This window comes from Bacteroides sp. AM54-2NS (assembly GCF_003602935.1).
In the GTDB taxonomy this organism is placed as follows: domain Bacteria; phylum Bacteroidota; class Bacteroidia; order Bacteroidales; family Bacteroidaceae; genus Bacteroides; species Bacteroides xylanisolvens.
The window spans coordinates 1-57,671 of sequence record NZ_QTMZ01000029.1; the positions used below are offsets into that span (position 1 = coordinate 1).

Sequence of the window (57,671 nt, forward strand, 5' to 3'; positions counted from 1 at the left end):
AAAATACATACAAATATTATGAAGAACGAGAAGTTATAGAAAGGAAAAAGAACGAGAAGTTAATTTATTGTTAAACGGAATAAGAGATTAGGATATTAGCATAGAATACTCTAAAGGCTTTATATGGTTGGCCACGAACGACGGACTGAACAGGTTTGACGGATATGAATTTAAGGTTTACGGATATCAGTCAAACGGTTTTAACAGTAATCTGATAGTATGTATTGACGAAGATTCACATGGAAATCTGTGGATAGGTACAGCCGATAGAGGAGTGTTCCTGTTCAATTCTGTAAAGAACGAATTCGTTTCATTAAATCTTGGTCACAGCGGTATTGATAAAAATTTCACTTGCGATAAGATTCTTGTCGACTCTAAAGACAGAGTCTGGTTTCATTCCTCTGATGAGAGTATATACCTTGTAAATTATGATTTTCAAAATGGCAAAATAAATACTGTCTTAAGATCAACATTAAAATTACCATACATTTCCGACATCATAGAAATAGATAATACGATAATGCTCTCCTCCGAAGACGGCCTGTACGAATGTAACGTCGATGGAGATGAATTACTGCTTAACAAACTATTGGGATGCCCTATAGCTTCAGCCATAGTCATCTCATCTTCTCAAATATTGTACTCAAATCTGGAAAATCATCAATTATGTTTATACGACAAGCATACCTGCAAGGTAAGTACCCTGTTGGAAAACTGCGATATACGAAAAATGGTATATAAAAACAAAAGATTATTTTATGCCACTACAAGCACTGTGAATGTGTTGACTTTTGATGTATTGCATGCCATCGAGTCAAAACCACAGGTTATTGCTACATATTCTTACAGCTATCCGCAAACTGTAGTTCTTGATAAAAACGATATTCTTTGGATAGGATTTTTCAAGAGTGGCTTTATGAGTATACGCGAAAATAATAAACCTATAGATTTATTCAGAGGAATAGGAAATGACCATATATCGTCCGTTTATACATTTGCCAAATCCGATATATATTTAGGCACAGAAGGCTCAGGGCTATATCATTTTAATTCCATTACCGGTAATGCCAGACTTATTCCTTTCACGGCAAACAGGATAGTATACTCAACAGCATACTCAAACTACACCGACTGCATGTATGTGTCTCTGATGTACGATGGTATTTACAGTTTCACTTCTGATAATGATTATAAAAAGATCTCAGGCTTGAGAAATGTGCGCGCAATGCTTGCCGATGGAAAATATTTGTGGATTGGCACATATAATAAAGGTCTTTTTAGATATGATTTGTCCACAGGTGTGATGAAGGAAATCAAAACATCTGACAATAAAGAACTTAAGATAGTAAGAAACATCGTTAAAGATCATAAGGGTAATATATGGGTAGCTTCCAGCTTCGGTCTTAAAGTATTGGAATCTGCAGATTTGTATATAGATAATCCTGTTTTGAACTCAGTCAAGGGACTTGATGAACTCGACTATATAGTGCCTGTATGTGAAGACTTGAATCATAATATCTGGTATGGAACACTTGGACGCGGGTTAAGGAAAATCGTGGATTTGGATGAAAACCATAATGCCTGCGTTGAAAATTTTAGCTCTGCAGACGGGTTGAGCAGCAATACAATAAAATCAATTGTTAATGGCACGGATGGAACATTATGGATTTCTACCAATAAAGGAATTAATTCGTTGAATATCAACACACAGAGAATAAGATCTTATGATATTTTCGATGGTCTTCAGGATTATGAATTTATGGAACTTTCTGCTGGAGTAATGACGAATGGAACAATGATATTCGGTGGCGTAAACGGAATTAACGTCTTCAGACCTGACGACTTTGATGTGATAGATTTCAACGGTAGTCCTACACTCGTTGATTTTAAAATCTTCAATCACAGCGTTGAGGCAGATTCCACATATTCAGCTTATTTCGACAAAAGTGTAAGTTTTACAGAGCACATTGAATTGCCTTATAATTTAAACACTTTCTCATTCCAGTTCAGCTCCCTGGATTACAGAAGTCCTTATAAGGTTGGTTACGAATATATGCTCGAAGGCGTAGATGATTCATGGATTTCCACCTCCGCTTTTCATCGTGAGGCTTTCTACACAAAGCTTCCTTCAGGCGAATATATGTTCAGACTGAGGGTCAGGAATAGCGATGGAGTCTACAGTTTGAATGAACTTTCCATACCTGTCATTATTAACCCTCCTTTCTGGCGTACATGGTATGCCTATACACTCTATTTTATATTGCTTGTCTTGTCTTTATACCGGTTCAAGGTGTATTATACCTCACGGGTGCAGCGCAGAAATGCTCTATATATAGCAAACATGGAAAAACGCAAGACTGAAGAACTTCTTGAAAAGGAGACTACATTTTTTACCAACATATCGCATGAATTGAGGACACCACTCACACTTATTCATTCTCCACTTAGTATGATTATTGAATCGGGCAAGTATTCGTCCGACAAGTATCTTGCCGGCATGCTGCAGACAATGGAGCATAACAGTAAGTTCCTGTTAAGTCTTGTCAACCAGCTGATGAACTTCTCAAAGAGCGAGAAAGGAATGCTTAGTCTGAATCTCAAATATGGCAACTTCTCGTCTTTCTCAAAAGAAGTATTTCAGCAGTTCACGTATTGGGCAAAACAGAAAGGTGTAGGGCTGGAATATTCTGTCTCACGCAGTGATATAAGCTTTCTGTTCGACCCTCATCTTATGGAACAGATAATCTATAATCTCGTATCGAATGCCATTAAGCATACTCCTGCCGGAGGATTTGTATCGTTTACTGTCAATGAACAGGATAACAAAATAAACATCTCTGTGGCAGACTCGGGAAACGGAATATCCGACAACCTGAAAACACACCTCTTCGAGCGTTTCTACAGTCAGAATAAAAACTCTGCTGAAGGAGGTACCGGTATAGGTCTGTTTCTGACCAAGCGGCTTGTAGAGATACATAATGGAAATATTACGTTTGTATCAGAGGAAGGTAAAGGCACTGTTTTCCATGTTGTAATTCCTATGATAACTGAGGGGGACATGGTTACGGAGAATATCTCTGCCAACAGTGGGGAGGATGAAAAGTTTGCTGATGTGTTAAGAAGTGAATCGTGCGAGCATGAAGAGATGATAGACATAGAAGTGGACGGAGAATCTCCGGCTATATTGATTGTTGATGACAATAAGGATATATGTAATATGTTGTCATTACTGTTGTCGGATAAGTATAAGATAATGATAGCCCATGATGGGGAGATGGCATGGAACATGATTCCAGATTTGCAACCGGATCTTGTTTTATCCGATATAATGATGCCGGGCATGAATGGTCTGGAACTGTGTGAGAGAATCAAGCAGGATGTAAGGACATCTCATATTCCTGTAGTATTGCTTTCAGCCAAGACTACATTGCAGGATTATTTCATCGGATATAAATTCCATGCAGATGCTTATTGCCCTAAACCTTTCGACAACAAGATAATGAAAGAGCTGCTTAATTCCATTATAACCAACAGGAAGCGGATTCTTCAACACAAGAAAGTTCCGGCAATAAAGATTTCCGAGGTAAGCACTACATCTACTGACGATAAGTTCCTTGAGAAACTTGTAAAGATAATAGAGGACAACATTACAGACTCTTCGTTCCAGATAGAGGATATATGTAAAGGTCTTGGCGTGACGGCCTTGGTTCTGAACAAGAAGCTGAAAGCACTTATGGGAGTAACAGCCAATGCTTTTGTACGTTCAATAAGAATGAAGAGAGCGGCAGAACTGTTGAAGACAGGACGGTATTCTGTATCAGAGGTGACATACGATGTAGGGTTCAATGATTTGAAGTATTTCAGAGAATGTTTCAAGAAAGAATTCGGTGTATTGCCGCAACAGTACAAAGAACAGAGTATACAGACCGATTTGGATTCTTAATATAAGTGGGGGTAAAATTTTACCCCCTTTTTAAATATATAATTCTCCCCTTTTGTACCATTATAAATAAATAATTTAGCGTCAGTTATAAAAGGAATTTCATAACCTATTGCTAAATTAAAATTTTTACAAATGAGAAATCAGAAAAAATGGTACCATGGCAGGTACATGTTGTTCGTGATGCTTATCTTCTATACATTGTCTATGTATTCACAGAAGATAACAGTTAAAGGAAAGGTGATTGATGCTGCCAATAACCTTGAAGTTATAGGCGCAGCTGTTCAAGTTGAAGGTACTTCTCTTGGAACTATTACTGATATGGATGGTAATTTCGTTCTTCAAGGGGTACCGACTAAAGGTAACTTAGTGTTCAGTTTTGTTGGGTATAAAACTGTAAAAGCTGCAATCAAGAATGGTCAGATTTATAATATCAAGCTTCAGGAAGACACAAAAGTGTTGGATGAAGTGGTTGTTGTAGGTTATGGCTCAATGCGTAAAAAAGAGGTGACAGGTGCAGTGGCACGTGTAAACTCAGATGAGATTACTAAGATCAGTACTTCCGACTTGGGTACAGCTCTTCAGGGTATGGTTGCCGGAGTTAACGTTCAGGCAAGTTCTGGTGAGCCTGGAGCCAAATCCAACATCCAGATTCGTGGTTTAAGTTCTATCTCAGGCGACAGTTCTCCTTTATATGTTGTCGATGGTGTCCCGTTCGAGGGCGACCCGGGATTGAGTAGTAGCGAAATAGCAAGTATAGATATTCTTAAGGATGCTGCTTCGGCTGCCATTTATGGTACTCGCGGTGCTTCCGGTGTTATCCTTATTACCACAAAGAAGGGTAAGGAAGGAGAAATGAAGATAGCTGTCGACGGGTATTATGGTGTACAGCACATTACTTCGAATATTCATTTGCTTGATGCCAACGAGAGTATATTTGTAAAAGTGATGTCTAACAGAATGATGGAAGGAAACCAGAATACAGACGACCTGGCCTGGTCTAATCTGAAAACATATCCTGTGAATTTCTTCAACAACTCTAGTTTATATGAATATGTAGTCAATAATAACGCGCCAATACAGAATTATTCTGTTACTGCGAATGGCGGCAAGAAAGATTTGACATATAACCTTACCGCGAACTATTTCGACCAGAAAGGTGTGTTGATAAATTCCGATTACAAAAGATATAATATTCGTTCGAATACACATTTTCAGCGCGGAAAATGGACTATCAACACTAACATCGCTATGAAGATAGAAAACCAGTTATCTCCGGCTTGGGGGTTATTGAACGAATGTTATGACTACTCGCCTACTCGTTCTCAGATTTATCCACAGGCAAGTATAGTAAATGCAGCTGGCGATCCTGCAGATTTACAGGGCGTAAGTTATACATTGGGAAGATTGAAAGAGGAAAATCATAAGGACACAGAATCATTTAACGGTAATTTTTATCTTGCTTATAATGTAATTCCCGGACTGAATGTTTCCACACGTTTGGGCTTTGGATATAACAATCAGAAAGCTGTCTCAATTCGACCTGAGTTTGAGGTATATAATCAGAAAGGCGAAAAGGTAACCAGCTCTAATTACCGTTCGCAATTAAAAGATACTCATTCAAAGAATACCAGTCTCACTTGGGAAACAATGGTAAATTATAATAAGAAGATAAAAAAGCATGATATTAAATTTACCGGAGTTTTCAGTATGGAGAAATATACATACGAGATGTTCTATGCCAGTATAATGGATTTGGTTACTAACGAGATTCCGAACCTAAATGCGGGAACATCCGATATGACTGTGGGTACAGGCAGTGGCCAGTGGGGACAGGACCGTATCAGTACAATGGTTGGTATGTTGGGTCGTCTACAATATAGCTATGCAGACAAATACATGGCAAGTGCCAGTATCAGGCGCGACGGTTCATCTAAGTTCTCCGAAGAAAATCGTTGGGGATTGTTCCCGTCATTGTCTGTAGGATGGAATATTTCTGAGGAATCATTCTTCGACAGATTCAGGTGGCTAGTAAATTCGTTAAAATTAAGATTCAGCTATGGTACTACCGGTAATCAGAACTTCCCTGATTATTCATACGCACCAGCTATATACAAAAACTACGACTATACTTTTGGTACCGGAACTTCCGAAATTCTTGCAAATGGTTTTACCCAATTGGGATTTGCCAATCCGAATGTGAAATGGGAAACAACCCAGCAGCTTAATGCCGGTATCGACATGGCTTTATATAATAACAAGCTTATCTTAGGTCTTGATTTGTACAAGAGTAACAAGAAGAATATGCTTTTCCCGATGGTCGTGCCACCGTCAAATGGAGGGGGCCAGAGTTCAACTGTTACATTGAATGCCGGAGATATGGAAAACCGTGGTGTTGAGTTTTCACTTACTCACCGCAACAAAATACGTGGTGTTAATTACAGCTTGACTGGTACATTTACCAAAAACGTGAATGAGATTGTGTCTATGGCAGGAAAAAATGAGTTATATTTCTTCCCCGACGGTAAACCTGTTTCATCAGGAAGTGATTATGTAACTGCAATCAAGAAAGGATATGAAGCCGGTGCTTTCTTTGTTATGCCAACCGCAGGGGTAATCAATACTGAACAGAAGCTTGCAGAATATCAGAAATTACAGTCAAGTGCCCGTATGGGTGACCTTATGTATATCGATACCAATAATGATGGTGTTCTTAATGATGACGACCGTGTTTATGCCGGTAGTGGTATGCCGGATTATGAACTTGGTTTGAACTTCTCGGCCGACTATAGAGGCTTCGATTTCTCTATGAACTGGTATGCTTCAGTTGGAAATGAAATAATAAACGGTACGAAGATATATACATATCAAAGAAGAACCAATAAGGAACTGATATACATGTGGACCCCTACCAACTATACCTCTACCATTCCTTCTTATCGTACAGAGGGTCATAACAACTATCGTGCTCATACTGATATGTGGATTGAGGACGGTTCATTTGTCAGACTTAAAAATATTATGTTAGGATATTCATTCCCCAAGAGTTGGGTATCAAAGCTTGGATTGGGCAAGTTCCGTTTATACGTTGCAGCCGATAATCTTCTTACACTGACAAAATACGACGGATACGACCCTGAGGTCGGTAGTAATGGATTGTCACGTCGTGGTTTGGACTATGGAACATATCCTATAAGTATCCAGATGCGTGGCGGATTCCAGATTAATTTCTAACTTTTAATAATATAAATATATGAACTTCAGATATAAAACAATAGTATTCAGTCTGTTGATGTCGGGCATGACATTGGTTTCATGCGACGATTTCCTTACGCAGGAAAACATACATCAGCTGACAACACAGAATTTTTATAAAACAATAGGCGACTGCGAGAAAGGACTGGCTGCTGTATATAATGCTTTGAAAAATACCAATATTTATCATCCGCTCGATGAGAACCGTAGAAGTGATATAGCAGTTGAAGGTAATAAGGACAGAAAGCAGTTTGATAACGAAGCCTATAAGCAAACCTTTAATGATTCATACGGAACAGTCCGTGGTAAATGGTCTGCACTGTATACTGGTGTGTTCCGTGCGAATCAGGTTCTGGCCAGTATAGAGAAAATCCGTCCAAATGTTACAGATGAACCTCAAATAACCAAGCTTGCTCAGATTGAGGCACAGGCATATTCTTTGCGTGGCTTGTTTTATTTTTATCTCAATAATTCATTCAATAATGGTAATGTTCCTTATATTAATGAAATTGCAGAGGTAGAAGAAGATTACTATAAAAAGGTTACACCAAGTGATGAAATCAAGAAATATTACAGAGAAGATTTACAGAAAGCTCTTGACCTTGGCTTGAATGACAAATGGGAGAAAACCGATTTGGGACGTATCACCTCTTGGGCTGTAAAGGCAATATTAGGCAAAAGCTACCTTTATGATAAAGAGTATAATAAAACTGCCGAATATTTTAAGGATATTATTGATAATGGAGGTTTTGCTTTGGTTGATGACATAGTCGATAATTTTACTGCTGCCAATGAATTCAATTCGGAATCTATTCTCGAGGTTTCCTATTCTACACAGTATAATACAGAATTCGGTACATGGTCGGAGTCTACCTTATATAATATATGGGGAATGAATGTAAATGGCTTGGGCGATGCCTGGCTTAACACTGTTCCTGCTTTTTGGCTTGTTGAAGCATTCGAAACAGAGCCGGTGGACAGACTTGATGAACGTAACTGGATAAAAATGCAGTCCGACAATTATGGTGATCCTGAACATAGGGATATTATATACGACCAGTTGGGAACAACTTTCAGCTCGCAGGTGGACCGTCAGGGTGTCGTATATAACAGAACGTACGTTTATACGTGGGATGCAACAGCAGGAAAATATGTTGGAGTACGCGAACGACTCGTCTCAACTGTCGGAGATAATAAAGTTTTATACAATAAGATTACCGGCTACGATGACATAGTTCCGGAATTTAAATGGGAAGACGGTCAGGCATATCGCCTCAGAAGCTATTCCATGCGTGCATCTGCCTCTCTTGCAATAAACGGCGATGAAAGTCTGATATATTATCAGTCTCTCCCACAACAGGTATCAAAATTCAACCGTGGCTCTTCAGCGTATTTCAGAAAATTATCAAATTGGGATACACGTAAGAGTGAAACTGAATTTAAGCCTGCTATGGCCTCAGGAATAAACTATCGTCTTATCCGTTTGGCAGATATATATCTGATGTATGCAGAATGTCTGATTAAAGGCGGTGCAAGCGATGGAAATGTTCAGTCAGCTATCAATGCCATCAACAAGGTACGTCACCGTGCTGGAGTTGTGCTTATCGGAAAATCGGAACAGGGAGAATTCAAGAGATATACATACGATGAGAAGGAATATGCTGCAAGTGATGTAATGAATCATCTGATGTATGTGGAACGTCCTCTTGAACTGTGTATGGAAGGACATGCCATACGTGTCATTGATTTGAGACGCTGGAATATAACTAAGGAAAGGTTTGATCAGTTGGCATCCGACGAATATAAGTACTGTATGATTCAGACCAAATATCTTAAGCCTAATCCTGATGACCCTAATGCTTTGGTATCAGCATTCAACTTTGGAAAGCAGTACAGATTTTATGAGCTGCCGCCAGAAAAGAGAGGAAACGCTTTTGTGGATTATTTCCAAGCATCATTGAACTACGGTCCGCAAGTGGCATACTGGCCTATTCCAAATATAGAAATTACATCAAATCCTGATATTAATAAATAAATACGATGAAAAATAGATTTTTATATATTGCTCTTTCATTAATCTCGGTTCTGACATCTTGTAAGGATGATGAGTTTGAACCGTTGAATAACGTGGCTGAATGTACCTGGCATGTGAGTACAGATCAGGAAAACGTTTCACCTATTCCGCTGAATCTTAATAACTATATAAGTATAATGGACTTATCCCAAGGCATGTTGTCGCATCAGTGGGTTGTGTCGGATGATGGTACAAAGTTCCTTAATGGTAAGATGGAGTGGGGACAGACAGACTATACAAACCTGATTGATGAATCCATCCCTCATACCAACGATTTGAAAACCATACATGTGTATTTCACTAAACCCGGTGACCATACGGTACGTTTGTGCAATACTTTCCGCAGACAGGTTGTATATCCATATTCGGTGTATGACGACAATACCGGAGGATATATCAAAAAATATTGTTATGCTAAGCAGGAGGGTGATGTATATGTGATGGATACAACTTTCCATATCCGCGTGTATGATCCTAACCTCGTACCGGCCGTAAAGGTATACAGTGATCCGGAGTGTACACAGGAAATAAAGACCGGAATAGTCGGTGGAACTGAGGAAGCTCCCGAATACGAAAAATACGAACTTGAATATGGTAAGTCTGTCTATATTAAGGACGATTCATACGGATTGCCTAACAAATGGACTTTCAAATGTGCGGATACTGGCGTAAATGACGAATTAACCAGTTTTGACACTCCATACCAGTTCACTGCAAAGAAATTCAGCGATAAGCCATTGCTTCTTTCCATGACAATAGAAAGAACTTCTGCCAGTGAGGGTAAAGGTAAGTACACTCCAAAAGCTTCGCCAAAAACTCTTGTTGTGCCTTTGGCTATTACAGTAGTACCTAGTGATGATCCTATTACTTATAACATCCGTCAGATTGACCAAACACACATTGCTATAGATTTGGATAATTCTGAGTTTGGATATAAAGAGATAAATCCATCATCTCTAAAGCTTACTTACTCCAACTCGTATAACAGACCGTCAGCTGTCAGGGGTAGCGTAAACATCACAGCAGCAGAAGTAAACAAGCAAAGCAGATATGAACTGATTCTTACTTTGGTTGAGAAAATCTATAACACAGATGAACTGACCCTTACAGGAACTTTAACTGAAGCGTTGGTTGGAAATCAGAACCTTGAGATAAAGGCTACAGCTCCAAACGTAGCGACTACTTTTGGTGCGTTCCTGGATGAAGATTTTGAAAATCCTGACACATATGCCGACTGGAAAGTTATTGATGCCGATACCAAAACACATCCTGTAGTTCCTTCACAGGTTGTGGACAATCCTCTGAAGGATGGAATAAACAACAGTGCAAAATGTATGTTTGTCGAAGCATTTGACCGATGCAGGGCATTACTCTCCAAGACATTTACTGGTGGTAAAGGTACATATACTTTCAGCTACAAATATTATACACCGGGGTATAAACAGGGTAAGGGTATGAGTCCGTATTTCGTTCCGGCAGGTAAAGAAGGAGCTGAAGATATGACATGGCAGAGCAATAAACCATGGTGCGGCATTGTGAATGGCTCCGACAGCAAATGGATGTCGGCCACAACCACTGTGACTTCAAAGGCTGAAATGGACAATATATTGCTCAGTATGCGCTTTAATGCCTTTAAGGATAATATTTATTTTGACGATATATTCTTCGGATATATTGAAGTAAGACCATAATAAATTATAGTAACAATGAAGCTAATAGATAAAATTTATAAGACAATTACATTCTTATGTGCTTTGGTTTTGTTCGGAGCATGTGATAATGACAAATGGGCTGAGGTAGAACTTGATTCTACTCCCGTGTATGAACTTACCTATCTCAAGAATGTGGAAACAGGAAAGACAGGCGAGGTTTCCAAGTTTTCTGTTTATCGCGAATTGTTCGACCTCATTGCCTGGAAGAATGACTATCAGACTTTGAGAATGAATAAGATCGAGTTCTTTGCCGAGTCGTCTGAGGCTCCTTCGGAATTGCCCGAGTGGCTGAAAATCAATTCGGATACAGAAAAATATCTCTCATTCTCTTTCAATGAAGTCTATACTGAAAAGGAAGAAGTTATCAATCCTGAAACAGGCGATAAAGAAGAACAGGAAGTGACGAAGAAGAGAATGTTCATGTTTGAAGGTAAGAAAGAAAATAACTCAAGTGGCGGTTACGGCCATCTTACTGTTACTGAAAACGACGGAACAGAAGTTGAATATGAAGTGGTGCTGAACGATGTACTCAAACCGGCCGATTTCTGATATTAGTGTTTAAACAGAAGTGATAATCTTAATGGCAGGGAATACTTTAATTGAACTATCGGAGTGTTCTCTGCCTTTTAAATTTTGATAATACAATGAATAACATAATTCTTACAGCTTTGTCTGTGTGTTTGTCTTTCTCGGTTTTTCCTTTATCATCTTCCGAGAATAAGACTTATAACACTACTGTCACAGTGGATTATGCCACTCAGAGATACCTGAATGATGTATCGGCACTTGACAGAGGTAAATATTTCAATATACACACATCTAAAGATTCTGATCCAGATGTCAGGAAATTTCTTGCAGATTACGGTGTAGGAATCGGCCGCTCTTTCTGGGGACCGTTCTCTTATTCATATGGCAAGACAAAAAAGGTTGGCGAATATCCTTTTTCAGAAAAGCCTTTGAACTACACTGATTTGAAGGAAACAAAACGATATGTCGCTACGGAACATGCCAACGCGCGTACCATACAATGGGGCATAGACCCAGTGAAGGCGGGTGCATGGGCTGCCGAATACTATTCCAAGCATGTGAAAGGGGCAGTTCCTGAATTTTTCGAACCCATTAACGAACCCTTTGTCCATGCACGCGACAAATGTTTCAATATGCATGGTCAGGAAATGAGGATGCTCATGGCAGATTTTTATGCACAGACAGGAAAGCATATTCACGCTGAGCCAAGTCTGAAAAAAATGAAAATCATTGGATATGCCGCGGCATATCCGGCTATGGAGTTGCGCGATTTCGACCATTGGAATAATACTATGAAGATGTTCATTGACCGTGCCGGGGAGTACATGGATGGCTTGTCGGTACATCTTTACGATGGAATAAACATAGTAGCAAGAGTTCCCGCCGTTCGGGAAGTAATTCCGAAGCTATTCTCGACCTTATGGAAAACTACTCGTTCATCCGCTTGGGGAAAGTTCTTCCTCTTGCCGTAACCGAATATGGAGGAATAGACAACACTTCCAAAGGATATCATCCGATAGCCTCTGTACGAACTGTCGCTTCGTTCAATCATATACTGTTCAATCTTCTTGAACGCGAAGACAAGATGCTCATCTCAATACCCTTTGTTTCTGACAAGGCCGAATGGCATATAACGAAACAATATAATTTCGAACCATACGGAGCTGCTTTATTTGTTGCCAACAATCCTTACGACTTGAAGAATACCGCATGGAAACTGAACGACAAGAAATATTTCTTCAAGTTATGGAAGGATGTGAAAGGCGAACGTGTAGATATTGTTTCCGACAATCCGGACATACAGGTGGCAGCTTTTAAGGACGATGACAGGCTTTACATAGCTATCGACAATCTTGATGACTATACACATAAGGTAAACTTGAAAAACGTACTGAATTGGAAGGGTGTAGATAATGTTTCAGTGCGCTCTTTGAAGATGATTTTCGATAAAGGTATAGTTTATGATGAAAAGACGCTGAACTCTATGCCTCAAAGTATTGACATTATAAAAGATGAGACAATAATATTGTGTGCCGACATCAGCCGTAAAAAGTATTCAAACAGAATAGTTCGTACTAAATATTATAGCAACACTTATCTTCAGCCGGTGGAAGCCGGAAAACCAATTGTGTTTGATTTCGATGGTCTGAAACCGGGTACAGGAAGAGCTGTTCTGCGTATGTCAATAGGCAGGAAGCACGAGATGTCGAAGAAACCTGAAATAATGGTTAATGGCAAGAAAGTCGACATGCCCGACAATTGGAGAGGATATGACCAGACTGGCAGAGACGATTTCTTCGGTATGATAGAAATACCTTTCGACTACCGGTTAATCAGAAAAGGAAAAAATTCGGTGTCAGTAACATTCCCGGATAATGGAGGCCGTGTGGCTACTATGATTCTTCAGACTGAACGCTACGATAAGAAAGTGAGAAAATAATGTATCCACATCAGGACTGACAAGTTTCTGTGTCTAAAAGGAAAGAAATTATGAGCTATAAATATATTTTTCTGTTATCGGCATTTACCCTAGGTGTTCCTCCCGGTATTTATTGTCAGGAAAGGAACGAGGTGGTTGTCGACTATAATACCCGTCGCTTTTTGAGCGGTGTTTCAGAACTCGACCGTTCTAAATATTTCAATATTCATTCCACCTCCGATGATGATAAGGATGTAGGCAAGTTTCTTGCCGACTATCAGGTCGGTCTTGGAAGAAAGTTCTGGGGACCATACTCGTATGCGTATAACAAGACGCATGAGGTAGGCAAATATCCTCAGATGAAACCATACAGCGGAAATATTTCCGTAAAAAGATATATTGCCACAGAGCATCCCTATGTACAGCACATACAGGGCGGCATAGACGTTCAGGCTGCAGGTGCATGGTCGGCTGAGTATTATTCCAACAGCGAGCTGGTACCTGAGTTTTTTGAACCCCTCAATGAACCGTTCGTTCATGCAAATGATGCCGGTTTTACCGTTCAGGGACAGGCTATGCGCGAACTGATGGTCGATTTTTATGCTTCAATAGGTAAACATATACACAATAATCCGCGTCTTAACGGAAAGATGAAGGTGATAGGCTATGCCGCAGCCTACCCCGCCTGGGAGGATGGGAACTTCAATTACTGGAACACCCGCATGAAAATGTTCATCGATCGTGCAGGTGCATATATGGATGGATTCTCTGTACATCTTTATGATGGAATAAATGTAACCGGCACCGATACGAAACGTTCAGGAAGTAACTCCGAAGCAGTTCTTGATATGGTTGAGGCGTATTCCTATATTAAGTTCGGACATGTCAAGCCTCTTGCCATTTCCGAGTTTGGAGGTATTGACAACAGCAAGCCCGACGACAGCTATGATGACATAAGCAGTGTGCGGAGTGTTTCGTCGTTTAATCATTTTCTGTTTAATCTGATGGAACGTCAGGACAATTTGTTTATCTCAATACCTTTTGTCTCAGATAAGGCTGAGTGGCATATCACCGCTGCAAACAATTATACTTCATATAGTGCGGCACTGTTTATTCCCGACAATCCTCAGAATCTGAAGAATACCACATGGAGGCTTAATGACAAAAAATATTTCTTCGAACTCTGGAAGAATGTAAAAGGCGAACGTGTTGATATAACCAGCAGTAATCCTGATATTCAGGTACAGGCATTCAAGGATGGAGGCAGACTCTATATCGCCCTTGATAATCTTGATGATAACCCGCAGACTGTATATCTGAACAATAAGAATAGCTGGAAGGATGTATCGAATGTCACAAAGCGTTCTCTATATGTCAATTATAACGCAGGTATAGAATATACGGAACAGAATGTCCCGTCCATGCCTGAAAGCATCTCAATTGTCCCAAATCAGACCATAGTCCTTGTAGCAGATGTGTCTTCGTCAGCATTCACGAACTCCATAATCCGCAATAAATATTACAGCAGTGAGTATCTGAAACCGATTTCCGCCGGATCATCCCTTTCGTTCCCCTTCACAGGAATCGAGTCCGGTTCGGGCAGAGCAAGCTTGCGTATGTCGATAGGCCGTCCTGTCTCTGCTTCCAAGAAACCGGTGGTAAAGATTAATGGTACCGCTGTGAGTGTTCCCGACAACTGGAAAGGCTACGGCCAGAGCAACCGCAATATATTTTTCGGTATGATAGAAGTACCGTTCGACATACTGCTGCTGAAGAATGGCGATAATAATGTCGACATCACCTTTTCCGACGGAGGAGGTCACGTATCGTCCATGATACTGCAGGTTGAGAAATATACTGTCTCTACCTTGCAGAATGGAACCTTCAGCGAAGGACTTTCAGCATGGCAGCCATTGGGTAACTATGGTACGGTTTGCGTACAGACTGACAATGCAGGCAATAATGTAGCCTGTATATCTGGTCATGCAGGACTCATGCAGAGGGTTGACATGGAGAGTGGCAGGACTTATCGCTTCTCTGCTGATGTAAAGACCGAAGGAGCATGTAAGTTGAAAGTCATGCTACAGGATATGTCTACAGGAACGGTATATACAGAGGAATTTTCTTCTCCCGGCAATTATAAAGCCGTATCTTTCGATTTTAATTCTACAGTGAAAAAAGTAGTGTGTGCCATTGTGTGCGAAAGACAGAACGACGCGGCTTGGATTGATAATATAGTCTTATTACCACAAAACTGATTGTTATGAGGAATTTTATTAGCTTTTATGTACTGATAGTTCTCTGTTTCACAATAATCTCGTGTAAGGATGAAACAGAAATTTCCGACTTTGAAGTGTCTGAAGTGACTTTTGATACAAAGTTACGCGATGTCTTGACCCGGAAAGGATTTAATTTCAGCGAAAACGGAGAGCTGATTTGTGACAATCAAGTTCTCAATACCACTTCTTTGGACTTGAGTAGATGCGAACTTACATCTATTAGCGGTTTGAGGAGTTTTCCTTCGCTCGCAGATGTCAATCTTGAGTGTAACAGTTTTTCTATATTCGACTTTGCTGACCTGCCCGAAGGAATAAAATCGGTAGCTTTACGCGGCAATGACGGCATAACTTCGTATCTCAATCTTATTTCAACCGATGGCACTACGGTGCTTTGTAAAAGTCTTACAAATCTGAAACTTCCTTACTTTGCAAAATGGAATACAGATGTCATACCTGCATTCTATAAAGCCATGACGGACAAATGTCTTGTCGTGATGTCGGACGAGGATGGAAATTACACTGAATATACAGTAAACCGAAGAGTACCGGATCCTTTGCTCCGTTCATATCTTTACAGAAACTTCCCGTCGGTGTTTGTCTCATCGTTGGAGATTGATGTCACGAAGAGGATAACCGAAGGGAACGACCTCATTTTCCTGTCGCAGACAGCTAACCTTGAGGGTGTGGAGTATATATTGTCAAATCCCGGTTTCAGAGGAAAAGTAGACATTTCGGGAGTGAAGTCCAAGCATTATTCCATGTCGTATGTCAAGCCGTCTTCGGGAGTTTCAGTATTTTCAATCTCTAATATTGATACACCTTTGGGAATGGATTTAAGTTCCGCATCATCATTGAAAGTACTTAGGGTGGAGAATAACAGTTCGCTTCAATTGGTAGTTGTTCCTTCTGTTATACTTAATGATGATGTTTCCGAAACTTCAATATTCGACAGTGAAATCCATATATCCGGTTGTTCTTCATTGGAGCGTGTCTCTCTTCAGGGCAGCAAAGGCGGCAATATGATAGGAAAATTGCACTTCGCAGATCTTCCGGCACTCGATTATCTTGATGTGTCAGCGGTGGAAGCTGTAAATACAGTCGTTCTGACTGACGTAAATCCAGGTATTGGCAGTATACTCCTCCCATCTGAGCTTACAGCGTTTCTTGACGGGACAGGACGTTTTTCGCCTACATCACAGATAGCTCTGTGTATAAATCATCCCAAGGTCTCTTCATTTATGGAGTATTGTAAAAATGTTGCAGATATTATTGATGTGAGCTTTTTTTATAAATAGATTTTGTTAACATTGTTTAGCGTGTTTATACCTATTTTTGAAATATGTGTTCTGTGAAGAACACATATTTTTTTCTTCGTTTTTTACTTGTTTTAAATGCGGTCGCATTCTATCTAAAATGCGGGCAAGTTTTACCTTAAACTTGCCCACATTTTATCCGGAACTTGCCCGCATTTTTTTCCTACTGCTTTTTCTTCATTTTATGGCGTGTAAATATATAGGTTCTGTATTCGCCATCGTTTACTGAAAATCTTTGCACCTTGTTTGTAATATATTTATATACAAGATGTTAAGTTTTTTACCCCTTGCCAAGACTTTACTGATTTTTACTGAAAGATACAACCCCGTCCGATACCTCATAATTTTGCATCAGACGAAAGTCAGAAACGTAATCATTAAAATGAAATATTATGAACACAGAATATCTACTGTTAAAATCGGTTAAATTATTTCCCCTGCTGCTGTTCAGTCTGTGCAGTAGTTTCAATGCCTCTTCGCAGACTGTATACAAGTCGGAAATCAATGAATTGAGAGTATCCGGTTATATCAGATCAGGATTTGCAAGAGAAGTAGGTGGTAAAATACCGGAAGGATTATCCGTCTGAACAACATACTTAGCACAGACGAGATAATATGGTTCGGAAAGAGATTCTATGACAGATACGCAATCCACATGCTCGACAGTTAGTGGTTGAATCCGAGGCAGAAAACCATAGATCTCGATATGGAAAACATATTGCCGGAGTCGAGGACTGAGGGTACGGACGTAAAGTGGGGTATATGGCGGTTTGAAAAGTTATTCTTATGTAAATTAGCCGGTAATACGGTATTATTCTTCTGTCGGGTTTTATATATCGTAAAAACACATGGTTTCATGAGTGAAATAATTGTGTTTCAGGGAGTGGTAGAATTTTACCCCACCTTTTACGATGTAAATCCCCCTTAATGCTTTCATGAAACTTATATACTTTTGTCGTGTAACAAAAAATCTAAAACGACAAAGTTTATGAGAAAAACAGTATTGTATTTATCTGCTGCATCTTTATTCCTGTCATCTTATACATTAAAAAATGATAAGGAATATTCTTTGGCTGAAGAGCATATAAAAAATTTGCCTGAGGCTCCTGAGGGTTATAAATGGGTAGTTAACGAAGATTATACTGATGAATTCAATGGTAAACGTCTTAATGCCGCTAAATGGCATGCTAAAAGTCCTTATTGGACTAACGGTCGGCCGCCTGCAACTTTCAAGGCAGAGAATGTTAGTGTCAAGAAAGGTTGTCTTCGTATAATCAATACCGTTTTGTCGCCAACAGAAGGACTTGATGGAAAGCCGGGCGATAAATATCGTCTTGCCGGTGGAGCGGTTGCTTCTGTAAAGAACCAGGCACATTATGGGTATTATGAAACAAGGATGAAGGCTTCGCTCACTACCATGTCGTCTACTTTTTGGCTTTCCAACCGCCCGGTAATGAAGGAAATAATGAAAGGCGGCAAGAAGATAAAGACATGGAGCAGTCAGGAACTTGATATTATAGAAACAATGGGTATAATAAGAAGTGTCAACCCTGATAATCCGTGGAACAAGACATGGAATATGCAGATGAACAGTAATACTCACTATTGGTATCAGGAACAAGGAGGCAAACGTACTGACAATACGGCGAAACGTTCGGATGTGGTTTCGTATATGACAGACCCATCGGCAGAAGATTTCCATACTTACGGTTGTTGGTGGGTGGATGCAAATACCGTGAAATTCTATTATGACGGAAAGTATATGTACACTATCAAGCCTACAACAAAATATACAGATACTCCGTTTGACCGACCTATGTTCATACATATAGTTACTGAAACATACGATTGGGAAAAACAAGTACCTACAGCTGAGGACTTGAAGGATAAGGACAAAAGTACTACTTATTATGACTGGGTCAGGGCTTATAAGTTGGTTCCAATAGAAGAGTGATTTTAATAGATACAACATAATACTTAAATTAAAAACCTTAGAAAAAATGAAAAAAGAAATTTTAGCAATGATGGCTTGCGGAATGATGATGACTTCTGCATACGCTCAGGAAATTAAGAACGGTGATTTTGAGTCAGGTGACTTGACATCATGGAATGTCTGGGAAAAGAAAGATAACAAAATAGTTGATGCGAAAAAGGCACATTCAGGCAACTATGCTGTTGAGGTGAAGGTTGGTATGTGGCAGGCTGTAAACATCAGCTATGAAACTGGAGCAGAATATCAGATTTCAGCTTATACCAAATACAGTTGGGGTGACAAACCTAACTTCAGGATTGAGTACTATAATCCGGATTCAAAGAAACTGGAAGAAATTGCCACTGCTGAGGTCAAGAAAGACCGTAAGAATTACAATCTTACAACAGTTAAATTCAAATTGCAGGAAAATGGTTTTGTATATCGTTTCACAGCTGTTCCGGGTTCAGGTAATGGTGGATGCTTCCTGCTTGATGATGTCAAGATAGAAAAGGTTAAATAACATTGTTTGAGGGTTTAGTTATAAGATTAGGTAATTAGATTTAGTTGTTGATTTATTTATTGTGATTGTAATCTGGCAAATCGGAAAAATATGTTCTAAATAAATAACATATTTTTCTGATTCCGGATTGAAAAAGGTAGATTGATTTGTTTTCATGGTAATAAGGCATATTCAGGGTTTCCTCTTATGCCTTTTGAATATTGAAAATTTTGTTTGGCGCTTAAATAACATTTTATTATGGTTGATATAAAACCACGGATTCTGTCAGTATACAACCTTTTCATACTTCTTTTTATACAGTTTACGGCAATCTCGTGTGATAAGGATGATGATGGCGTAGGTGGAGGTGATGGAACACCGGCTGAGGAGATAAAAATTGAATATGTAGTGTTCAAGGATGGGCAGACTGACAACAAACCTGTCAGTTATATAGAATTACCATATAGTGGCACTGTGGAGTTGGGTATTAATATAACCAAGGATAATCTCCCTTATACCGGTTACAAGTCAATAGTTTGGGGAACTTCTTTCCCTGATGTGTTGATGATTACACCATCGGACGATAAAATGAGATGTACGGTCGTGGCAATCGACGGGGGCAGAGATTCTAATATCGGTGCTTCTGTAGATACGGGTAATGGAATAAAAAGTGCGGTATGCCGAATATCAATACCTCCCGGAATTGTAGATGGCGGTCATGATGATTTTGAAGATGACGGTACTGAATGGAAACCTGATCCTAAAGAATAAGAATATGAATAACAAGTGATGTGATTTTTTATTATTGAAACTGTTTAACAAATAATTTATGTCATGAAAAATACGATGCTATTTTGTGGAGCGGCTTTGATGAGTATTGCAATGCTCCAGTCTTGTACAAAAGACGAACTGTCGAATGTAAATGCAGTCAGTGGTCCTCAGGATATGACTTTTGTTGCCGGTACGCCTTCAAGCCGTAGTTCGTTGCAGAATGGAACAACGGTGTGGTGGACAACAGGAGATGCAATCAATATCTTTTCAGGCCAAGAAAATAACAAGTTTACTACCGCTACAGGTGGTAGCACAGTTACAACGTTTACAGGTAAGGCTACACCTAACAATTCGTATACAGCTCTTTATCCTTATAATGCCGAAGCTGTGTGTCTTGAAGGTGTCGTAACTACTACACTGCCATCTGAACAGACAGCTCCGGCTTGGGGATTCGATGCAAATGCAAATATATCTTATGCTACTGCAACAGATAATAACAAATCTTTAACTTTCCAGAATACTTGTGGATTGGTTAAGTTTAAAAATAATCTTACTGACCTTACAGGTATTAAACTTACTGCTGGTGGTGATGTAAAGATTGCAGGGAACGTAAAAATTGATGCTTCAGCAAACCTGACAGTGGAATCCGGTTCTAATGTTATAACTCTAACCGCTAAAGAGGGAACATTTGTTGGTCCTAATGAACAAAATAAAAATGCCAAGGAATACTCAATGGTTGTAGCTCCGGTGACATTTACCGATGGATTTACTTTGGAACTTACAAGAAATTCTGGTACTAAAACTTATAACTTCAGTGGTGAAAACCTTATAGTTACTAAAGGACAGATTGTAACGATAGTATTGAATGATGATCAAGGAGGCGGTGAACCTCCTGTAGATTTGGAAAAACAAACTACTGTTGCCGTTTCTTCAGCTAAAGAAATTGTTCCTGATCAGACAACAGGTAATGACCGAATTGAACTTACACTCGATAAGGAAGTTTCTGGAACATTCACTGATGCTGTTAACAAAGCATTTACCATAACAGTAGCAGGAAAAACAATTCCTGTTGCTTCCGGTTCTGTGAATGGAACTACTATGACTCTTATTCTTGGTGATAAGATTTATAGTAATGACGCAAATATTAGCGTAAGTTATAACACTGATTATGCTGTTAGTGCTTTGACTGCTAAAAACGAAAACAACGAAGATGCTAATATCAAGATTGAATCTGCCAATGTTGCTTTGACTCATGCAGATGCTTTTGATTTTAACTTCGCTAACATAGATGCAGTTAAGGAATATCTTGCAGAAGGAGTTGCCGAAAAAATTAATGCAAGTGGAGAATTGGAAATTGTTCCAGCAGATAATCAATTCCCAGTTACTAAATCAATGTCATTCCGTGATGGTTGTACTTACAAATTTACTTATACATACGCATCTAACGACTGTGCAACAACATTCAGATTGGGAGCATCTGATAAATATAAATTCTGGATTGGAAGAAATACCGGAAGTGGAACCTATACAAATACATTCACAATCAGTAGTTCTACTTCTGCTGAAACTCCAGCTTCAAGAGCAGATGGTTCACTTGTGTGGCCGGTTCTTGAGAACGTTATTTTAACTGTACAGACTAATGTCCCTGGTGGTACTGATGCTACTGGAACCGCTAAAATCACTTCTTTTAAGATTGAAGAAATTACAGAAAGACCAAGTACAGGAGCAGATGCAAGTTTTGACTCTACAACAGAAGGTTTCAACAACGGAGCAGAATGGACTCCTAACAAATAAATATAATAATACAATTATTCGTGAAATGAGGGAGGAATATATATTCTTCCCCATTTCGTTTTAGAAAATGTAAACAATATCACAAAGATGAACTGTTATAGATACTACTGGATGTTATACATCCTTATAGCCGTTTTACCTTCATTTTCCTTCGCAAAAAAAACTGATGCTCAGCAAGTTAGGGAGATGATTGAACAAGTGAACGATGCCTGGCAGAAAAATCATGCCCCCGAAGCAAGGTCTTTCTGGGATTATGCGGCATATCACACCGGTAATATGGAAGCCTATTTCCTTACTGGGAAAGAAGAATACAGAAAGTATTCGGAGGCATGGGCTGAGTATAACCAGTGGATGGGTGCGAAAAGCAACAACAAATCTGAATGGAAGTATAAATACGGGGTAAAGGATGATTATGTGCTGTTCGGCGATTATCAGGTGTGCTTCCAGACTTATGCGGACTTGTATAACATCATGCCGGAGAATTATAAAATCAAGCGTGCACGCGAAGTCATGGAGTACCAGATGAGCACACCGCGTAAGGATTACTGGTGGTGGAGCGACGGACTTTATATGGTGATGCCGGTAATGACGAAGATGTATAAGATTACGCATAATCACCGGTATCTTAAGAAACTGTATGAATATCTTTGTACGTCGGACTCAATAATGTATGATGAGGAGGAAGGACTCTATTATCGCGACGCAAAATATGTTTATCCCAAGCATAAGAGTCTGAACGGAAAGAAGGATTTCTGGGCAAGAGGCGACGGATGGGTGCTTGCCGCTCTGGCAAAGGTGCTGAAGGACCTGCCGGAGGGTTATGAGCATCTGTCTTTTTTCGAGGATAAGTTTGTGCGTATGGCAAAGGCGGTTGCATGTCTGCAGCAGCCGGAGGGCTACTGGACAAGAAGTATGATGGATCCGGAACATGCTCCGGGACCGGAAACAAGCGGTACCGCTTTCTTCACTTACGGTATGCTTTGGGGGATAAACAACGGTTATCTTGACAAGGATGAATTTATGCCTGTAGTGGAGAAAGCATGGAAATATCTTACCAAGACTGCACTGCAGAAAGACTGGTCGGTGGGTTATGTCCAGCCAATCGGTGAAAAGGCTATTCCGGGACAGGTGGTTGACGCCAAGTCGACTGCCAACTTTGGGGTAGGCGCATTCCTTCTTGCCGCTTGCGAGTATGTGCGTTATCTCGAGGCAAACAACAACGAGACAAGAAAATACTGGACGGATATGGCTTACAGGATGGCTGCTCCTGTGTTGAGCAATATGGCGAAAGGGGAACTACAGAAAAATATGATTCTTGAGGTAAGTCCAAACTGGGATAACCGTAACAAGAAGGTTGCATATATGGAAACTTTCGGACGTCTCATGGCCGGTATAGCTCCATGGTTGAGCCTGCCTGACGATGATACAGCAGAAGGACAGCAGCGCAAGCAACTGAAAGAATGGGCATTGAAGAGTTATGCAAATGCGGTGGACCCTAATAGTCCGGATTATCTGTTGTGGAACGGTCATGGTCAGGCACTGGTTGATGCTGCCTATATTGCGGAAAGTTTCCTGCGCGCGTTCGACCAGCTGTGGAAACCGCTGGACCAGACAACAAAGGAACGCTACATAAAAGAGTTCAAAGGTCTCCGACGCATTGACCCTCCTTACACTAACTGGCTGCTGTTCTCGGCCACCATTGAAAGCTTCCTTGCCAAAATTGATGCCGGACAGGATACATATCGTATAAATTCTACTTTCCGCAAGGTGGAGGAATGGTATGTAGGCGACGGATGGTACGCAGACGGACAGCACTTTGCATTCGATTATTATAGCAGTTATGTGTTCCATCCTATGTATCTCGAATCTATACATGCAATAATGGAATCGGGCGTGAGGACACGTTTCGACTATCGCAAGTACTATGACAGGGCATTGATGAGGGCACAGAGGTTCGCCATGATTCTGGAGCGTTTCATATCTCCTGAAGGAACATTCCCTGTTTTCGGACGCTCTATACCTTACCGTATGGCAACAATGCAGCCACTGGCTCTTATAGCATGGTATAATGAGTTGCCGGCGGGAGTATCGAAAGCACAGGTGAGATGTGCGCTGACAGCGTGTATGAAACGTATGTTCAAGTCGGGCAATAACTTTAATGAGGGCGGATTCCTCACCATAGGATTCTGCGGACATCAGACTGGCATTTCGAATCATTATACAAACAATGGCAGCCTGTATATGACTACACTTGCATTCCTTCCGTTGGGATTGCCTGCCTCTGACCCGTTCTGGACTGATGCCGACCAACCTTGGACTTCTGTTAAGGCATGGGGAGAAATGGAGTTCCCGATAGACCACCGATGGGGGGATACAATCAGGACATGGGATTTATATTAATTTACTAAATATTTGCAACAATGAAATATTCTACTATTATTACTAAAACCATTTGCTTGAGTGTTCCGTTCTTCGCTTTGTCATGTGAAGACCCTCAGGAAGAGTTCTCATATATTCCGCCTGAGGTTATTTACTCACAACCGGGGAATGTGGAGGACTATAATACTCCCGGCGACAATGCAGGCGATAATGACGATGATGATGTGGAACTGCAACTGCCTGTTCCCGGTCCTGCTGAAACCTATCCTAATAGCACCAAGCAGTATCAACCGATAATTGTCGAGTATGCGGAAAAACCTGACAAGCTTTTATAGAGGCAAAGACAAGGATATTGCCATACCTGGTTGGTTATGAACAGCAGACAAAAACACAGGATGAGTATTTGCAAAGCGTGAATAAATATGGCTCATACGCAAAAGGGCAAAAATTCAAGGCTACCGGACGGTTCAGGGTTGAGAAAAACTCAAATGGAAGAAGTTGGATAGTCGACCCCGAAGGTTATCCATATTATGTAAGGGGTATCGCCTCATTCAGAATGGATGGCAACAGCTCAGCTTTCGGCAAGCTTTACAGTTCAGTAGATGACTGGGTGGCAAAGTCGCAGAAACAATTCTCTGAAATAGGATTTCATAGTGTCTGCGCTTTCGGTAAGGAAGAAGGCGACAAGGCTGTAAATGATTATAATAAATCGGCTTCAAGTCCTCTGACACAGGCTCCTTCCTTTTCATTCCTTGCAGAGTTCAAGAATAGCAAGGGAATTAGCTATCCGGGGCAGAACGTGAATCTTAAGATAGGTCTTGTGTTTTATGATGGATGGGATGAATGGTGCAAGGAGTATCTCAATTCGGATGCTTTCGGCATGTTCAGAAACAACCCGGATGTGTTGGGATTCTTCTCGGATAATGAGATAGACTTCTCTACATGGGGAAACAGGCTGCTCGACAGATTCCTGAAAATTTCAAACAAGCAGGATCCTGCTTATATTGCAGCCGCCAAGTTTATGACGGATAAGGACAAGAGTGCAAATGTTTCTGATGTAACGGATGAACTGAACAATGAGTTTGCCGGTATTTGTGCGGAAAAATATTATTCTGCCATAAAGAATGCGGTTAAGGCATCGAAGGACCCTGAATTGCTTTATCTGGGTTCACGCCTGCACAGCCTTCCTAAATACAACAGTTATATAATTAAGGCAGCGGGAAAATATTGTGATGTCATTTCCATAAATTATTATAGTAAATGGTCGCCTGAAAAAGGCTACATGGATGGCTGGAAGAACCAGGCGGGCGGTACTCCTTTCATGGTAACGGAATTCTATACCAAGGGTGAGGATACTAAGCTTGACAACTCAAGTGGAGCCGGTTTCGTGGTACGCGACCAGCAAAACCGTGGATTCGCTTACCAGCATTTTACCTTGGGACTGCTCGAAGCCAAGAATTGTGTAGGATGGGTTTTCTTCAAGTATCTGGATGATGAGGATTGCAATAAAGGTATGCTCGATTATAACTATAAACCTTATACATCATTGACCAAATACATGTCGGATATTAACTGGAATGTTTATAATCTTATAGATTATTTCGACAAATAAATCCATAATAATAATTTAAAACCGATTTTCTACTGCTCTGAGTATGATACATATATTATCATTGGATACCTGTAAGTATAAAAAGCGACTGTTAATTCCAGTATTTATATTTTTGTCAGCAAATGTTCAGGCTCAGCTTCATTTCAGTACTACTCTACAGAACATGATTCTATGGCGTGGCATTGAAGTGGCCGACGGACTGATTCTCTCGTCCGATTTGTCGGTTTCCGACCCATCGGGGAGGTTTACCGTCGGTTTCCTTGGCGGATCGAACACCAGGGGGAGTTATAAGGAGCTGAGCCAGTATATAATATATACTCATGGCAGGTTTCAGATTAAGGCTATAGATACATATAATTTCTCGCCGGGGGCTACATATAATAATAAGGAGTTCTTCAACTATAAGCCTGATGAGACGGGACGTTTTATAGACCTTATGCTCAATTATACGGGCGACAGGAAATTTCCGCTGGAGTTGAGCCTCTCTACACTTGTTTACGGTCGCGACAGGGATCTGGACAACAGCAAGAACATATACTCCAGTTTCGTATATGTGGGCTATACCATCTCATCTATCAGAACGAAAAGCTAAGGGTCGGTCCTGGTATTGGAACAGCTTTCGCATTAAGAAATTCAAGAAATGAAAGTGGGGAAATGGTGAACAGAACCATGTATGCCGAATCGGCAGGAATTACTCAGGTGTCCTTGAATGTAATTTATAAACTTCGGGTAATGAAATATGAAATCCCGTTGACGGTGATGACGTATTGGAATCCGAAATCCAACCAGGGATTTTTCTACACAGGAATGCAGTTCAATCTGTTTTGATTTTTATAGAGTTTGGGGTGACTTTTTATCTCCTTCATGAGGGGTAAAAATGTCGAAAAAGAGGGGGTATAATATCCCCTCTTTCTTTTTTAAAAATCTCCTCTATTGTTTTGATGGATACTTCATACTTTAGCATCATCGAAAATATAAAGAAAGTGAAATGTAATACTAACATAATAATATTAATAATATCATGAAGACAGAAGGATATAAAGTGAAAAGTTATTCTCAGCCAGTGAAAAGATATTGTCAGACTTTGAGTCTGCGTGACAATCCGGAATTGATTGAAGCCTACAGGAAGGCTCACAGTAAGGAAGAGTCATGGCCTGAGATACGTGCCGGAATACGTGAAGTGGGAATTCTGGAAATGGAAATATACATATTGGGGTCTAAACTTTTTATGATAGTGGAAACTCCTCTGAATTTTGACTGGGATAAAGCAATGGCAAAGCTTGCCACTCTGCCTCGTCAGGCCGAATGGGAGGAATATGTGGCAAAATTTCAGCAGTGTGCCGAGGGAGCCACATCGGACGAGAAATGGCAGATGATGGAACGTATGTTCTATCTGTATGAATAATAAATAGAGTAAAAAATTAACCTTTAAATTCTTTTTCAAAATGGAATATCGTGAATTGGGAAAGACAGGACTGAAAGTGCCTGTATTGAGTTATGGTGCATCTTCGTTGGGTGGAGTTTTTCATTCTATTAAAGAAAGTGAGGCTATACAGTCTGTTTTTACAGCAGTAGAACATGGACTGAACTTTATTGATGTTTCTCCATATTACGGACATTATAAGGCAGAAACAGTACTGGGTAAGGCTCTTAAGGAGTTGCCAAGAGAATCGTTCATACTTTCAACCAAGGTGGGACGTTATGGCAAGGATGGTGTTAATACATGGGACTACTCGGGCAAGCGCGCACAGGAAAGTGTATACGAAAGTATGGAACGTCTGAATATAGATCATATTGACCTTATCAATGTTCACGATGTTGAGTTTTCGGATATGAACCAGGTGGTGAACGAAACATTGCCTGCTCTGGTGGAACTGAAGGAGAAAGGCCTGGTGGGTCATGTGGGTATAACCGACCTTCAGCTTGAAAACCTGAAATGGGTTATTGACCATGCAGCTCCGGACACAGTTGAGGCGGTGCTTAATTTCTGTCACTATTCGCTTAACGATGACAAACTTGTTGACTTCCTCGATTATTTCGATGAAAAGGGTGTAGGGGTGATAAACGCTTCACCATTTGGTATGGGACTTCTCACACAGAGAGGTGTTCCTGAATGGCATCCAGCCCCAAAATCACTGATTGAGGCATGTGCAAAGGCTGCGAAGTTTTGTAAGGAACAGGGATATCCTATTGAGAAGCTTGCAGTACAGTTCTCTGTTAGTAACCCAAGAATACCTACAACACTGTTCAGTTCGGCAAAATCAGAATCTGTACTTCAGAATATTAAATACATTGAGGAACCTATCGACTGGAGTCTTGTGGAAAAGGTTAAGGAGATAATAGGTGATCAACAAAGAGTAAGTTGGGCAAATTCATAAATACTGTTGCTATGGATTATACAATAATTGACGCTCACTCACATCTGTGGCTTTATCAGGATACTGAAGTAGATGGCCTGAAAATAAAAACTACAGAGAATGGTCAATCATTGTTTATGGGGGAGGTGAGACAAATGCTTCCTCCCTTTATGATTGACGGAAGAAATACGGCAGAGGTTTTCCTGGCAAATATGAACTATGCCCAGGTTGGAGGAGCTGTTGTTACTCAGGAGTATATCGATGGTATACAGAATGACTATCTACTAGAGGTCATGACAAATTATCCCGACAGGTTTTTTGTGTGCGGTATGTGTGAATTCAGGAAGCAGGGTTACTTTAATCAGACTGTTGAACTTATAGACAAAGGGTTTAAGGCCATAAAGATTCCAGGACACCGTCTGCAGCTAAAGGACGGAAGGGTGATGCTCAATTCGGACGAAATGATGAAGATGTTTCATTTGATGGAAGATAAAGGAGTGATTCTTTCCATAGATATGATAGAGGGAGACCTCAGGTTGGCGAGATGGAAGAAATCATTTCAGAATGTCCGGGTTTGAAAATAGCCATCGGTCATTTCGGCATGGTTACAAAACCGGACTGGAAGAAGCAGATAATGCTTGCCCGCCATAAAAATGTAATGATTGAGTCTGGCGGTATCACATGGCTGTTCAATGACGAGTTCTATCCGTTCAACGGTGCTATAAGGGCTATCAACGAAGCTGCCGACCTTGTCGGTTTCGAGAAACTGATGTGGGGTTCCGACTATCCGCGCACAATTACAGCCATCACCTACAAAATGTCGTACGACTTTGTGATTAAATCAAAAGAATTGGAAGAGAGAAGCAAAAAACTTTTCTTGGGCGAGAACGCGAAAGCCTTTTACGGTTTCAAGAATCTGCCTGAGTTACCTTATATTAAAAACATGTCAGAATGAAAAACAAATATTTTATACCGCTTTTACTGATATTCAGCTTGTTCTTCATGTGGGCTATCAGCAGTAATCTGTTGCCTACAATGATCAGGCAGTTGATGAAAACCTGTGAACTGAATGCTTTCGAGGCCTCGTTCACTGAATCTGCCTATTGGCTGGCCTACTTCCTGTTTCCCATACCGATAGCAATGTTCATGAAACGTTTCAGCTATAAGTCGGGTATAATAGTCGGTCTCATTCTTGCTGCTATCGGAGGTCTGCTTTTCTTCCCTGCAGCTGAGATAAAGGAATACTGGGCATATCTTGTAATCTTCTTTATTATGGCAACGGGAATGTGCTTTCTTGAGACGGCTGCCAATCCGTATGTGACAGCTTTGGGTACACATGACACGGCTTCGCGAAGATTGAATCTTGCACAGTCGTTCAACGGTCTTGGTGCTTTCATCTCCGCAATGTTTCTGAGCAAGCTTATACTTACCGGACAGAACTATACGCGCGAAACGCTGCCTGCCGACTTCCCGGGAGGCTGGGAAGGATTTATCCAGATGGAGACAGACTCCATGAAGATGCCTTATCTGGTTCTTGCCGTGTTACTCATCATTCTTGCAGTAGTGTTTACACTGTGTAAACTTCCAGACATAGATAACGAAGAATCGCACGGAGAGAAGGGCAAGCTTATCAATTTTGCAGTGTTGAAACGCAAGCATCTGAGATGGGGAGTCATCGCACAGTTCTTCTATAACGGAGGGCAGACAGCCATCAACAGCCTGTTCCTGGTTTACTGCTGCATGTATGCAGGTCTGTCGGAGGATGAGGCGACCACATTCTTCGGACTGTATATGCTGGCTTTCCTTGGCGGCAGATGGATAGGTACTATGCTAATGTCGAAATTCAGACCTCAGGATATGCTGCTTACATACGCTATAGTAAATATCATACTGTGTGGAGTAATTATTATGTTCGGTGGTATGACAGGACTTTATGCCATGCTTGCAGTGTCGTTTTTCATGTCAATCATGTATCCTACCCAATTCTCACTTGCTCTACGCGACCTCGGCGAGGACACCAAGAGTGGTTCGGCATTCCTTGTAATGGCTATTATAGGTAATGCATGTATCCCTCAGTTTACCGCATTTGTGATGAATCATAACGCGGATTTCTATCAGGTGGCATATATAATACCTCTGATATGTTTCTTCTTTACAGCATATTATGGCTGGAAAGGTTATAAGATAGAGAAAAAACATCATTAAAATAATACAATAACAAATTTAAATAAATACATAGATTATGAAAGCTGTTCAAATTACTGAAGCCGGAAAGGTTCAAGTAGCTGATATAGTTAAACCAACACTTGGAGTCGGAGAAATTTTACTTCGTATCAAATATGTCGGATTCTGTGGTTCCGACCTTAATACTTACCTTGGAAGAAATCCTATGGTCAAGATGCCTGTTATCCCGGGACATGAAGTGGGTGCTGTGATAGAGGAAATAGGCGAAGGCGTTCCTGTCGGTTTCGAGAAGGGAATGAACGTGACTGTAAATCCATATACCAACTGCGGAAAGTGTGCCTCATGCCGCAACGGACGTGTCAATGCCTGCGAACACAACGAGACTTTGGGCGTTCAGCGTAACGGTTCGATGCAGGAGTTCCTTGTCCTCCCTTGGACAAAGGTTATTCCGGCTGCCGGCCTCTCGGATAAGGAATGTGCATTGATTGAGCCTATGAGCGTAGGTTTCCATGCCGTCTCAAGAGCACAGGTAACTGACATTGATACTGTGGCCGTGATAGGTTGCGGAATGATTGGACTTGGTGCCATAGTAAGGGCATCGCTTCGTGGAGCAAGAGTAATAGCCATGGATATTGATGACGAGAAACTTGAACTGGCAAAACGTCTCGGTGCATCGATGGTTATCAATTCTAAGACAGAAAATGTGGTTGAAAGAGTAAGGGAACTTACTGACGGTTATATGGCTGATGTGGTGATAGAAGCTGTGGGCAGTCCTGTCACATACGTAACTGCCATTGATATTGTTGCTTTCACAGGTCGTGTGGCATGTATAGGCTATGCCAAGAGTGAAGTGGCTTTCCAGACAAAATATTTTGTTCAGAAGGAACTCGACATACGCGGTTCGCGCAATGCAATGCCTGAGGATTTCCGTGCCGTGATACATTATCTTCAGAATGGAAATTGCCCGATGAACGAACTTATCTCTGCCGTAGTGAAACCTGAAGAGGCAGGTGAGGCTCTGCAGAAATGGTCGGAAAATCCAGGTAAGGTATTCAGAATGTTGGTTGAATTTTAATTTTATCAATTTTAATTTTTGACATTACAATGAAAGCTTTAAATAATAAGACTGCAGTAAAGGCAGTACGTCCGGAACGTATCATACAGTTTGGTGAAGGCAATTTCCTTCGTGCGTTCGTTGACTGGATTATCTCGAATATGAATGAAAAGACAGATTTCAACAGCAGTGTTGTTGTGGTGCAACCTATAGATAAAGGTATGGTTGATGCCCTCAATGCTCAGGACTGTCTTTATCATGTCAATCTTCAGGGACTTAACAATGGCGAGGTGGTGAACTCATTCAGAATGATTGATGTCATCAGCCGTGCCTGAATCCATATAGCCAGTATAATGATTTCATGGCACTGGCAGAACAGCCTGAGATGAGATTCGTAATCTCGAACACTACTGAAGCAGGTATCAACTTCGATCCGTCGTGCAAGCTCGAAGATGCTCCTGCAAACTCTTATCCGGGCAAGCTGACACAGTTGCTTTATCACAGATTCAAACATTTCAACGGCGACAAGTCGAAAGGACTTATCATCTTCCCATGCGAGCTTATCTTCCTCAACGGTCACAAACTGAAGGAAACAATCTATCAGTATATTGAATTGTGGAACCTTGGTGAAGAGTTCAAGTCATGGTTTGAAACAGTATGTGGTGTATATGCCACACTGGTGGACCGCATCGTACCGGGATTCCCTCGTAAAGACATAGATAACATAAAAACTAAACTAGACTTTGATGACAATTTAGTTGTACAGGGTGAGGCTTTTCACCTGTGGGTAATCGAAGCACCGGAATCGGTTGCCGAAGAATTTCCTGCAAACAAGGCGGGGCTGAACGTTCTGTTCGTCCCGTCGGAGGAGCCATATCATGAACGCAAGGTGACTCTCCTGAACGGTCCTCACACTGTATTGTCGCCGGTGGCATTCCTTTCGGGCGTCAATATCGTGAGAGATGCTTGCCGGCATGAGGTGATAGGTAAGTTCATCAAACGTGTGATGTTCGACGAGCTGATGGAAACCCTTAACTTACCGAAAGAAGAACTTAAGAAGTTTGCAGATGACGTTCTTGAACGTTTCAACAATCCTTTCGTGGATCATCAGGTGACATCAATCATGCTTAACTCATTCCCTAAGTATGCCACACGCGACCTTCCGGGAGTGAAGGAATATCTGAAACGCAAGGGTGTTCTTCCTGAAGGACTCGTCCTCGGTCTTGCAGCCATCATAGTATACTACAAAGGTGGAAAGCGTGCCGATGGTGTAGAGATAGTTCCTAACGATGCACCGGAAATCATGGCGATGCTTACAAGTTTGTGGAACGATGGCTCGGTAGAAAATCTTGTGAAGACAGTTCTCGCCGATACTTCCATCTGGGGTGAAGACCTTAATACCATCCCGGGACTGGCAGACCGTGTAATTTACTATATCAACAAAATCCAGAGCGAAGAAATGCTTCAGACAGTAAAAGACCTTGTAGATTGATACTTCTACCTGTATTCTTCAATTTATAAATGTTAGTTTGTTATGACTGAATATATCCAGATAAACCCTGCGGACAATGTGGCTGTGGCACTGCACCCATTGTCCAAGGGTACTATAATAGAGGTAAACGGCAATTTTATAGAACTGGCTGAGGATATACCTGCCGGTCATAAGATTGCCTTGAAGGATTTTGCAGAAGGTGATATGGTGATAAAATACGGTTTCCCTATATCGCACACTGTGAAAGAAGTCAGGAAAGGACATCTGCTGAACGAGAAAACTGTTAAGACTAACCTTTCCGGTCTGAGTACATATACTTACACTCCGAAGTTCGAGAAACAGACTTTTTCGAACGAGAACCGTACATTCAAAGGATATTTGCGTGCCAACGGAGAAGCCGGCATACGTAATGAGATATGGATTATCCCTACGGTGGGTTGCGTGAACGGAATAGCAAACCAGTTGGCCGAACAGCTTCGCAAGGAAACAGATTGCGAGGGGGTTGACTCCATTATATCTTTCCCTCATAACTACGGATGCTCGCAGTTGGGTGACGACCATGAGAATACCCGTAAGATATTGCGCGACATGGTCCTTCATCCCAATGCCGGAGCTGTCCTTGTCGTAGGTCTTGGCTGTGAGAACAACCAGCCTGATGCCTTTCGCGAGTTTATAGGTGACTATGATACCCAAAGGATCCGTTTCCTTGTTTCTCAGAAAGTAGATGATGAGATAGAAGAGGGTATGAAACTTCTTCGTGAGATGTATGCCATAGCCAGGGAAGACAAGCGGACTGATGTCCCCCTGTCAAAACTGCGTATAGGACTCAAGTGCGGCGGGTCTGACGGACTGTCCGGTATCACGGCCAATCCGATGCTTGGGGTGTTCTCTGACTATCTTGTTGCCCAGGGTGGGACAACAGTCCTCACGGAGGTACCTGAAATGTTCGGAGCCGAGACACTGCTCATGAACCGTTGCCGTACGCAGGAGATATTCGACGATACAGTGACCATGATAAACGACTTCAAGAACTACTTCATCTGCAATGACCAGCCTATATATGAAAATCCTTCGCCGGGAAACAAGGCGGGAGGTATTTCTACACTTGAGGAGAAATCATTGGGATGTACACAGAAGTCGGGAAGCTCGATGGTGGAGGATGTTCTGAAATATGGCGACCGTGTCACAACACACGGACTTAATCTGTTGAGCGCACCGGGCAACGACCTTGTGGCAAGTACGGCTCTTGCTTCTGCCGGATGCCATATCGTACTGTTCACAACAGGTCGAGGAACACCGTTCGGAACATTCGTTCCAACCGTGAAGGTATCGACCAACACACCGCTGTACGAGCAGAAACATACGTGGATTGATTTCAATGCCGGAACTCTGGTAGAGGGAGAAAGCATGGAATCTTTAAGCAGACGTTTTATAGACTTTGTGGTGGAAGTGGCAAGCGGAAAGCAGGCACTGAACGAAAAGAAGGGATACCGGGAAATAGCTATCCTTAAGCAAGGAGTAACTTTATAAAATGTTTTATTTTTTTAAATGATGAAACTCTCCGTTGATATCTGAAATATAAATGGAGAGTTTTTTTGTTTTTACACTTTTGAAATTATTTTTGTCATTAATATTAATCTGAAAATCGATATGACCATAAAAAACATTATCACAGTCTTAACTATCTTTCTGTCCGGATTCTGTTATGCCGGAACCTCCACTAAAGTGGATTTCAACTTCGATTGGAAATTCAGCAAACCAGCAGGCTTCGTGCCTCAGGACACTTTGTTCCTGAGTCCAGATATAAAGTGGGAGGATGTGTGTCTGCCTCACGACTGGAGTATCAGCGAAGGATATACCAAGACTCAGACAGCCGGAAGCAATGGTTTTCTGCCTGGCGGTGTGGGGATTTACATGAAGAATTTTCTCACCTCGGATGATATGAATGGGAAAAAAGTGTTCATTCATTTCGAAGGTGTATATAATAACTCAAAGGTTTGGATAAACGGGCATCTGTTGGGATTCCGTCCTAACGGATATGTGGGATTTGAATATGAACTTACTCAATATCTGAAACCAAAAGGTTCGATGAATACAATAACTGTCTGCGTTGACAGAAGAGCGTATGCCGACAGCAGATGGTATGTCGGTGCCGGTATATACAGGAATGTGAGTCTTATTCTAAGAAACGAGCTCTATATCCTTCAGACGGAATATTCGTTACCACACCACAGGTAGGCAACCGTTCGATGGTGAATGTGGTATGCGAGGTGAAGAATGCTGGAACAGGTGTAAAAGGAGTCACCGTGAAGCACGAAGTAGTGTACGACGGCAAGACAATAGCTTCTGTTTCCGATGATTTTGTTGCCCTGAAAGGCGATTTCAATGAGTTCACTGCATCTGTTGAACTGGAGAATTGTCATCTCTGGAGTCTTGAAACGCCTTCGATGTATGAGCTTCATACTACTCTGATTGCTTCTGACGGATATGTGATGGATAAGAAAACAACAAAATTTGGTATCCGCAACATTAAATTCGATGCGGATGAAGGCTTCCTTCTAAACGGAAAATCCGTAAAAATAAAAGGAGTGAACATACACCACGACTTGGGATGTATGGGTGTTGCCGCATACGATGATGCCCTGTTGCGACGCCTTCTGAAACTTCGTTCCATAGGCTGCAATGCCATACGTACAGCCCATAATCCGCATTCGGAAAGTCTGCTGGAAATGTGCGACAGTCTGGGACTTCTTGTAATGAATGAATTTATCGACGAATGGAAGGTAGCAAAGAAAAAGTGGATTACTGAGCGAGCTAAGGAAGATGCGCCCGACAGCATATCAATAGGATATACCAGATACTTCGATACGCATGCCGAGCACGACCTCAAGTCGTTCATCAGGCGAGACAGAAATCATCCTTGCGTGATACTCTGGAGTATAGGCAATGAAATAGAATGGACCTATCCATATTACTGGGCATCGAGCAAAGACAATAAAGGGTTCAAGGGGCTTATCCATACGGGCGACCCGGAAACAGACAACAAGTCTATACTGAAAGAGTTCAACCGTCTGTCAGGAGGAAAAGACGATTTGGCTGAAACAGCCGCTGTCCTTGCCGGTTGGGTTAAGGATGTGGACACTACCCGTCCCGTCTCTTCAGGAGTCGTTGTTCCGTCAGTTTCGCGTCTCTCCGGATATACAGACGTGCTTGATGTAGTGGGATATAACTATAAAGACAAATATTATGAAATCGACCATAAGCTATATCCATATCAGCCTATTATCGGTTCGGAGAATGTTGGTCAGCTCTTTGAATGGACAGCCGTGGCCGACAAGAAGTACATAGCGGGCATCTTCGTGTGGACAGGATTCGACTATCTTGGCGAGAACGGTCCATGGCCTGCAAGGGGTGGAGACTGTTCTTTCTTCGATTTCGTGGGCAACAAGACAGCGCGTGGCCATTTCTTTGAATGTCTGTGGAAAGACACACCGAAAACCCATATTGTAACAATACCTGAAAAAGAAAGCGAGTTCAAGATGGATGCTGACGGAAGTTTCACCTACACTCCACGCCCGGGATGGATCAGACGCTGGGAGTGGTACGACACACGCGATAAATGGAAGTACCGCAGGGACGAGGACATACTGGTACAGGTATATACCAACGCCCCAGAAGTGGAACTGTTTCTGAACGGCAAATCGTTGGGAACAAAGAAACGCAGCGATTTCATGGAGCATAATATACTGATGTGGAAGGTGGCATACAAGGAAGGAACACTCCTTGCGGTAGGCAAGGACGGCGACAGAATATTGTCGAAAGACACTTTGTCCACAAGCGGCAAGCCGTGCCGTCTGGCACTGAACTGCGACCGCAAAACAGCTACCGACAACGGTTATGACCTTATCCATGTAGAAGTATCCATTGAAGATAAAAAAGGAAACACAGTAGTCGATATACCTTCGGATGTGAGGATAATCCTCGACGACAAGTTTGAACTTGCCGGACTCGACAATGGATCGCCTTCGATAGAAGATTTGAACATCAACGTCATAAACAATAGTGTAAGGACATATAACGGAAAGTGTCTGTTTGTCCTGAGAACCATAAGAGGGAAGAAAGGAACATCCTTTGTAAAGGTTGTAGGTGACGGTGGAATACAGGCAGATGTAAAATTCTGATTTCCCACCCTATATCACATTAATATCCCCCTCATATATTATAAGTGAAAGATATAGTTTTATGACATCAAAAAAACATGTAAAACCTAAGATTATGAGAAATAAAAATCTTTTAGCTTTAATAATCCTATTATCAACCCTAAAGGTTCAGCATCTGATTCAAATGTTGATTTCAATAAAGATTGGAAATTCGTACTGAAAGATTCTGCTCATTATTCATATACTTCTTATGTCCCTGGTGATGAATGGAAGAAAGTGAACCTGCCACACGACTGGAGTGTTGGTCTGCCTTACGACTCCATCTCTGGCGAAGGGTGTGTAGCTTTCCTTCAGGGAGGAATAGGATGGTATAGCAAATCATTTCCCACAACAATCAGCGCAAATCAGAAATGCTATATAGTGTTCGATGGAGTATATAATAATTCTGAGTATTGGATAAATGGCAAAAAACTTGGATATCATCTTTCGGGATATGCTCCTTTTTATTTTGATGTCACAGACTATCTCAATCCCAATGAGGATAACCGCATGACTGTAAGGGTCGACCACAGCCATTATGCCGACAGCAGATGGTACACCGGTTCAGGTATATACAGGGATGTGAAAATGATTGTAACCGACAGACTGCATATTCCGGTTTGGGGAACATTTGTCACTACTCCCGTGGTTACTGATAAATATGCTAAAGTAAACAACCAAATTACCGTGCGCAACAGTTACTCTGAACCCAGAACAGCTGTTGTTGAGATAGTGTATAAAGATAATAAAGGCAATATCGCAGCCTTTGAGGTCTTCAGTATAAAACTGAATGCTGGTGAGGAGAAAATTATCGACATCGTATCGGAGATAAAACAGCCGGATTTGTGGAGCGTCGAGATACCAGTCCTCTATACAGCCGAGACCCGTATTAAGAATGGCGATGAAGTCATTTCTGAAAACACTGTCAGGTTCGGTATACGAACATTCCACTTTGATGCAGACAAAGGTTTCTTCCTTAACGGAAAAAATATGAAGATAAAAGGAGTATGCCTGCATCATGATGCCGGTATAGTTGGCACAGCAATGATACGCGATGTGTGGTACCGACGTCTGAAAACCCTTAAGGAAGGAGGATGTAACGCCATCCGCCTTTCGCACAATCCGGGAGCGGATGAGTTTCTGTCTTTGTGCGATGAGATAGGTCTTCTGGTCCAGGAAGAGTTCTTCGATGAGTGGGATTATCCCAAAGATAAAAGGCTCAATATGAAGGAAACGGTAGAAGACTATCCTACTCATGGTTATTGTGAGCATTTCCAGGAATGGGCTGAAAGGGATTTGAAAAACGTAATGAGGAGAAGCCGTAATCATGCCTGTATCTTCCAGTGGAGTATAGGTAATGAAATAGAATGGACTTATACCGGATGCCGTGAGGCAACAGGTTTCTTTGGAGCCGATTCCAACGGTAATTACTTCTGGAACCAGCCTCCATACTCTAAAGAAAAAATCAGAGAAATGTGGAAAATCCAGCCTAAACAAGCATACGACATTGGTCGTACAGCGCAAAAATTAGCAGCATGGACACGCCAGATGGATACTACACGAGTGGTTACCGCCAACTGCATCCTGCCTTCCATAAGTTTTGAGACAGGATATATCGATGCACTTGATGTGGCTGGTTTCAGCTACAGACGCGTGATGTATGATTATGCTAAGAAGAATTATCCTGACAAACCTATAATGGGTACAGAAAATCTTGGTCAGTGGCACGAATGGAAGGCGGTGATTGAAAGAGATTTCATTCCGGGTATGTTTATATGGACAGGAGTCGATTATCTGGGAGAAAGTGGAAGCCGCCTTTCAAGATGGCCTCAAAAGTCAATAGGATGTGGTCTCCTGGATATGTGCGGCTATGTGAAGCTTCGTACGACATGATGAAATCATTGTGGACTGACAAGCCTTTTATTGCTATATATTCACAGACTCCAGACAAATCTTCGTATCTCCAGGTAAAAGATGGCTTTACTGATAAGAAAGGACATGAATGGGATAGAAGATTATGGGTTTGGGATGATGTAAACTCTCACTGGAATTATCAGAAAGGTGACTCGGTAATAGTAGAAATATATTCCAATTGTGATGAAGTGGAACTTTTCGTTAACGGCAAGTCGATGGGAAAGAAGTATATAGACGATTTTGAGGATCATATCTATAAATGGGCAGTTCAGTACAAGCCTGGCACTATTACCGCAAAAGGAAAAAATAAGTTAGGTAATACCACTACAGCTATAAGGACTTCAGGCAAAGAACATTCGATATTGCTAGCGGTTGACAAACAAAGTATCGCAGCAAATGGAAAGGATGTTCTGCATGTCACAGCCCAGCTTACAGACAAAAAAGGTAATCCTGTAAAGACAACAGAACAGATGCTTAAGTTCAACATCGATGGAGAGTACCGTCTGTTGGGTATAGACAATGGAAATGTAAAGAACGTATCTCCATATCAAAGCAAGGAGATTATGACATATCAGGGAAGATGTATGCTGATGCTTCAGTCAACAGAAAAAACATCGGTACTGAATATCAGTGCAGAAACAAGTGAATTACAGTCGAATAAACTAACAATTAATATAAAATAAAGTCTAGTATGAGAAAAATTATTTTTGCAGCCGGCATGATGTCGCTATTGGCAGCATGCGGAAATACAGGCAATACACAGACTATTGCCGTTGACGACACTCAGAATTATGATGAGCGTAAGGCCGATTCATTGGGAATACCTAAGGGAAATAAGTTAAGTGCAGCTATGAAACGTGCCATGAAATGGGAAAATCACGACAATAAATGGTTCTTTGAGTATAAGATGGAACCACTTAAAGGTGATCTTGCTTATGAAGAGGGCGTAGTAAGAAGAGACCCGAGTGCAATGCTGAAAATAGGTGATACATATTATGTGTGGTATTCAAAGAGCTATGGACCTACCCAGGGATTTGCTGGAGATATAGAGAAAGATAAGGTTTTCCCGTGGGACAGATGCGATATATGGTATGCCACATCAAAGGATGGATTGACATGGAAAGAGCAGGGAATTGCAGTGAAGCGTGGTGAAAAGGGTGCTTACGACGATCGTTCTGTTTTCACTCCTGAGGTAATGGAATGGAAAGGAAAGTATTATCTTTGCTATCAGGCTGTAAAATCTCCTTATACAGTCCGTGTTAAGAATACTATCGGTATGGCATGTGCTGATTCCCCCGAAGGACTGTGGACCAAGACAGACAAGCCAGTACTGGAACCTTCTGATACCGGCGAATGGGAAGGCGATGAGGATAACAGATTCAAGGTTGTATCGAAAGGCGATTTCGACAGTCATAAGGTACACGACCCGTGTATAATACCTTATAATGGTAAGTTCTATATGTATTACAAAGGAGAACGTATGGGAGAAGAAATAACATGGGGTGGTCGTGAAATCAAACACGGTGTGGCTATTGCTGAAAATCCTATGGGTCCGTATGTGAAATCGGAATATAATCCTATTTCAAACAGTGGGCATGAAGTCTGCGTCTGGCCTTATAAAGGAGGTATAGCTTCTCTTATTACTACCGATGGTCCTGAAAAGAATACACTTCAGTGGTCGCCTGACGGAATAAACTTTGAGATAATGTCTGTAGTAAAGGGTGCACCACATGCCATTGGTCTGAACCGTAGTGCAGATGCCGAAAAAGAACCTACCGAAATATTGAGATGGGGTCTTACTCATATATACAACAGTTCTGATTACCAGAGTATAATGAGATTTTCTACTTGGACATTGCAGACACATACTGCTAAGGGTGAATCAAAAGAACGTAAATAAATTATTCTAATTTAAATTAAGATACCATGAAGAGAAAACTGTTTACTATTTGTTTAGCATCGTTGCAATTTGCATGTGCAGCAGAAAATTTAAATAATAAATCATACGAGTGGGACATCTATCCTGTACCAGCTAATGCTGGTGACGGTATGGTGTGGAAACTTCATCCACAGTCGGACGACTTTAATTATATTGCTGACGAAAAGGATAAAGGAAAAGAGTTCTATGCCAAATGGACTGATTTCTATCATAATCATTGGACAGGGCCTGCTCCTACAATATGGCAGAGAGACCATGTTTCCGTTTCAGACGGATTCCTTAAAATCAGAGCCAGCCGTCCTGAAGATGTCCCTCTAAAGAAAGTTGTAAGCGGACCTAACACAAAGGAACTCCCGGGAACCTATACAGGATGTATTACATCGAAGACTCGTGTAAAATATCCGGTTTATGTAGAAGCATACGCCAAACTTTCAAATTCAACCATGGCATCCGATGTATGGATGCTTAGCCCTGATGATACTCAGGAAATCGATATTATAGAGGCATACGGTGGTGATAGAGACGGTGGAGGTTATGGTGCCGACAGACTTCACTTAAGCCATCACATATTCATCCGTCAGCCATTCAAGGATTATCAGCCAAAGGATTCAGGTTCATGGTATAAGGATGACAAGGGAACATTGTGGCGCGATGATTTTCATCGTGTTGGAGTATTCTGGAAAGATCCTTTCACACTTGAATATTATGTAGATGGAGAACTCGTCAGAACTATAAGCGGTAAGGATATTATTGATCCCAACAACTACACTGGTGGCACGGGGTTGGTTAAGGATATGGACATCATAATAAATATGGAAGACCAAAGCTGGAGGGCCGTTAAAGGTTTAAGCCCTACGGATGAGGAACTGAAAAATGTGGAAGATCACACTTTCCTTGTCGACTGGATAAGGGTTTATACACTGGTCCCAGAAGAATAGGATTTTTATAGTTTATATCGTAATTTAATAAACACTTCATATATTCAACTTTTTCATTAATGAGTTTCAGTTGTAATATGAAGTGCTTTTTTATTGCTTGAATTTGAAATAAATATTTGAGAATGATATATACTATGACTAGTTAAATATATAAAATTATGATGTCAAAAAATCAATAGAATGTTCCTGATGACTTCATTATTGCGTAAAAGACTATTTATTGGATATTTTATTACTGGATTTATAGTCATAAGTATGGTTACTGCGATGATAAATGAACGTTGTCGGTTAAAAGAACTTAAGAATCTGATAATTCAAATTAATGAAGCTTATGAGAATTCCAATAAAGTTCATTTGTATATTACTAAGTTGGCAACTTTAGGTGAATCGGTTATAGCATGGGATGAGTCTGATTATAACATATTTCATAATCACCTTTTTAAAACAGATAGTGTTTTACTTGAAATTAAATTAAGGAGTGGTGATTTTTTATGTCCGGTTCAAATTGATTCTTTACGGGGATTGCTTAGAACGAAAGAAATGTACTTGTTTCGAATAATGAAAGCAATCCAATTTGCGAATAAATCTGATAGTATTCTTACTAATGAATTGCCTATAATAGCTACTCAAACAGTAAAAGTGAAGACAATAACTCAGAAAAAGAAAGGAATTGCCGGATTATTTGGAAAGAAGGAAAAGATACAAGTTCCCTATATTACTAATGAAATACAAGATTTTAATAATAGATTGGTTTCTGCCAGAGATTTGCGAAACAATCAGATTGAAACCTATGTGGATAGCCTGCGTTTGCATAATAGGATGTTAAATCAGAAGTTATATGATTTTGTATCGTTTTTAGATAATCAGGTACAGTTGTCATTTACAGAACGAAACTCAGAGGTAACAGAAGTCAAACAAGAATCCTTCCGATTATTTATCGTAATGATGAGTATTGCGGTTTTTATAATATTAATTTCATTTTTAATTATACAATCAGATTTACGTAAAGAAGAAATAATTAAAGCCAAATTACAACAAGCTATTCAGGAAAACGAGAATTTGCTTGATATGCGCAAGAAAATCATCCTGACAGTTTCACATGATATTAGAGGCCCACTTGGTAATATCCATAACTGTGCCGATCTAGTATCGGAAACGCGAGAGAAGAAAAAGCGTGAAATATATTTAGATGACATCCGCCATTCTTGCCAGCACGTCTTGCATTTGGTCAATAATCTGATGGATGCTTACCGTATTAATGAAGCTGGAGATTTACATAATGATATACCTTTTTATCTTAACCGTTTTTTAAAACGAATTTCAGATGAGTTTTCTCGTAAAGCGACTTCAAAAGGTCTTATTTTATATTCTGAACACAAAGGATTAAATGTAACTGTAAAAGGTGATGCGGACAAACTCGAACAGGTACTGGCCAATCTACTTACAAACGCTATCAAATTTACTTCCAGAGGAAACGTCAATTTTCATACTGAATATTCAGAGGGAAAACTTCGGATTGAAATTAGAGATACCGGTATAGGGATGGACGAGGAAACAATGAAAAGAATATTTGCTCCATTTGAGCGTGCCGCACAGGATGTCAATTCTGAAGGTTTTGGTTTGGGACTTTTTCTTACCAAAGGATTAATTAAGGTTTTGGAAGGAAAAATGGATGTGGAAAGTACACTCGGTAAAGGAAGCGTATTCAGGCTGGAACTTCCTTTGCCTGAAACGGATGAGTTAGTTGAGGAAGACAAATCGGACCATAATACAATAACTATATTGCCTAAGAATGTTCTTGTAGTGGACGATGATCCTATACAACTGAAAATAGCAGAAGATATGCTCGGGCGCAAAGGTATATCCTGTAAAACCTGTAAGAATGCACGTGAAGTAGTGGCCGCTCTTGAAAATTCTGAATATGATTTGGTCTTGACAGATGTACAAATGCCTGATACTGACGGATTCTGTTTGTTAAGATTGCTTCGCAATTCGGACATCGGCAATTTTAGAACTGTTCCAGTAGCAGTCATGACTGCCCGTGGTGATGGAAATTCCGGAATTTATGAAAAAGAAGGATTTGCAGGCTGTATTCATAAACCGTTCAATATCCACGGACTGCTCGCTTTTTTATCCACCATTGTATCTCGTACACAAGTTTCAGTTTCCGGAGATTTTGATTTTTCCAGTTTACTGGAGAATACGGATGATTATAGTCATATGCTTTCTCTCGTTGTTATGGAATCTGAAAAAGAACTGGAGGAGATGGAATCTGCTGACAGGATAACCGACCGTGAGACCATGAGAAAAATAATACACCGGATGATGCCTGTATGGGAAATGCTCGAGAAAGATAATATTTTACGTGATTTTCAAAGAATATTGCATGACAGTGATAGCCAAAACGAAACTGTTCATGAACATGCAATACAAATCATGGAGTGGCTTAAAAAATTAATAGAAGAAACAAAAAAGGAACTGAAGAAATATGAAAATCCTCATAGTTGAAGATAATATGATACTCTGCGGTATGATTGAAAAATGGTTGCAAAAAGCCGGTTACGAAGTTCTAACCGCAATGGACGAGCCCGGAGCACGTAGTATTCTGAAGAAAAACGAAATCAATCTTGTGTTGGGAGACGTACGTCTGCCGGAAGGAAATGGTATCAGCCTTCTGGAATGGATGATGCGTTCTAATGTGGAAGTTCCATTTATTGTCATGACAGATTATGCCTGTATCACGGATGCGGTCCGTGCCATCAAGCTCGGTGCTAAGGATTATTTGCAAAAGCCTGTTCATCAAGAGCAACTGATAGAATTAGTACATAGCATGCTTAAACAACCTGTTATTGTACGTAAAGAATGTTCTTTTGTTGAACGTACCAGTGAAGCAGCAAGAAAATCCGCTTCACTGGCTCGTCGTGTGGCACCGTCGGATCTTTCTGTTATGATATTTGGTTCGAGTGGAAGCGGTAAAGAGGTGATAGCCCAGATGATACACCGTTATAGTGACAGACGTGACAAACCATTCGTTGCCGTCAATTGTGGAAGTATACCTAACGATTTGCAGGCTTCTGAATTTTTCGGTGTAGTCAAAGGAGCTTTTACAGGAGCTGTTGCTGATAGGAAAGGACATTTTGAGACGGCCAATGGAGGAACCTTATTCCTGGATGAAGTTGGTAATATGCCGTATTCCATGCAGATTCTTCTTCTACGTGTCCTTCAGGAAAAGGAGTTTAATCCGGTAGGAAGTGATAAAGTGAAACATACGGATGTACGTATCATTTCTGCTACCAATGAGGATATGAAAAAAGCGGTGGAGGAAGGTCGCTTTCGTGAGGATTTGTATTATCGCCTTGCAGAACTCGAAATTGTTCAACCGCCATTAAAAGATTGCAAAGACGATATTCTTCCGCTTGCCGAATTCTTCAGAAGAGAACATTCCTGTAGAATCCGTGTCAAGAATGAGGGATTTACCGAAGAAGCGAAAGCATGCATGCTGGGATATGACTGGCCTGGTAATGTGCGGGAATTGAACGCAAAAATCAAACGTGCGGTAATTGTTGCGGATAATGTATTATTGGATGTTTGTGACTTGGGACTGGACAATGTAGATTGTAGTGACAATCCGGATATTCGTATCATTCAGGAAAAGGAAAAGATACGAAACCTGCTTGAGAAAAATCATGGTAATGTCAGCAAGACAGCAGTGGAACTCGGTTGCAGTCGTACAGCCCTGTACAAGAAAATGAAGAAACTTGGTCTGAAGTAATCTTTATTCTTTAAGGCGGTATACCAGTCTGCATACATTGTTTCGGAATGTTTTGGACTCACGCAAAGTCCATTGTCCGAATTGAATCTTTCCGGTTATGTTTTTCCCGCTTTTGTATGATATTGGAAGCAGGTAAATGACCAGTTCATCTGCGAGTCGGAAGAGAAATACACCACCCACATATTCTGCACTTTTTTCATCTTCTACCTTCATGAAAAATGTGCAGTCTTTCATGTCTTTCCTTGGCATCCATCAAATCAAGCATACCGTAATGCGGATACATGTTAAATGTAGCCCGCTCTTCCCAATAAGGGAAACCGTTCCGGTCTGTCCTGAGCCATTCCATCAGTTCCTCATTTTTATCCGGTAGAAATCCGTCCAATGTGACGGGCATAATAATCTGTACTTTTGCCATACCTCTGCTTGTTAAAAATAAAAGCATGAAACCCATGCTTATTTCGAACAGAGGCTCTGACAAAGCCCAACACAGAAACTCGCATGGGCTCACGCTATAAGGTATAACATAAGCCTCACGCAATAGCCTCCGTGTTTTTGAATTTGTCAGATTCCTGTTCGAGACATCTTGCGACTTATGTATATAATCGACGGAAACATCCCGTAATCCGCCGTTATGTTCTATTTCAATTTCAAAGATAAGGAATGTTCCCTGAAAATCAAACTGATTCAGGATTTATTTGTCATTCTGTATCTATTCAGCTTTTCTTTTCTCCTCTTCTGCACTTTCTATTCCCAGCCGTTCACATAGTTCCGGGTCGCTCTTGATACGTTCCATCTCATCGTTGATGATAGCCTGTGCATCCGCCTTTATCTGGTCATAATTGCGCTGTATCTGTTGGAGCATGATGTCATTTCCTTCACTGTCCTTGAACCTGTTGATAACCGGGATTTTTTTATAAGCCTTTTCTTCCGCACTTACTTTGGCATGGTCCACGATAATTTCCGCATGGAAAATCTTTTGGTCGATTTTCTCACCGAAATTATCCGATACGGAACCGACAAACGTACCCTGTGAGAGGTTGGAAATTTTGGATGCTGGAATCAGTGAGTCCAGCTGGGTGTTGATAGATGTAGAGACATCCTGACGGTTGATGGATATGGACTGCCGTTTCTGCAAAATCTTTCCGAAGCGTTCGGAAAGTGTCTTGGCCGTTTCGCCGACCACCTGACCGCTGAATATGTTGCCGACTGTATTTTGAATCACCTTGCTTTCCTTTTCACCGTAGTCACGGTTAAGCTGGCTGAAGTCCTGGAATCCCAGACAGACCGCCACCTTGTTGGAACGTGCCGTTGCAATCAGGTTGTCCAGTCCTCGGAAATAGATGGTAGGAAGCTCGTCTATAATGACCGTGCTTTTAAGCTGCCCTTTCTTGTTTATCAGTTTGACGATTCTGGAATTATACAGTCCGAGCGCTGCGGAATAGATGTTCTGTCGGTCCGGATTATTGCCCACACAAAGGATTTTAGGTTCCTTCGGATTATTGATGTCCAGAGAAAAATCATTGCCTGTCATGACCCAGTACAGTTGTGGAGAAATCATTCTGGTAAGCGGAATTTTCGCCGAAGCTATCTGGCCCTGAAGCTGGTCTTGTGCCCCACCCTTCCAGGCATCCATGAAAGGAGAAAGGTAGTTCTCCAGTTCCGGATAGGAAGTCAATATGGTAAACAAATCAGAATAAGGTTTGTTCAGCAGTTCCACGGCATGAGGGAAGCTGCAATAGATACCATTTTTGTATATTTTCAAATACCAGATTATAGCTGCCAAAAGGATAATAGGAGACTCTACAAAGAAGTCACCCTGTTTTTCAATCCAGGTCTTGTTCAAATTTAACATGATGGTATAGCTTGCTTCGTATGCGTCAGATATGTCTGTCATGAACTCCGGATTGATGGGATTGCAGCGGTGTGAACGGTGCGGATCATCAAAATTGATGACGTAAAAATGCGGTTTTACCTTATATTTGTCCATATTGTGCAACAATGTATTATAGGCAATGGTTGAAAGGTCATCGAATTTGTAATCATAGATATATACACTGAAACCTTTGGAAATCATCTGTTTGATGTAGTTGTTCACCACTGCGTAGGATTTACCGGAACCCGGTGTTCCCAATACGATGGTCGCGCGGAAAGGATTGACCACGTTGATCCAGCCGTCGTTGAGCTTGCCGCCATACTGGAATCTGGTGGGCAGATTGACAGAATATTCATTCTCCATCAGCCTTGTCTCCTGCATGAAGGATTCGTTTTCCATATTGAACACATCCTCCATCAGGTTATGCCTGTAAAGCCTGCTGATCCACAGTCCCGCCATGAGCAGGCATAGATAACCGGCTGCAAGTGTCACCACATACAGGGCAGTAATCGCTTCGTGTGGAAAAGGCAGGTCAAGCAGCCACCAGTTCATGAAAAACAGAACCGCCCCGGCAGTGAGTACCGCCATATACGCTGCCATGTAATCTTCTCACCCTTGACTCCGATAGTACCCATACAGGATATGGCCAGCAGAAGCACTGCCATCAGTTTTGTCCAAAGGATACAGCCGAATATACCGGTTGTCCTGTCAAAGTTCATCAGTATCCGGTCTATGACATCCAGATTCAGATGCCAGGCACTCATACTGGGATAGCAGTATACATAAACGTGGACTACCAGAATAAAAATACTGACAGCCCTGCCGAATTCCATAATCTTGGCAAGGGCTCTCAAATCGTCTTCCTGTTGCATAATGATGTAGATGATTGTGGGGGAATCCGTTGTTCCCCCTGTTGTTGACTCATTTTGATTGATCAGATACCGCGTGATTTGCGTTTCTGCGGTTTCTTTTTCCGTTTCATGCGGCGACGGAACGCTTCTTCCTCGTAATCGACTGCCGGATTTGCCTCAAAGGAGAAGATGCCTGCCGCCTGTTCAAGCGCACTGTTTTCTTCCATACGGTGGCCGTACCGTTTCCAAAGTTCCTCCGGACCGGACTGTTGTCTGTCCTGCCAGGGTATTCCTTCCCACCAGTTGACAAGGCCGTTGAATACGTTGGCGGAAAACTCCTTTCCCATACGTGAACCGTTGAACGCCTCGCGCCGTTCATGGTCTATGAATGTGACACCGTAGATACGTCCGGTATCGTTCCTTCGGAATACCACATCAATGTGCTCCTGTTTCAGCAGTTCCCTGAATTCCTGTTCCGATTTTGCGTTACGCATGGCCCATACGACCTTGCCGGATATGGCAGGAGCCCATCTGCCTTCCTTGAAGTCCTGTGTATGCCGTAACATACGTTCGGACAGTCCCGTATTTCCGAAACGCTTGCCGAACCTTGCACTTTTTATCGGAGGGCTGACTACTTTTCCAATATCATCTGTAGCCGAATAGATGATACCCGTATAGGGTGTTCCCATGTAATCGCCTAGTAGTTGTCGGGCTTCAATGTTCAGTGTGGAAAGCAGTGCGGAATACTCTCCGAAAGTCTGGAAACGGTAGCTTTCCAGTACGGCCTTTAGTGTGTTTCCTATCTGATGGCGTATATCCCCCTGTGAGGCATCCACCTTTTTCAGTTCCGCTTTCGGATTCCGTCTTTCCGCATCCGCACTGTTACGCAGTCCGAATTCCTGTTCCAGTTCCCGGCAGGCTGTCATTGAACGGCGGTGTTCATAGGAGTCATTGATTTTCCTTCCTTCATCGTCAATGCATACACTCACGATATGTATGTGCGTGTTGCAGGTATCTCCATGTCTGTACACGATGAACGGCTGGTCACCATAACCCATTTTCTGCATGTATTTCTCTGCCAGTTCCGCCAGCCTGTCATTGTCCAGCCTGTCTTCCGGTGCCGGGCTGAGGGCGATATGCAGGACCGGCTTATCCGTCCTCCTGTTTGCCGTCAGATGGTTTTCAAATGAAAGGAGAGCTAGACGCATGTCCTCGCTCGGCAGTCCCGGGCGGTCGGAAATCATCCGGTGTCCGGAAAGGATTTCCGCCGTCCCCTGAAATACCTTTTCATGATTATAGGCCAGTGCCCCGTAAAGACTTTCTCCGTGACTTATCTTTGCAACCATTTCTTTTCATATTCTTTAGTTAAGGCCATAATCTGTTTGTTGAGCAGTATCAGTTCCAGGGTAGCCTTTTCAAGTTTGTAAAGCAAGGACATCGCCCTTTTTTCCCCGAAGTTTTTCTGTACGGCCCTTACGACCTGATTGTAATTGTTGCCTATTGCCTGGAATTGTCTGTAAAATTCCCCGAGCCGGATGTAATAGTCCATGGAAACCTTGTCCACCTTGATTACCTTCAGCTGTTCTGAAAAGATTGATTTCTTGATAAAGATTGTCCTGTCCCTTGCTCCGGATTCCAGAAACAGTCTTTCAAATCTGCTTTTCTCCTGTGCGTTCAGACGGAAATTGTACTTGTAGTCCGCCGGATCAGTCTTCGGTTTTCTGCCTGTCCTTCTTGCCTGTTTTTTCTCCATGCTTTTCTGCTTTTGGGTTATTTTTCTTTCTCCGTCAGATTTTCCGACTTTGGAGGAAAATCTCCCGACCGTTAGGGAGGGCAAGTTGGTTTTTGTATGGCAGAATACTTTCTGTCGTACAAAAACACAACTTGCTCTGTTCGTTTGAACAGAGAATCCACCTCCAGCGGATTGCTGCGCGACGTGAGCGGCGTGCTGCTGTCCGTCGGAAGATGTTCCAAGCCGTTCATCGGTTCTGACTTTGCAAAATTATGACCGTGTAAACAGTTGTGAAATAGCGGATTGTATGACATATAATGACGCCTGATGACATCTGATGTCATGGTATTGGTTACATATTACCTGTATGCTTGAAAGACCTTATTTTTGACGCGATTTAAGCGTGCAATATTGCAATAACATAATGACATAATAACATAACAACATGGTATTGCAATAATATAAGGACATAATAACATGGCAACATAGTATTACAATAACATAATGACATAATAACATGGCAATATAGCATTGCAATAACATAATGACATAATAACGTAACAACATAGTATTGCAATAACATAAGGACATAATAACATGGCAACATAGTATTGCAATAACATAAGGACATAATAACGCGGCAACATAATATTGTAATAACATGAGGACATAATAACATGGCAATATAGTATCACAATAGCGTAATGCCATTGTAAGATTAGTGAAAGAAAAAGTGAATATTAACCCCAAAAACAAAAGGTATGAACAAACGTCCGATTCTTGTCGCCTTCAGCAATCAGAAAGGCGGTGTGGGCAAGTCCACGGTAACAGCGGTTCTTGCCAGTTATTTTAATTATGTAAGAGGTCTGAAAGTTGCTGTCGTTGACTGTGACTATCCCCAGTTCAGTCTGGAAAAACTAAGGGGAAGGGATTTGAAGAACCTTGAGAAAAGCGAGTATCACCAGCGACTTTTCTGCCGTCAGTTTGAAGACGGTTCCCGTAAGGCCTATCCGATCGTCACTTCCACGCCGGAGGCAGCCGCAGAGATTCCCGGCAAACTGGAAGGCGACTATGACCTGATATTCTTCGATCTTCCCGGAACGGTGAACTCCCGTGGTGTATTCGAGTCCGTCATGAACATGGATTTTATCTTTACTCCCATTGTAAAGGACCGTATGGTCATGCAGAGCAGCCTTTCCTTTGTATCGACCGTTCAGGATTTTATCGGACAGCATCCGGAAGCTCCCCTGAAGGACATACGTTTATTCTGGAACCGTATGGACAGCCGTACTTCAAAAGAACTGTATGTAATGTATAATGCAATAGTGCTTCGTATGGGGTTGAAGGTCTTTGAAACCGTACTTCCGGATCTTGAACGTTTTAACAAGGAAATGACACCTTCTTCCAGGCAGCATTTCCGCTGCACCCTTCTTCCTCCTTCCGAATCACTACTGAAAGACAGCCGTCTTGAGGCGTTTGCCCAGGAGATGGAACGTATCATATTTCCGGGATAATGGCTATGGCAAAGAAAAGAGAGATATTCAAGGTGGACGAGGATGCCTTGAAAGACATGATGGCCAGTGAATCCATTTCCTGCGGTAAATCTGGAACTGATGTCGGCGAGAATGTTCTTCCTGTCACAGAAAAGGAAAAAAATGTACCGGATGTAAAGACACAGGGACAGGAAAAGTCCCGGAAAACGATACGCGCCGATCCCGGACTGGAAGAGAAGGTGGAAATGTATAAGGAACTGTTTCTGGACAGAAAGAAGTCCGTACACAGAAAGCAGACCTATATCAGCTATGACATGTATTGCAGGCTGGCCCGTATCCTTCCCCTTCTGAGTGATGACATGAGTGTGCCCGCTTTTTTGGATAATGTGCTGGCACACCATCTTGAGACTTACAGTGAAGAGCTTGGCGAGCTGTTTCGCCGAAAAACCCCAAAAACATTCTGAAAATGATATGGATTGTATTGACTGTTGCCGTATTGGTTTGCGGTCTGCTGTTATGTTGCGTTTATTTACTGTCCAATAAGATTTGTTCACTGAAAAGACAGGTCAGAGAGTTGAATGAGAAAATAGGAATAGCGAACTGCTTTCCCGAATATAGCCGTGTGTATCTGAACGATACTCCAGTCGGGAAAGGACGTCAGATTCGTATCCGTTGCGGTTTGTACAACAAGGCAAGCCGCCTTATTCCGTTTATGGCTCCCGGCATGAGTGTTTCAGTCTATGTGAGCAATATCGTGGAGGAGCACTTGAAACGCCACGGAGAATTGCTGAAGAATGAACTTGAATGTTTTCTCTATAAGGATTCTTTATGGAAGAACTGATATACTTCTGTGTACGGATTGTCTGTATAGGCTATTTGCTGTACAGCGTGTATGGCTGGAGAAGGCGTATCGAAACTGTTTGTACCCTGCTTTATGGGAAACCTTGCGTGAAGAAGGAAAATAAAGAAGCTGCCGGAACGGAATCTGCGGTTTCAGATGCAGAAGTGATGGGAAGTACCCGTTATGTCTATCTGGACGAGAATGCCGGAAAGACTGCCGCTCCCTTCATGAGCCAGCCACTTGAAAGGAATTTTATCGGTGAGGAGGAGGATGTGCAGCAGGAAGATGTGGAATGCAACCTTCAGCTGGATAAAATGAAACTCCTGCAGGAAGTCCAGGAAGACCTTGATGCGGAGTCTCCCGAAGTGGAATCCGTATCACCTGTTCTGTCCAGCAGGGACATGGAAGTACTCGGCGAATATCTGACACATCAGGATGAAGCGACCATGAGAAGGCCATGCAGGCGGCCCGTGTCCTGTTCTCCATCAGGCAGACCAGCCTGATTGATGTGTTCCTTTCCAATATGGAGAATTCCGCGATTGTAGAGGAACTGATAGACAGGTATCTTGATGAGGACGGCAATCCCAAACCGCTTAAAGTAAAGGATGGGAATGAACCGTCTGACGAGTGGCGGAAATATATCTGACACCGATATATTCAGGCATCCCGGAAATCTTTTCGGGATGCTTTTTTTATGTCTGTAAGGCTTCCTGAATGACATCTGATGACATCTGGTGACACCTGATGACGGTGTTGTATCACAGCGGTTTAAGCCTTATATATTTGCAGTCGAATTCAACATTTATGTCAAACCCCAAAATGATTCAACAATGAAGAGAAGAATCCTATTTTCAGTATTATGTGTGCTGGCAGCGGCAGGTGCCTTCGCACAGGGACAGGGTCTTGCCGGCATCAATGAGGCTACCAGCCTTATGACTTCGTATTTCGATCCGGCCACCAAATTGTGTTATGCCATCGGAGCCGTACTCGGTCTGGTCGGCGGTATCAAGACGTATGGCAAGTTCAGCAGCGGTGACCCGGATACGTCCAAGACTGCGGCAAGCTGGTTCTTCGCCTGCATCTTCCTGATTGTGGCCGCCACCATTCTCCGTTCCTTCTTCCTATAAGCCATGGATTACCGTATCAACAAAGGAGCAGGCCGTCCGATTGAGTTCAAGGGCTTGAAATCACAGTACCTGTTCTTTTTTGCCGGAGGCCTTGTATCGGTCTTTCTTGCGGTGGTTGTCCTGTATATGGCCGGTGTCAGCCAGCTGGTATGCCTGTCTTTCGGGGCGATATCCGGTACCCTTGCCGTATGGCTGACTTTCCGCATGAATGCCCGCTACGGTGAGCATGGGCTGATGAAGATGCTGGCCGAGAAACGCCATCCGCGCTATCTGTCAGCCCGTCGCAGAATATTCAGAGCATTAACCAAAAAGAAGAGAAAGAAATGAGAAGTGTATTGAAGGCCTGTGATCTGGAAGACAGATTCCCGATTCTGGCCGTGGAAAACAACTGCATCGTAAGCAAGGATGCGGACATTACGGTAGCCTTCGAGGTCGAGCTGCCTGAACTGTACACGGTGACGGCGGCGGAATATGAAGCCATTCACGGTACCTGGGTAAAGGCCATGAAGGTGCTTCCAAATTATTCGGTCGTGTACAAGCAGGACTGGTTCGTCAAGGAAAACTACCGGAGCGAAGGAAACGGGACGGAAAGTTTCCTGTCCCGCAGCTATGAGCGTCATTTCAACGAACGCCCGTATCTCAGACACCGCTGCTTCCTGTATCTGACAAAGACCACACGCGAACGTGCCCGTCGCCGCAGTGATTTCAGTACCCTGTGCCGCGTATATCCTTCCCAAGGAAATCACGGACTGGGATTCGGTCGTGAAATTCCTGGAGGCGGTGGAGCAGTTCGAGCGTATCATGAACGATTCGGGCATGTCAGGATGAAGCGTCTCAGAACGGAAGAGGTGGTCGGAACGGAAGAATGTCCCGGGCTGATTGAAAGATACCTGACTCTCGGTATGGAGGACACGCACCCCGTATTACAGGACATCTGCCTTGATCCGGAACGTATGCGCATCGGTGACAAACGTCTTTGCCTGCATGTACTTTCCGATACGGAAGACCTTCCCGGCAGTGTGGGCACGGACATGCGCTATGAGCGCTTATCCACGGACCGTAGCGACTGCCGTCTTTCGTTTGCGGCTCCGGTAGGACTCCTGCTTTCATGCAACCATGTCTATTCGCAGTACGTGTTCATCGATGACGCGCAGGAAATCCTGCAACGCATGGAAAAGACCTCACGCAACATGCTGTCCCTGTCGAAATACAGCCGCAGCAATGCCGTGAACTATGAATGGGCAGAAATGTATCTTGACGAGGCGCATACGAAAGGGCTTGTTCCGGTACGGTGCCACTGTAACGTACTGGCCTGGGCGGAAGACGAGGAAGAGTTAAGGCGTATCAAGAACGATACCGGCAGCCAGCTTGCCTGATGGGATGCGTACCCCATTACAACACGATAGATACTCCGGTGCTGTACTGGTCTGGTATTCCCGGCAATGCGGGCGATTTTCCGGCTGAGGAAAGTTTCTATACCTTTCTGGAACAGGCTGTCTGCCTGTTTGCTTCGGAAACGAATTACCGCAGTTCGCCCAGCCCGTTCGGTATCCGTATGACGGACAGGCAGAGCGGCGTACCGCTTCATCTGGACATCAGTGACCTGCCCATGCGCAAGGGAATCATCACCAACCGCAACAAGTTCATACTCGGTCCCTCCGGCAGCGGTAAATCCTTCTTAACGAACCATCTTGTCCGCCAGTATTATGAACAGGGTACCCATATCCTGCTGGTGGATACCGGAAACAGCTATCAGGGACTTTGCAGCCTGATTCATGACCGGACACATGGCGAGGACGGTATCTATATCACCTATGAGGAGGACAATCCCATCGCCTTCAATCCGTTCTATACGGATTCCGGGGAATTTGACGTGGAAAAGCGTGAAAGCATCAAGACACTGATACTCACACTCTGGAAACGTGAGGATGAAGCCCCAAGGCGTTCTGAAGAAGTGGCCCTTTCTGGAGCGGTGAACGCATACATCCGCAGGATAACGGAAAACAGGGATGTCAGACCCGATTTCAACGGATTCTACGAGTTTGTGCGTGATGACTACCGCCGGATGATTGAGGAGAAGAAAGTCCGTGAGAAGGATTTTGACATCGACGGTTTCCTGAACGTGCTGGAACCGTTCTACCGTGGCGGTGATTATGATTTCCTGCTTAATTCGGACAAGGAACTGGATCTTACCAACAAGCGCTTTATCGTATTTGAACTGGACAATATCAGCGGAAACAAGGTGCTTCTGCCCGTGGTCACGCTGATAATCATGGAAACCTTCATCGCTAAGATGCGCCGTTTGAAAGGCATCCGTAAGATGATACTCATTGAGGAATGCTGGAAAGCCTGATGTCCGCCAATATGAGTGAGTACATAAAGTATCTTTGTGCGCCCGTAAAGGTTGCATCGTAAATATCTCTTTGGCAAGAGATTAGGAACGTGTTCTTTGAAAAATAACCTATCATCAGCCGACTTATCTGTTTCGGGAAAACTTAACCGAGCAGGGAGTGTAGCATGTCGGAAAAGTCATAAGTCAGTTAGTTACCAAACTGCGACTGAATGGCGAGATGAAAAGATAGATATGAGGATAAAGTCCGAATTGATTGAACGATAGTCTGAGTGGTCCCCCTTGAGGCTATGGCGTAAGGTAACTATCAACCGCCATATCGTGATAATACTTCAGTGAATAGGTATGAATGTAGCAAGAACTTATCACGACACAAGCGCAGTAAGCGATTAAAGGACGGAAGTCGTATCCGACAATCTATCATGCCAACAGTTACGATGTGATAAACGGGGATTACCTATCCCGAAGTGCCGAAAGGCTATTAGGTTTGACCTATGAAAATTCGGAGTGGTAACGGAGCTTCCATAGTAGTCCGAGCAAGGTAACACCTTGTACATGGCGAAGGGAAGCAGCTAATTATTAATACAATTAACGGAAAATGTGAGAGACATTATGAGAAGTCCAGAAAGAGTATTAAACAGTCTGTCAGAACACAGTAAGGATGCAAGCTATAAGTTTGAACGCCTTTACAGAATTTTGTTCAATGAGGAAATGTTCTATGTTGCCTATCAGCGTATTTATGCTAAAGAAGGTAACATGACTAAAGGTTCGGACGGTCAGACCATTGACAACATGAGCCTGAAACGAATTAAAAAGTTGATTGATACGTTAAAAGACGAAACGTACCAGCCCCAACCGTCAAAGAGAGTGTACATACCGAAGAAAAACGGTAAGAAAAGACCTCTTGGCGTACCGACTTTCAATGACAAGTTGATACAGGAAGTGGTAAGAATGGTATTGGAAGCCATATACGAGGGGAGTTTTGAATATACCTCGCATGGGTTTCGTCCCAATCGAAGCTGCCATACTGCATTAACTCATATCCAAAAGGAGTTTAGCGGTGCAAAATGGTTTGTAGAGGGAGATATAAAAGGCTTCTTTGATAATATAAACCATGATGTATTGATAAGCATTCTTTCGGAACGCATTGCGGATGAACGATTCATCCGATTGATACGCAAGTTTTTGAAAGCTGGATATATTGAAGAATGGCAATTCCACAATACTTACAGTGGCACACCGCAAGGTGGTATCATCAGCCCGATATTGGCTAATATATACCTTGACAAGCTGGATAAGTATATAAAGGAATACACTGCCAAATTCGACAAAGGGAAGAAACGAAAATTCAGTAGAGAAAGTATGGACTATAAAAATGCAAGAAGCCGTACTGTGCGAAGATTGAAGTCCGTAAAAGACGAAAGGCAAAGGACAAAGCTAATCCTTGAACTGAAAGCAATAGAACAAGGACGGGCTAAATATCCCAACGGCGAAGAAATGGATGCCGAT

Annotated in this window: 40 protein-coding genes and 6 pseudogenes (1 of these 46 running past the window's edge); 42 read left to right on the plus strand and 4 right to left on the minus strand. The window is 42.0% G+C overall.

Going from position 1 to position 57,671, the window contains the following annotated elements:
- The first annotated feature begins 127 nt into the window (after positions 1 to 127).
- The 34 genes and pseudogenes from DXA05_RS17025 (at position 128) to DXA05_RS17175 (ending at position 45,895) form a co-directional block, all read left to right on the plus strand.
- On the plus strand, positions 128 to 3,943 hold the full coding sequence (locus tag DXA05_RS17025; protein WP_128859410.1) for an ATP-binding protein: 3,816 nt from the start codon (positions 128 to 130) through the stop codon (positions 3,941 to 3,943).
- Positions 3,944 to 4,075: 132 nt separating this feature from the next.
- Positions 4,076 to 7,174 (plus strand): TonB-dependent receptor, encoded by a 3,099-nt coding sequence (locus DXA05_RS17030; protein ID WP_007560970.1) that lies wholly within the window; start codon positions 4,076 to 4,078, stop codon positions 7,172 to 7,174.
- A gap of 19 nt (positions 7,175 to 7,193) precedes the next feature.
- On the plus strand, positions 7,194 to 9,230 hold the full coding sequence (locus DXA05_RS17035; RefSeq protein WP_128859411.1) for a RagB/SusD family nutrient uptake outer membrane protein: 2,037 nt from the start codon (positions 7,194 to 7,196) through the stop codon (positions 9,228 to 9,230).
- A gap of 5 nt (positions 9,231 to 9,235) precedes the next feature.
- A complete protein-coding gene (locus DXA05_RS17040) occupies positions 9,236 to 10,960 on the plus strand; it encodes a hypothetical protein (protein WP_128859412.1) in 1,725 nt (574 codons plus the stop codon).
- A gap of 15 nt (positions 10,961 to 10,975) precedes the next feature.
- Positions 10,976 to 11,530 carry a hypothetical protein gene (locus tag DXA05_RS17045; protein WP_007560964.1) on the plus strand — a complete coding sequence of 185 codons (555 nt, stop codon included), beginning with the start codon at positions 10,976 to 10,978 and terminating at the stop codon, positions 11,528 to 11,530.
- 95 nt (positions 11,531 to 11,625) lie between these two features.
- Entirely contained in the window at positions 11,626 to 12,480 is an 855-nt protein-coding gene (locus tag DXA05_RS27790) for a hypothetical protein (protein ID WP_284515590.1), read from the plus strand.
- The gene (locus DXA05_RS27795) at positions 12,429 to 13,448 is read left to right on the plus strand and encodes a hypothetical protein (protein ID WP_284515591.1); all 1,020 of its coding nucleotides are present in this window, start codon (positions 12,429 to 12,431) and stop codon (positions 13,446 to 13,448) included. The genes DXA05_RS27790 and DXA05_RS27795 overlap by 52 nt, the downstream gene beginning before the upstream one ends.
- Before the next feature lie 50 nt (positions 13,449 to 13,498).
- Complete coding sequence (locus tag DXA05_RS17055; RefSeq protein WP_117713917.1) at positions 13,499 to 15,685, plus strand: carbohydrate binding domain-containing protein; 2,187 nt, start codon at positions 13,499 to 13,501, stop codon at positions 15,683 to 15,685.
- Positions 15,686 to 15,690: 5 nt separating this feature from the next.
- Complete coding sequence (locus tag DXA05_RS17060) at positions 15,691 to 17,001, plus strand: hypothetical protein (RefSeq protein ID WP_007560957.1); 1,311 nt, start codon at positions 15,691 to 15,693, stop codon at positions 16,999 to 17,001.
- Between the two features lie 410 nt (positions 17,002 to 17,411).
- Positions 17,412 to 17,606 (plus strand): hypothetical protein, encoded by a 195-nt coding sequence (locus DXA05_RS17065; protein WP_007560953.1) that lies wholly within the window; start codon positions 17,412 to 17,414, stop codon positions 17,604 to 17,606.
- 401 nt (positions 17,607 to 18,007) lie between these two features.
- Positions 18,008 to 18,973, plus strand: coding sequence for a family 16 glycosylhydrolase (locus DXA05_RS17070; RefSeq protein WP_007560951.1), 966 nt, complete (start codon positions 18,008 to 18,010; stop codon positions 18,971 to 18,973).
- Positions 18,974 to 19,019: 46 nt separating this feature from the next.
- Positions 19,020 to 19,511, plus strand: coding sequence for a carbohydrate binding domain-containing protein (locus DXA05_RS17075; RefSeq protein WP_007560950.1), 492 nt, complete (start codon positions 19,020 to 19,022; stop codon positions 19,509 to 19,511).
- 237 nt (positions 19,512 to 19,748) lie between these two features.
- The gene (locus DXA05_RS17080; RefSeq protein ID WP_007560946.1) at positions 19,749 to 20,261 is read left to right on the plus strand and encodes a hypothetical protein; all 513 of its coding nucleotides are present in this window, start codon (positions 19,749 to 19,751) and stop codon (positions 20,259 to 20,261) included.
- Between the two features lie 63 nt (positions 20,262 to 20,324).
- The gene (locus tag DXA05_RS17085) at positions 20,325 to 22,055 is read left to right on the plus strand and encodes a fimbrillin family protein (RefSeq protein ID WP_007560944.1); all 1,731 of its coding nucleotides are present in this window, start codon (positions 20,325 to 20,327) and stop codon (positions 22,053 to 22,055) included.
- A 111-nt stretch (positions 22,056 to 22,166) separates the two neighbouring features.
- Positions 22,167 to 24,455, plus strand: a complete 2,289-nt coding sequence (locus DXA05_RS17090; protein ID WP_117703539.1) for a DUF2264 domain-containing protein — start codon at positions 22,167 to 22,169, stop codon at positions 24,453 to 24,455.
- Positions 24,456 to 24,475: 20 nt separating this feature from the next.
- Positions 24,476 to 24,769 carry a hypothetical protein gene (locus DXA05_RS17095; RefSeq protein WP_128859413.1) on the plus strand — a complete coding sequence of 98 codons (294 nt, stop codon included), beginning with the start codon at positions 24,476 to 24,478 and terminating at the stop codon, positions 24,767 to 24,769.
- Positions 24,770 to 24,786: 17 nt separating this feature from the next.
- The gene (locus tag DXA05_RS17100) at positions 24,787 to 26,046 is read left to right on the plus strand and encodes a hypothetical protein (RefSeq protein ID WP_128859414.1); all 1,260 of its coding nucleotides are present in this window, start codon (positions 24,787 to 24,789) and stop codon (positions 26,044 to 26,046) included.
- A gap of 163 nt (positions 26,047 to 26,209) precedes the next feature.
- Entirely contained in the window at positions 26,210 to 26,638 is a 429-nt protein-coding gene (locus DXA05_RS17105; protein ID WP_117899356.1) for a hypothetical protein, read from the plus strand.
- Between the two features lie 62 nt (positions 26,639 to 26,700).
- Positions 26,701 to 26,874: a hypothetical protein gene (locus DXA05_RS26545; protein ID WP_007560936.1), complete on the plus strand. Its 174-nt coding sequence runs from the start codon at positions 26,701 to 26,703 to the stop codon at positions 26,872 to 26,874.
- A gap of 193 nt (positions 26,875 to 27,067) precedes the next feature.
- The gene (locus DXA05_RS17110) at positions 27,068 to 27,451 is read left to right on the plus strand and encodes an L-rhamnose mutarotase (protein ID WP_007560934.1); all 384 of its coding nucleotides are present in this window, start codon (positions 27,068 to 27,070) and stop codon (positions 27,449 to 27,451) included.
- Between the two features lie 40 nt (positions 27,452 to 27,491).
- Entirely contained in the window at positions 27,492 to 28,424 is a 933-nt protein-coding gene (locus DXA05_RS17115) for an aldo/keto reductase (RefSeq protein WP_007560932.1), read from the plus strand.
- An 11-nt stretch (positions 28,425 to 28,435) separates the two neighbouring features.
- Positions 28,436 to 29,358: pseudogene (locus DXA05_RS17120) on the plus strand (amidohydrolase family protein).
- Complete coding sequence (gene fucP / locus DXA05_RS17125; protein ID WP_007560929.1) at positions 29,355 to 30,608, plus strand: L-fucose:H+ symporter permease; 1,254 nt, start codon at positions 29,355 to 29,357, stop codon at positions 30,606 to 30,608. Before DXA05_RS17120 ends, fucP begins: the two are co-directional and overlap by 4 nt.
- Before the next feature lie 37 nt (positions 30,609 to 30,645).
- A complete protein-coding gene (locus DXA05_RS17130; RefSeq protein WP_007560927.1) occupies positions 30,646 to 31,662 on the plus strand; it encodes a zinc-binding alcohol dehydrogenase family protein in 1,017 nt (338 codons plus the stop codon).
- Between the two features lie 29 nt (positions 31,663 to 31,691).
- Positions 31,692 to 33,133: pseudogene (locus DXA05_RS17135) on the plus strand (tagaturonate reductase).
- Between the two features lie 42 nt (positions 33,134 to 33,175).
- Positions 33,176 to 34,663 (plus strand): altronate dehydratase family protein, encoded by a 1,488-nt coding sequence (locus DXA05_RS17140; protein WP_007560923.1) that lies wholly within the window; start codon positions 33,176 to 33,178, stop codon positions 34,661 to 34,663.
- 120 nt (positions 34,664 to 34,783) lie between these two features.
- Complete coding sequence (locus DXA05_RS17145; RefSeq protein ID WP_119219445.1) at positions 34,784 to 35,371, plus strand: sugar-binding domain-containing protein; 588 nt, start codon at positions 34,784 to 34,786, stop codon at positions 35,369 to 35,371.
- Positions 35,272 to 37,314 carry a glycoside hydrolase family 2 TIM barrel-domain containing protein gene (locus DXA05_RS17150; RefSeq protein WP_128859415.1) on the plus strand — a complete coding sequence of 681 codons (2,043 nt, stop codon included), beginning with the start codon at positions 35,272 to 35,274 and terminating at the stop codon, positions 37,312 to 37,314. The genes DXA05_RS17145 and DXA05_RS17150 overlap by 100 nt, the downstream gene beginning before the upstream one ends.
- A gap of 195 nt (positions 37,315 to 37,509) precedes the next feature.
- On the plus strand, positions 37,510 to 39,225 hold the full coding sequence (locus tag DXA05_RS17155) for a glycoside hydrolase family 2 TIM barrel-domain containing protein (protein WP_284515598.1): 1,716 nt from the start codon (positions 37,510 to 37,512) through the stop codon (positions 39,223 to 39,225).
- Positions 39,222 to 39,929: a DUF4982 domain-containing protein gene (locus DXA05_RS27800; protein ID WP_284515592.1), complete on the plus strand. Its 708-nt coding sequence runs from the start codon at positions 39,222 to 39,224 to the stop codon at positions 39,927 to 39,929. The genes DXA05_RS17155 and DXA05_RS27800 overlap by 4 nt, the downstream gene beginning before the upstream one ends.
- An 8-nt stretch (positions 39,930 to 39,937) precedes the next feature.
- Positions 39,938 to 41,146, plus strand: a complete 1,209-nt coding sequence (locus DXA05_RS17160; RefSeq protein WP_007560917.1) for a family 43 glycosylhydrolase — start codon at positions 39,938 to 39,940, stop codon at positions 41,144 to 41,146.
- A gap of 26 nt (positions 41,147 to 41,172) precedes the next feature.
- Positions 41,173 to 42,123 carry a family 16 glycosylhydrolase gene (locus DXA05_RS17165; RefSeq protein ID WP_007560915.1) on the plus strand — a complete coding sequence of 317 codons (951 nt, stop codon included), beginning with the start codon at positions 41,173 to 41,175 and terminating at the stop codon, positions 42,121 to 42,123.
- A gap of 189 nt (positions 42,124 to 42,312) precedes the next feature.
- Complete coding sequence (locus tag DXA05_RS17170) at positions 42,313 to 44,631, plus strand: hybrid sensor histidine kinase/response regulator (RefSeq protein WP_229038314.1); 2,319 nt, start codon at positions 42,313 to 42,315, stop codon at positions 44,629 to 44,631.
- Complete coding sequence (locus DXA05_RS17175; RefSeq protein ID WP_007560909.1) at positions 44,612 to 45,895, plus strand: sigma-54 dependent transcriptional regulator; 1,284 nt, start codon at positions 44,612 to 44,614, stop codon at positions 45,893 to 45,895. The genes DXA05_RS17170 and DXA05_RS17175 overlap by 20 nt, the downstream gene beginning before the upstream one ends.
- A 3-nt stretch (positions 45,896 to 45,898) precedes the next feature.
- Here DXA05_RS17175 and DXA05_RS28430 read toward each other — a convergent pair.
- From DXA05_RS28430 to mobA, 4 genes and pseudogenes are all read right to left on the minus strand, one after another.
- Positions 45,899 to 46,310 (minus strand): annotated as a pseudogene (locus DXA05_RS28430) (hypothetical protein).
- A gap of 294 nt (positions 46,311 to 46,604) precedes the next feature.
- A pseudogene (gene mobC / locus DXA05_RS17185) lies at positions 46,605 to 48,640 on the minus strand (conjugal transfer protein MobC).
- A 62-nt stretch (positions 48,641 to 48,702) separates the two neighbouring features.
- Positions 48,703 to 49,965, minus strand: a complete 1,263-nt coding sequence (gene mobB / locus DXA05_RS17190) for a conjugal transfer protein MobB (protein WP_007560899.1) — start codon at positions 49,963 to 49,965, stop codon at positions 48,703 to 48,705.
- Positions 49,950 to 50,372, minus strand: a complete 423-nt coding sequence (gene mobA, locus DXA05_RS17195) for a conjugal transfer protein MobA (RefSeq protein WP_040312737.1) — start codon at positions 50,370 to 50,372, stop codon at positions 49,950 to 49,952. The genes mobB and mobA overlap by 16 nt, the downstream gene beginning before the upstream one ends.
- A 740-nt stretch (positions 50,373 to 51,112) precedes the next feature.
- Here mobA and DXA05_RS17200 point away from each other — a divergent pair.
- The 8 genes and pseudogenes from DXA05_RS17200 to DXA05_RS17235 form a co-directional block, all read left to right on the plus strand.
- Positions 51,113 to 51,865, plus strand: a complete 753-nt coding sequence (locus DXA05_RS17200; RefSeq protein ID WP_004326326.1) for a ParA family protein — start codon at positions 51,113 to 51,115, stop codon at positions 51,863 to 51,865.
- A gap of 5 nt (positions 51,866 to 51,870) precedes the next feature.
- On the plus strand, positions 51,871 to 52,308 hold the full coding sequence (locus DXA05_RS17205) for a DUF3408 domain-containing protein (RefSeq protein ID WP_117652470.1): 438 nt from the start codon (positions 51,871 to 51,873) through the stop codon (positions 52,306 to 52,308).
- A gap of 2 nt (positions 52,309 to 52,310) precedes the next feature.
- Positions 52,311 to 52,685 (plus strand): DUF3408 domain-containing protein, encoded by a 375-nt coding sequence (locus tag DXA05_RS17210; RefSeq protein WP_117652427.1) that lies wholly within the window; start codon positions 52,311 to 52,313, stop codon positions 52,683 to 52,685.
- A pseudogene (locus DXA05_RS17215) lies at positions 52,673 to 53,331 on the plus strand (DUF4122 family protein). The gene DXA05_RS17210 and the pseudogene DXA05_RS17215 overlap by 13 nt, the downstream one beginning before the upstream one ends.
- Positions 53,332 to 53,419: 88 nt before the next feature.
- Entirely contained in the window at positions 53,420 to 53,812 is a 393-nt protein-coding gene (locus DXA05_RS17220) for a DUF4134 domain-containing protein (RefSeq protein ID WP_009121384.1), read from the plus strand.
- Positions 53,813 to 53,815: 3 nt separating this feature from the next.
- Entirely contained in the window at positions 53,816 to 54,139 is a 324-nt protein-coding gene (locus DXA05_RS17225; protein WP_117652429.1) for a DUF4133 domain-containing protein, read from the plus strand.
- Positions 54,136 to 56,165 (plus strand): annotated as a pseudogene (locus DXA05_RS17230) (TraG family conjugative transposon ATPase). The gene DXA05_RS17225 and the pseudogene DXA05_RS17230 overlap by 4 nt, the downstream one beginning before the upstream one ends.
- 609 nt (positions 56,166 to 56,774) lie before the next feature.
- On the plus strand, positions 56,775 to 57,671 hold the start of the coding sequence (locus DXA05_RS17235; protein ID WP_117652430.1) for a reverse transcriptase/maturase family protein. The gene runs 918 nt beyond the window's last position; 897 of the gene's 1,815 nt are visible here — the first part of the coding sequence; it begins with the start codon at positions 56,775 to 56,777; its stop codon lies off the right edge, out of view.

Coding starts and splice junctions, on each gene's coding strand:
- DXA05_RS17030 (WP_007560970.1), top strand. CDS start 4,076: ATGAGAAATCAGAAAAAATGGTACCATGGCAGGTACATGTTGTTCGTG.
- DXA05_RS17035 (WP_128859411.1), top strand. CDS start 7,194: ATGAACTTCAGATATAAAACAATAGTATTCAGTCTGTTGATGTCGGGC.
- DXA05_RS17040 (WP_128859412.1), top strand. CDS start 9,236: ATGAAAAATAGATTTTTATATATTGCTCTTTCATTAATCTCGGTTCTG.
- DXA05_RS17045 (WP_007560964.1), top strand. CDS start 10,976: ATGAAGCTAATAGATAAAATTTATAAGACAATTACATTCTTATGTGCT.
- DXA05_RS27790 (WP_284515590.1), top strand. CDS start 11,626: ATGAATAACATAATTCTTACAGCTTTGTCTGTGTGTTTGTCTTTCTCG.
- DXA05_RS27795 (WP_284515591.1), top strand. CDS start 12,429: ATGGAAAACTACTCGTTCATCCGCTTGGGGAAAGTTCTTCCTCTTGCC.
- DXA05_RS17055 (WP_117713917.1), top strand. CDS start 13,499: ATGAGCTATAAATATATTTTTCTGTTATCGGCATTTACCCTAGGTGTT.
- DXA05_RS17060 (WP_007560957.1), top strand. CDS start 15,691: ATGAGGAATTTTATTAGCTTTTATGTACTGATAGTTCTCTGTTTCACA.
- DXA05_RS17065 (WP_007560953.1), top strand. CDS start 17,412: ATGAACACAGAATATCTACTGTTAAAATCGGTTAAATTATTTCCCCTG.
- DXA05_RS17070 (WP_007560951.1), top strand. CDS start 18,008: ATGAGAAAAACAGTATTGTATTTATCTGCTGCATCTTTATTCCTGTCA.
- DXA05_RS17075 (WP_007560950.1), top strand. CDS start 19,020: ATGAAAAAAGAAATTTTAGCAATGATGGCTTGCGGAATGATGATGACT.
- DXA05_RS17080 (WP_007560946.1), top strand. CDS start 19,749: ATGGTTGATATAAAACCACGGATTCTGTCAGTATACAACCTTTTCATA.
- DXA05_RS17085 (WP_007560944.1), top strand. CDS start 20,325: ATGAAAAATACGATGCTATTTTGTGGAGCGGCTTTGATGAGTATTGCA.
- DXA05_RS17090 (WP_117703539.1), top strand. CDS start 22,167: ATGTTATACATCCTTATAGCCGTTTTACCTTCATTTTCCTTCGCAAAA.
- DXA05_RS17095 (WP_128859413.1), top strand. CDS start 24,476: ATGAAATATTCTACTATTATTACTAAAACCATTTGCTTGAGTGTTCCG.
- DXA05_RS17105 (WP_117899356.1), top strand. CDS start 26,210: ATGATTCTATGGCGTGGCATTGAAGTGGCCGACGGACTGATTCTCTCG.
- DXA05_RS26545 (WP_007560936.1), top strand. CDS start 26,701: ATGGTGAACAGAACCATGTATGCCGAATCGGCAGGAATTACTCAGGTG.
- DXA05_RS17110 (WP_007560934.1), top strand. CDS start 27,068: ATGAAGACAGAAGGATATAAAGTGAAAAGTTATTCTCAGCCAGTGAAA.
- DXA05_RS17115 (WP_007560932.1), top strand. CDS start 27,492: ATGGAATATCGTGAATTGGGAAAGACAGGACTGAAAGTGCCTGTATTG.
- fucP (WP_007560929.1), top strand. CDS start 29,355: ATGAAAAACAAATATTTTATACCGCTTTTACTGATATTCAGCTTGTTC.
- DXA05_RS17130 (WP_007560927.1), top strand. CDS start 30,646: ATGAAAGCTGTTCAAATTACTGAAGCCGGAAAGGTTCAAGTAGCTGAT.
- DXA05_RS17140 (WP_007560923.1), top strand. CDS start 33,176: ATGACTGAATATATCCAGATAAACCCTGCGGACAATGTGGCTGTGGCA.
- DXA05_RS17145 (WP_119219445.1), top strand. CDS start 34,784: ATGACCATAAAAAACATTATCACAGTCTTAACTATCTTTCTGTCCGGA.
- DXA05_RS17150 (WP_128859415.1), top strand. CDS start 35,272: ATGGTATGTCGGTGCCGGTATATACAGGAATGTGAGTCTTATTCTAAG.
- DXA05_RS27800 (WP_284515592.1), top strand. CDS start 39,222: ATGATGAAATCATTGTGGACTGACAAGCCTTTTATTGCTATATATTCA.
- DXA05_RS17160 (WP_007560917.1), top strand. CDS start 39,938: ATGAGAAAAATTATTTTTGCAGCCGGCATGATGTCGCTATTGGCAGCA.
- DXA05_RS17165 (WP_007560915.1), top strand. CDS start 41,173: ATGAAGAGAAAACTGTTTACTATTTGTTTAGCATCGTTGCAATTTGCA.
- DXA05_RS17170 (WP_229038314.1), top strand. CDS start 42,313: ATGACTTCATTATTGCGTAAAAGACTATTTATTGGATATTTTATTACT.
- DXA05_RS17175 (WP_007560909.1), top strand. CDS start 44,612: ATGAAAATCCTCATAGTTGAAGATAATATGATACTCTGCGGTATGATT.
- mobB (WP_007560899.1), bottom strand. CDS start 49,965: ATGGTTGCAAAGATAAGTCACGGAGAAAGTCTTTACGGGGCACTGGCC.
- mobA (WP_040312737.1), bottom strand. CDS start 50,372: ATGGAGAAAAAACAGGCAAGAAGGACAGGCAGAAAACCGAAGACTGAT.
- DXA05_RS17200 (WP_004326326.1), top strand. CDS start 51,113: ATGAACAAACGTCCGATTCTTGTCGCCTTCAGCAATCAGAAAGGCGGT.
- DXA05_RS17205 (WP_117652470.1), top strand. CDS start 51,871: ATGGCAAAGAAAAGAGAGATATTCAAGGTGGACGAGGATGCCTTGAAA.
- DXA05_RS17210 (WP_117652427.1), top strand. CDS start 52,311: ATGATATGGATTGTATTGACTGTTGCCGTATTGGTTTGCGGTCTGCTG.
- DXA05_RS17225 (WP_117652429.1), top strand. CDS start 53,816: ATGGATTACCGTATCAACAAAGGAGCAGGCCGTCCGATTGAGTTCAAG.